Source organism: Pseudomonas sp. AN3A02, from assembly GCF_011765255.1.
Classification (GTDB): Bacteria; Pseudomonadota; Gammaproteobacteria; order Pseudomonadales; family Pseudomonadaceae; genus Aquipseudomonas.
Genome location: NZ_JAARNI010000017.1, coordinates 1 through 57,531, shown reverse-complemented (window position 1 = coordinate 57,531; position 57,531 = coordinate 1). Strand labels below are relative to the sequence as shown.

General features: G+C 61.7%; 51 protein-coding genes (1 of these 51 only partly in view). 30 read left to right on the top strand and 21 right to left on the bottom strand.

Annotation, left to right across the window (positions count from 1 at the left end):
* From HBJ59_RS30970 to HBJ59_RS30955, 4 genes are all read right to left on the bottom strand, one after another.
* Positions 1-190, bottom strand: partial view of an HlyD family secretion protein gene (locus tag HBJ59_RS30970; protein WP_167665749.1) — the 5' end (the start) only. The gene continues 941 nt to the left of window position 1, outside the view; the window shows 190 of its 1,131 coding nt (coding positions 1-190); its start codon is at positions 188-190; its stop codon lies beyond the left edge, outside the window.
* A complete protein-coding gene (locus HBJ59_RS30965; RefSeq protein WP_167665748.1) occupies positions 187-1,635 on the bottom strand; it encodes an efflux transporter outer membrane subunit in 1,449 nt (482 codons plus the stop codon). Before HBJ59_RS30965 ends, HBJ59_RS30970 begins: the two co-directional genes overlap by 4 nt.
* A 463-nt stretch (positions 1,636-2,098) precedes the next feature.
* Positions 2,099-3,340 carry a hypothetical protein gene (locus HBJ59_RS30960; RefSeq protein ID WP_076014299.1) on the bottom strand — a complete coding sequence of 414 codons (1,242 nt, stop codon included), beginning with the start codon at positions 3,338-3,340 and terminating at the stop codon, positions 2,099-2,101.
* A gap of 246 nt (positions 3,341-3,586) precedes the next feature.
* Positions 3,587-4,327 carry a helix-turn-helix domain-containing protein gene (locus HBJ59_RS30955; RefSeq protein WP_076014300.1) on the bottom strand — a complete coding sequence of 247 codons (741 nt, stop codon included), beginning with the start codon at positions 4,325-4,327 and terminating at the stop codon, positions 3,587-3,589.
* Between the two features lie 161 nt (positions 4,328-4,488).
* Here HBJ59_RS30955 and HBJ59_RS30950 point away from each other — a divergent pair, with 161 nt between their 5' ends.
* The 6 genes from HBJ59_RS30950 (at position 4,489) to HBJ59_RS30925 (ending at position 10,017) form a co-directional block, all read left to right on the top strand.
* Positions 4,489-5,289, top strand: a complete 801-nt coding sequence (locus tag HBJ59_RS30950) for an SDR family oxidoreductase (RefSeq protein ID WP_167665747.1) — start codon at positions 4,489-4,491, stop codon at positions 5,287-5,289.
* Positions 5,282-7,108, top strand: coding sequence for a glycoside hydrolase family 15 protein (locus tag HBJ59_RS30945; RefSeq protein WP_167665746.1), 1,827 nt, complete (start codon positions 5,282-5,284; stop codon positions 7,106-7,108). Before HBJ59_RS30950 ends, HBJ59_RS30945 begins: the two co-directional genes overlap by 8 nt.
* A 198-nt stretch (positions 7,109-7,306) precedes the next feature.
* The gene (locus HBJ59_RS30940; RefSeq protein ID WP_076014302.1) at positions 7,307-7,768 is read left to right on the top strand and encodes a cysteine hydrolase family protein; all 462 of its coding nucleotides are present in this window, start codon (positions 7,307-7,309) and stop codon (positions 7,766-7,768) included.
* 266 nt (positions 7,769-8,034) lie between these two features.
* Complete coding sequence (locus HBJ59_RS30935; RefSeq protein ID WP_167665745.1) at positions 8,035-8,667, top strand: BRCT domain-containing protein; 633 nt, start codon at positions 8,035-8,037, stop codon at positions 8,665-8,667.
* Entirely contained in the window at positions 8,667-9,026 is a 360-nt protein-coding gene (locus HBJ59_RS30930; RefSeq protein ID WP_167665744.1) for a VOC family protein, read from the top strand. The genes HBJ59_RS30935 and HBJ59_RS30930 overlap by 1 nt, the downstream gene beginning before the upstream one ends.
* Positions 9,027-9,108: 82 nt before the next feature.
* Entirely contained in the window at positions 9,109-10,017 is a 909-nt protein-coding gene (locus HBJ59_RS30925; protein ID WP_167665743.1) for an alpha/beta fold hydrolase, read from the top strand.
* Here the strand turns inward: HBJ59_RS30925 and HBJ59_RS30920 are convergent.
* The 3 genes from HBJ59_RS30920 to HBJ59_RS30910 form a co-directional block, all read right to left on the bottom strand.
* Complete coding sequence (locus tag HBJ59_RS30920; protein ID WP_167665742.1) at positions 9,995-12,190, bottom strand: ATP-binding protein; 2,196 nt, start codon at positions 12,188-12,190, stop codon at positions 9,995-9,997. The two genes, HBJ59_RS30925 and HBJ59_RS30920, sit on opposite strands and share 23 nt — an antisense overlap.
* Positions 12,187-12,774, bottom strand: coding sequence for a biliverdin-producing heme oxygenase (locus tag HBJ59_RS30915; RefSeq protein WP_076014305.1), 588 nt, complete (start codon positions 12,772-12,774; stop codon positions 12,187-12,189). Before HBJ59_RS30915 ends, HBJ59_RS30920 begins: the two co-directional genes overlap by 4 nt.
* A gap of 129 nt (positions 12,775-12,903) precedes the next feature.
* A complete protein-coding gene (locus tag HBJ59_RS30910) occupies positions 12,904-13,872 on the bottom strand; it encodes a GlxA family transcriptional regulator (protein ID WP_076014306.1) in 969 nt (322 codons plus the stop codon).
* 90 nt (positions 13,873-13,962) lie between these two features.
* Between HBJ59_RS30910 and inhA the strand changes: the two genes are divergently transcribed.
* Positions 13,963-14,643: an isonitrile hydratase gene (gene inhA, locus HBJ59_RS30905; protein WP_167665741.1), complete on the top strand. Its 681-nt coding sequence runs from the start codon at positions 13,963-13,965 to the stop codon at positions 14,641-14,643.
* Here the strand turns inward: inhA and HBJ59_RS30900 are convergent.
* Positions 14,640-14,981, bottom strand: coding sequence for an antibiotic biosynthesis monooxygenase (locus HBJ59_RS30900; protein WP_076014308.1), 342 nt, complete (start codon positions 14,979-14,981; stop codon positions 14,640-14,642). The genes inhA and HBJ59_RS30900 overlap by 4 nt on opposite strands.
* 27 nt (positions 14,982-15,008) lie before the next feature.
* Positions 15,009-15,638: a LysE family translocator gene (locus HBJ59_RS30895; RefSeq protein WP_167665740.1), complete on the bottom strand. Its 630-nt coding sequence runs from the start codon at positions 15,636-15,638 to the stop codon at positions 15,009-15,011.
* A gap of 94 nt (positions 15,639-15,732) precedes the next feature.
* Here HBJ59_RS30895 and HBJ59_RS30890 point away from each other — a divergent pair, with 94 nt between their 5' ends.
* The 14 genes from HBJ59_RS30890 (at position 15,733) to HBJ59_RS30825 (ending at position 33,518) form a co-directional block, all read left to right on the top strand.
* Positions 15,733-17,058: a PLP-dependent aminotransferase family protein gene (locus HBJ59_RS30890; RefSeq protein ID WP_167665739.1), complete on the top strand. Its 1,326-nt coding sequence runs from the start codon at positions 15,733-15,735 to the stop codon at positions 17,056-17,058.
* A gap of 303 nt (positions 17,059-17,361) precedes the next feature.
* On the top strand, positions 17,362-17,664 hold the full coding sequence (locus HBJ59_RS30885) for a DUF6124 family protein (RefSeq protein ID WP_167665738.1): 303 nt from the start codon (positions 17,362-17,364) through the stop codon (positions 17,662-17,664).
* A gap of 487 nt (positions 17,665-18,151) precedes the next feature.
* A complete protein-coding gene (locus tag HBJ59_RS30880; protein ID WP_076014312.1) occupies positions 18,152-19,591 on the top strand; it encodes an undecaprenyl-phosphate glucose phosphotransferase in 1,440 nt (479 codons plus the stop codon).
* The gene (locus tag HBJ59_RS30875; protein ID WP_076014313.1) at positions 19,591-21,051 is read left to right on the top strand and encodes a mannose-1-phosphate guanylyltransferase/mannose-6-phosphate isomerase; all 1,461 of its coding nucleotides are present in this window, start codon (positions 19,591-19,593) and stop codon (positions 21,049-21,051) included. Before HBJ59_RS30880 ends, HBJ59_RS30875 begins: the two co-directional genes overlap by 1 nt.
* A complete protein-coding gene (locus tag HBJ59_RS30870; protein WP_063028458.1) occupies positions 21,051-21,962 on the top strand; it encodes a glycosyltransferase family 2 protein in 912 nt (303 codons plus the stop codon). Before HBJ59_RS30875 ends, HBJ59_RS30870 begins: the two co-directional genes overlap by 1 nt.
* A gap of 29 nt (positions 21,963-21,991) precedes the next feature.
* Positions 21,992-22,756 carry a polysaccharide biosynthesis/export family protein gene (locus tag HBJ59_RS30865; protein WP_076014315.1) on the top strand — a complete coding sequence of 255 codons (765 nt, stop codon included), beginning with the start codon at positions 21,992-21,994 and terminating at the stop codon, positions 22,754-22,756.
* A 14-nt stretch (positions 22,757-22,770) separates the two neighbouring features.
* Positions 22,771-24,762 (top strand): exopolysaccharide transport family protein, encoded by a 1,992-nt coding sequence (locus tag HBJ59_RS30860; RefSeq protein ID WP_076014316.1) that lies wholly within the window; start codon positions 22,771-22,773, stop codon positions 24,760-24,762.
* A complete protein-coding gene (locus HBJ59_RS30855) occupies positions 24,762-25,952 on the top strand; it encodes a glycosyltransferase (RefSeq protein ID WP_167665737.1) in 1,191 nt (396 codons plus the stop codon). Before HBJ59_RS30860 ends, HBJ59_RS30855 begins: the two co-directional genes overlap by 1 nt.
* On the top strand, positions 25,942-27,270 hold the full coding sequence (locus HBJ59_RS30850) for a cellulase family glycosylhydrolase (protein ID WP_167665736.1): 1,329 nt from the start codon (positions 25,942-25,944) through the stop codon (positions 27,268-27,270). Before HBJ59_RS30855 ends, HBJ59_RS30850 begins: the two co-directional genes overlap by 11 nt.
* Before the next feature lie 8 nt (positions 27,271-27,278).
* The gene (locus HBJ59_RS30845; RefSeq protein ID WP_167665735.1) at positions 27,279-28,496 is read left to right on the top strand and encodes a glycosyltransferase family 4 protein; all 1,218 of its coding nucleotides are present in this window, start codon (positions 27,279-27,281) and stop codon (positions 28,494-28,496) included.
* Positions 28,487-29,590, top strand: coding sequence for a glycosyltransferase family 1 protein (locus tag HBJ59_RS30840; protein ID WP_167665734.1), 1,104 nt, complete (start codon positions 28,487-28,489; stop codon positions 29,588-29,590). The genes HBJ59_RS30845 and HBJ59_RS30840 overlap by 10 nt, the downstream gene beginning before the upstream one ends.
* A gap of 2 nt (positions 29,591-29,592) precedes the next feature.
* Positions 29,593-31,020, top strand: a complete 1,428-nt coding sequence (locus tag HBJ59_RS30835; RefSeq protein ID WP_167665753.1) for an O-antigen ligase family protein — start codon at positions 29,593-29,595, stop codon at positions 31,018-31,020.
* A gap of 2 nt (positions 31,021-31,022) precedes the next feature.
* Positions 31,023-32,438 (top strand): murein biosynthesis integral membrane protein MurJ, encoded by a 1,416-nt coding sequence (gene murJ, locus HBJ59_RS30830; RefSeq protein ID WP_076014321.1) that lies wholly within the window; start codon positions 31,023-31,025, stop codon positions 32,436-32,438.
* Between the two features lie 15 nt (positions 32,439-32,453).
* Complete coding sequence (locus HBJ59_RS30825; RefSeq protein ID WP_167665733.1) at positions 32,454-33,518, top strand: acyltransferase family protein; 1,065 nt, start codon at positions 32,454-32,456, stop codon at positions 33,516-33,518.
* 24 nt (positions 33,519-33,542) lie between these two features.
* Here the strand turns inward: HBJ59_RS30825 and HBJ59_RS30820 are convergent, their stop codons facing one another.
* The 5 genes from HBJ59_RS30820 to HBJ59_RS30800 all read right to left on the bottom strand — a co-directional run bounded on the left by HBJ59_RS30820 (position 33,543) and on the right by HBJ59_RS30800 (position 39,052).
* On the bottom strand, positions 33,543-35,963 hold the full coding sequence (locus tag HBJ59_RS30820; RefSeq protein WP_167665732.1) for a TonB-dependent receptor: 2,421 nt from the start codon (positions 35,961-35,963) through the stop codon (positions 33,543-33,545).
* 83 nt (positions 35,964-36,046) lie between these two features.
* Positions 36,047-37,033, bottom strand: coding sequence for a FecR domain-containing protein (locus tag HBJ59_RS30815; protein ID WP_372241513.1), 987 nt, complete (start codon positions 37,031-37,033; stop codon positions 36,047-36,049).
* Complete coding sequence (locus HBJ59_RS30810) at positions 37,006-37,518, bottom strand: sigma-70 family RNA polymerase sigma factor (protein WP_167665731.1); 513 nt, start codon at positions 37,516-37,518, stop codon at positions 37,006-37,008. Before HBJ59_RS30810 ends, HBJ59_RS30815 begins: the two co-directional genes overlap by 28 nt.
* Positions 37,519-37,697: 179 nt before the next feature.
* On the bottom strand, positions 37,698-38,267 hold the full coding sequence (locus HBJ59_RS30805; protein WP_167665730.1) for a DUF4174 domain-containing protein: 570 nt from the start codon (positions 38,265-38,267) through the stop codon (positions 37,698-37,700).
* A gap of 164 nt (positions 38,268-38,431) precedes the next feature.
* Entirely contained in the window at positions 38,432-39,052 is a 621-nt protein-coding gene (locus tag HBJ59_RS30800) for a glutathione S-transferase (RefSeq protein WP_167665729.1), read from the bottom strand.
* 70 nt (positions 39,053-39,122) lie between these two features.
* On the opposite strand from HBJ59_RS30800, the gene HBJ59_RS30795 reads away from it, so the two are divergent.
* Entirely contained in the window at positions 39,123-39,338 is a 216-nt protein-coding gene (locus tag HBJ59_RS30795) for an AbrB/MazE/SpoVT family DNA-binding domain-containing protein (RefSeq protein ID WP_167665728.1), read from the top strand.
* On the opposite strand, the gene HBJ59_RS30790 is transcribed toward HBJ59_RS30795, so the two are convergent.
* Both HBJ59_RS30790 and HBJ59_RS30785 read right to left on the bottom strand, forming a co-directional pair.
* Complete coding sequence (locus tag HBJ59_RS30790; RefSeq protein WP_167665727.1) at positions 39,335-39,913, bottom strand: GNAT family N-acetyltransferase; 579 nt, start codon at positions 39,911-39,913, stop codon at positions 39,335-39,337. The genes HBJ59_RS30795 and HBJ59_RS30790 overlap by 4 nt on opposite strands.
* Positions 39,914-39,985: 72 nt before the next feature.
* A complete protein-coding gene (locus HBJ59_RS30785) occupies positions 39,986-42,343 on the bottom strand; it encodes a DNA polymerase II (RefSeq protein ID WP_167665726.1) in 2,358 nt (785 codons plus the stop codon).
* Positions 42,344-42,573: 230 nt separating this feature from the next.
* Here HBJ59_RS30785 and HBJ59_RS30780 point away from each other — a divergent pair, with 230 nt between their 5' ends.
* From HBJ59_RS30780 to HBJ59_RS30755, 6 genes are all read left to right on the top strand, one after another.
* A complete protein-coding gene (locus HBJ59_RS30780) occupies positions 42,574-44,808 on the top strand; it encodes a TonB-dependent siderophore receptor (RefSeq protein WP_167665725.1) in 2,235 nt (744 codons plus the stop codon).
* Between the two features lie 66 nt (positions 44,809-44,874).
* Complete coding sequence (locus HBJ59_RS30775; RefSeq protein ID WP_167665724.1) at positions 44,875-45,756, top strand: LysR family transcriptional regulator; 882 nt, start codon at positions 44,875-44,877, stop codon at positions 45,754-45,756.
* A gap of 120 nt (positions 45,757-45,876) precedes the next feature.
* Positions 45,877-46,983, top strand: a complete 1,107-nt coding sequence (locus HBJ59_RS30770; protein ID WP_167665723.1) for a tartrate dehydrogenase — start codon at positions 45,877-45,879, stop codon at positions 46,981-46,983.
* 2 nt (positions 46,984-46,985) lie between these two features.
* Positions 46,986-48,434, top strand: a complete 1,449-nt coding sequence (locus HBJ59_RS30765) for an aldehyde dehydrogenase family protein (RefSeq protein ID WP_167665722.1) — start codon at positions 46,986-46,988, stop codon at positions 48,432-48,434.
* A gap of 32 nt (positions 48,435-48,466) precedes the next feature.
* The gene (locus HBJ59_RS30760; RefSeq protein ID WP_008434578.1) at positions 48,467-49,225 is read left to right on the top strand and encodes an SDR family oxidoreductase; all 759 of its coding nucleotides are present in this window, start codon (positions 48,467-48,469) and stop codon (positions 49,223-49,225) included.
* A 27-nt stretch (positions 49,226-49,252) separates the two neighbouring features.
* The gene (locus HBJ59_RS30755) at positions 49,253-50,224 is read left to right on the top strand and encodes a cyclase family protein (protein WP_087695324.1); all 972 of its coding nucleotides are present in this window, start codon (positions 49,253-49,255) and stop codon (positions 50,222-50,224) included.
* 9 nt (positions 50,225-50,233) lie between these two features.
* Here the strand turns inward: HBJ59_RS30755 and HBJ59_RS30750 are convergent, their stop codons facing one another.
* A complete protein-coding gene (locus HBJ59_RS30750; protein WP_167665721.1) occupies positions 50,234-50,548 on the bottom strand; it encodes a protealysin inhibitor emfourin in 315 nt (104 codons plus the stop codon).
* Positions 50,549-50,558: 10 nt separating this feature from the next.
* Complete coding sequence (locus HBJ59_RS30745) at positions 50,559-51,593, bottom strand: M4 family metallopeptidase (RefSeq protein WP_167665720.1); 1,035 nt, start codon at positions 51,591-51,593, stop codon at positions 50,559-50,561.
* A 140-nt stretch (positions 51,594-51,733) separates the two neighbouring features.
* On the opposite strand from HBJ59_RS30745, the gene HBJ59_RS30740 reads away from it, so the two are divergent.
* Positions 51,734-52,321 carry a hypothetical protein gene (locus HBJ59_RS30740; RefSeq protein WP_076014336.1) on the top strand — a complete coding sequence of 196 codons (588 nt, stop codon included), beginning with the start codon at positions 51,734-51,736 and terminating at the stop codon, positions 52,319-52,321.
* Between the two features lie 21 nt (positions 52,322-52,342).
* Here the strand turns inward: HBJ59_RS30740 and HBJ59_RS30735 are convergent, their stop codons facing one another.
* The 3 genes from HBJ59_RS30735 to HBJ59_RS30725 form a co-directional block, all read right to left on the bottom strand.
* Entirely contained in the window at positions 52,343-52,810 is a 468-nt protein-coding gene (locus HBJ59_RS30735) for an SRPBCC family protein (protein WP_167665719.1), read from the bottom strand.
* 92 nt (positions 52,811-52,902) lie between these two features.
* The gene (mrdA, locus tag HBJ59_RS30730; RefSeq protein ID WP_076014338.1) at positions 52,903-54,795 is read right to left on the bottom strand and encodes a penicillin-binding protein 2; all 1,893 of its coding nucleotides are present in this window, start codon (positions 54,793-54,795) and stop codon (positions 52,903-52,905) included.
* A 196-nt stretch (positions 54,796-54,991) separates the two neighbouring features.
* A complete protein-coding gene (locus HBJ59_RS30725) occupies positions 54,992-56,407 on the bottom strand; it encodes an aldehyde dehydrogenase family protein (RefSeq protein ID WP_167665751.1) in 1,416 nt (471 codons plus the stop codon).
* Positions 56,408-56,508: 101 nt separating this feature from the next.
* Between HBJ59_RS30725 and HBJ59_RS30720 the strand changes: the two genes are divergently transcribed.
* Complete coding sequence (locus tag HBJ59_RS30720) at positions 56,509-57,399, top strand: LysR family transcriptional regulator (protein ID WP_167665718.1); 891 nt, start codon at positions 56,509-56,511, stop codon at positions 57,397-57,399.
* Positions 57,400-57,531: the final 132 nt, after the last annotated feature.

Genomic DNA, 57,531 nt, shown 5'->3' with positions numbered 1-57,531 from the left:
GTGGGCTGATGGCGACCCAATCAGCGCGTACATAGGCATCATCGGTTTCTTCCAGAAAACGCCCCCATTGCCACCAATACCCGGCAAAGGCTGCCAGCCCCAGCAACGTAGCGAGAGAAGCCGTGGTCACCAGGGCGCGACGATGGCGTTGCATAACGGTCAGGCGAATCGGTTCAACAGCCTGGTTCATGGTGTGGCTCCATTGACAGCGACAGATAAGGGGTCGGTTGTATCATCACGCTGCCAACCGCCACCGAGGGCCTGGAACAGGTCGATCTGGCGATTGATCAGGCGCAGGTCGGACTCGGCCACGCGGGCCTCAAGACCCACCAGGCTGCGCTCGCTGTCCAGCAGTTGCAGGGCGTCCAGCGCGCCGGCGTGGTAGGCCCGGGAGGCCAGGTCGAAGGCGCGGCGGTTGTTGTCCAGCGCGGCAGCCAGGGCCTCGCGCCGCTGTTGTTCGCCCTGGTACAAGGCCATGGCCTGCTCGACCTGCTTCAACGCGTTGAGCACCGTGCCGTCGAACCGCGCCAGGGCCTGGCGCGCTTCGGCCTGGCTCTGCTTGACCCGCGCCTGGGCGATCTGCCGATTGGGAAAGCGCCAGGACACCAGCGGCCCGACGGAATACACCGTCGCGTAGCGGTCACCGAGTTTGCCCAGGCTGCTGGCGGATGAACCGAGCATCGCGCCAAAGGTAATTCGCGGGTAAAGCTCGGCCCGGGACAGGCCCACCGTCGAGGTCGCCGAGCGCAGTTGCCCCTCGGCACGGCGGATATCCGGCCGCCGTTGCACCAGCGCCCACCCCTCGCCCACCGGCAACGCCGCCTGCAATTGCGGGCTGTGGGTACAGTTGCGTGGTGTGACCTGCTCGGGCGGCAACCCGCTGAGCACGGCCAACTCATACAACGCGCTGCTGCGCCGAGCCGTGAACATCGGCAAGGGCGCGCGGGTTTCTTCCAGCAGGCCTTGCAGGCGAGTCAGGTCCAGGTCCGTCGCCGCACCTGCCTTTTGCAGCTTTTGCGTAACCGCAACACTCTGCTCCAGCAACTGCACCGAGTGGGCCTGCACCTGCTCCTGCAATCCATAAACACAGGCCTGGGCATAAGCGCGGGCCGTCTGCGCGGCCACCGTCACCCGCAACTCGTCTTCCAGCGCTCGCGCCACTTGGGCATCGGCCCGTGCCGCGGCAATGCGATAACGCACCTCGCCCCACAGGTCGAGGGTGTAGCTCAGGGAAAACTCAGGCGTGTGGCTCCATTCGGCACCGGCATGACCGTTGGTGGCCTGGGCCAGAGTCTGGTCATCCCGGCTGCGACCGTAGGCCAGGCCATAATCCAGAGAGGTAGACGGAAGGCGCTCACCGTCGACCTGTTCGAGCCGCGCCAGCAATGCGTCGACATGGGCGGCAGCGGCTTCAAGGTCTTTGTTCTGGCGCAAGGCCCCCGCCACCAGGGCGTCCAGCTGCGGGTCGCGGTACAGCTGCCACCAGCGGGCGGGCAATGGCTCGGCCGACTCGAAGGATAGCCGCGGCGAGGGCTGCGCCGTGACGGTCGACGGCTGGCCGGACACGCCACTGCACCCGGCCAGCACACTCAACAGGGCGATGGGCATCCATGGATGAAAAGAAGGGCTGTGCATCGCAAGGCTCGCTCAAGAAGGAGCCTTGCAGACTAGGCAGATGGCCTGTCCGATTCGCCCGCGTGAGGGCCATGTATCGTCGCTAAACGGACAACAGCGTTACATGACGCAACACAGCGTACGGGCGGAGCGGCCTACCTCTTAGCAGTACTCTTTGCTGACGACCCCAGAGCGCGGATCCTTCACAAAAACAATTCCCCCGCGACAGGAATCGACGGAGGGGGCATTCTTCTCGGTAACCCCTGTGGCGTAGGGAATTGGGGCATCCGTGTAAATCCCGGGACGGAAAACGGCGCTAAGCAATGTCCAACCCGAACTCTGTGCAAACTTTTCAAAATTAGCGTGATTGGATAGTTTTGATATTGCTACGCTGCTCGGCACGGCCCCGACCGCTATCGAAGCACACACCATGCACATGATCATTTTCCTGATGTTCATTGCCCAATCCTCCTTATTCTTTTGCTCAAGGTAATGTGGTCGTGACGCTGATCACAGTTTGCGCAGCGTCCAGCACCATACCCGCCATATAGCTGCCATTTTCAGAGATGACAGCCACTTGGCTGTTGCTCCCTCCGCCTATAGTGGGCACACAAACGCTTCCAGCCGACGGTGCCCACGTGCAACCCGTGATGTATTGACTGGGAGTGACAGCGTTCAACGTGACCCGGCTTCCACCGGCTATTGCCCCTGCGTCTCCCCATACACTTCCAGTGGGTAGCGGGATGAACTGAACAATCGGCAACGGCAAGGTCGACGGCTGCCAGGCAATGTACTGTCTACGCCCCTCGATTGTCGTTTGAACAACCAGAGCCAACCCAGCCTGATTAATGCCGACGGCGGTGTTCCTTGACCCCGTTGATAGCGTCAGCACCAAAGGCGCCGCTGTGTTGCTGCTCCAATAGGCACTTTTAGCGACGTTGGTCGCCGAGTTGGGATAAATACACGTACCGATGAACTGCGATGCGTTATTCGTTTGGGAAACAGTGCAGTAACTGGCCCCCGTTGGCAGCGCCAGCGAGGTCACGCTGAAAGCCGCCCCGGTCTTTTCAGCGACTTTCGCAGTAGAATTCCCGGCACTATTGGGACAGTTGAGCGCGATCATGAGATTGCCTGATGCCGGCAGATTTACATCGACGGCGGCACAGCCGTCTCCCCAATCCGATACACGCTGCGGCGCACCTGTACCTGCTGGGTAAAACACCACAGTGCCTTGGCGGCTCGCGTTAAAACTTGACCCGACAACATCGCCTTGGCCGTTGATAGCAGTGCCTGTGGTGTCAACGTCCTTGGGGCGAAGCAGGGGAATCAGAAGTGTGGCAGGCAAAGAATCCAGCTTGAGCGGTGTGGTGGTTGGAGACACCGAGCCCCACACGACTGCAAAGGAGGCATTGTTGGCATCCGAGCAATCCCCCACTGCTTGCCCCGAATGCGCAAGCCCCCATACCGAGCAAGGCTGCCCACTGACCAGCGTCGCCAAGGGTGATTGAGCACCGTGGGCAGCGCCATCTCCGACCCAAGGTACATTATTGGCGGTGGTGCTGGCGGGCGTACAGTTGCCGACGGTCATACCACTGTTATTGATACTCGCCGGCGTGCACTGGGCACCTGCCGACGATGAAAACGCAACCCATGTCGCGGCCTGGGCGCCCCCCAAACCCACAATCGAGAGACCGCCGACCAGTAAAAATCCATGTAGATGATTCATCTTCGATCCTTCCCTGAAAATAACTTTTATGACTCATCCTGCTTGCCGCTGCGTTTACTAATGCCGCACAAACGAGATATTTACTACTGTCATTTCTAACAGGTACTAAACGAGTTAAACCGTGATTTTCTGGCCCCTCTTTCCCGATTAACCACTCTGGATCGGCCCCTCCGGCATCCCGCTGATTGCTCTGCACTAGCCCAAGGAACTCAAAAAAGCGACTAACGGCAACCAGCGCATTGGTTATCAAACCGGCCGAAAATGACTCGGCGGGTAGCCCAACGACTTGCGAAACATCGCGCTGAACGCACTCGGGCTCTGATAACCATGCTCCAGCGCCACCTCTAAAATCGACACGCCCTGGGCCAGCAGTTTCAAGCTCAGGGCCAACCGCGCGCGCTTGCGCCATTCACCGAAGCTCATGCCCAACTCGCGCTGGAACACCCGGCTCAGGGTACGGGCGCTCATGTTCAGGCTGTCGGCCCAGGATTCCAGGCTGCTGTCGTCAGAGGGGTTGCGGATGAAATGCGTGCACAGCCTGGCTAGCCGTACTTCGCCGGGCACCGGCACGTGCATCGCCACCACCGGCGCGGCGAGCAGTTCCATGCGGATCAACTCGATCATGGCCTGCAGACGCGGGCTGTGGTGCCCGGCAATCTGCGTGGCGGCGACGATCAGCTCCCGCAGCAACGCCGACACTTCGATCACCTGGCAGGTGCGCCCCAGCCCCGGCTCGGCCTCGGGCATCAGGAACAGCGTGCGCATATGCACTTCGCCGGCCATGCGGATCTCGTGCGGGGTTCCGGCCGGCACCCACAGCGCATGCCCGGACGGCACCAGCCAACTGCCCTGGGCGGTGCTGACCACCATCACCCCGGACACGCCATGGATCAGCTGCGCCTGGGCATGGCAATGGGGGTGCACCACGTCGTCGTTGCGGTAGTTGTCGGCATAGGCTTCAAGCCAGGGGCGGGGTGGGCGGTTCATCGGCTCAGGTCTCGCATCAATCAGGCGTTGATTCTAGCGAAAAGCCCTGTGGCAAAAACGATAGATATAGACAGCCATCGTCGCATTCCAGACAGCCGGTGAACTTGTGGCCCACGCCGTCAGTCAGCTAATTGGGCACTCTGAAAAAGGTTGGGTGGGCGATGCGCATTTCGTTGGAGCAACAAGTGGCGCTGGTAACCGGCGCGAGTTCCGGGATCGGCGCGGGGGCCGCCAAGGCCCTGGCGGAGGCTGGAGCTGCCGTGGTGCTGAACTACAACGCCCAGGCGGCGCCGGCTGAAGCACTGGCGGCGCAGATCAATGCCAACGGCGGTCAGGCGATTGCAATTGGCGCCGATGTGTCGAAAGAGGCGGATGTCGAGCGCCTGTTTGCCCAAACCCTTGAGGCGTTTGGGCACTTGGACATTCTGGTGGCCAACTCGGGCATGCAAAAAGACGCCGCTGCCGTCGACATGACCCTCGACGACTGGAACGCCGTGATCGGCGTTAACCTCACCGGCCAGTTCCTCTGCGCCCGCGCCGCCTTGCGCATCTTCAATCGCCAGGGCATCCGCGAAGGCGTTTCCCGGGCCGCCGGGAAGATTATCCATATGAGTTCGGTGCACCAGGTGATTCCTTGGGCCGGACACGTGAACTACGCCGCGTCCAAGGGCGGAGTGGAAATGCTGATGCGCACCCTGGCCCAGGAAGTCAGCCAGCAGCGCATCCGCATCAACGGCGTTGCGCCGGGGGCGATTCGCACGGCCATCAACCGCGCCGCCACCGAAGGCGCGGCCGAGGTGGAGCTACTCAAGTTGATTCCCTACGGCCGCGTGGGTGACGTCGAAGATGTCGCCAATGCGGTGGTGTGGCTGGCCAGTGATGCCTCCGACTACGTGGTGGGCAGCACCTTGTTTATTGACGGCGGCATGAGCCTTTATCCGGAGTTTCGTGGCAATGGTTGATCTGAAAAACGAACCACAAAGTGCCATCGATGCCCACGGCATCATTGGCGACATGCGCAGCGCGGCGCTGGTAAATGACAAGGGCAGCATCGATTTTTTCTGCTGGCCGGAGTTCGACAGCCCGTCCATCTTTTGCTCGTTGCTGGACTCCCCCGCCGCCGGGATCTTCCAGCTCACCCCGGACTTGCCCGAGGCCCGCCGCGAACAGATTTACCTGCCGGACACCAACGTGCTGCAAACCCGCTGGTTGAGCAATGAGGCGGTGGTGGAAATTACCGACTTCTTGACCGTCAGTGAAGAAGTCGACGACCTGCCGATCCTGATTCGCCGGGTGCGGGTGGTCAGCGGCAAGGCGAGCATCCATATGCGCTGCGCAGTGCGTCATGACTACGCCCGCGCCCAGACCCGGGCCACTCAAGATGACGGCGACGTGTTGTTTGAAGCCGCAGACCAACCCGGCCTGCGCCTGACCAGCAGCCACGCCCTGCAGCTGGATGGCGACGCTGCCGTAGCATCCTTTGAACTGGGCCAGGAAGAAGGCGCCGAATTTGTCCTCGGCGGGCTGGAAGATCCCCGAGTCAAAAACGACTGCACCGACCTGTGCCTGGATCGCACCCTGAAATTCTGGCGCGGCTGGATTTCCCAATCCAACTACCGTGGGCGCTGGCGCGAGATGGTCAATCGTTCGGCCCTGGCCTTGAAGCTTTTGACCTCGCGCAAACACGGTGCAATCCTCGCCGCCGCCACCTTCGGCCTGCCGGAAACCCCCGGCGGCGAGCGCAACTGGGACTACCGCTACACCTGGATCCGCGACGCCTCGTTTACCGTCTACGCGTTTATGCGCCTGGGGTTTATCGAGGAAGCCAACGGCTACATGCGCTGGTTGAAAGGCCGCGTGGGTGACTGCTGCGATCAGCCGATGAAGATCAACATTCTGTACGGCATCGACGGCCGCCAGGAACTGCCGGAAACCGAGCTGAGCCACCTCAGCGGCCACGGCGGTGCGCAACCGGTGCGCATCGGCAACGAGGCCTACGACCAGGTGCAACTGGACATCTACGGTGAGCTGATGGACGCCGTATACCTGGTCAACAAATACGGCGAAGCCATCTCCCACGAGGGCTGGAAACACACGGTGGAAGTGGCCGACCAGGTCTGCGAAACCTGGAACCACAAAGACGTCGGCATCTGGGAAATGCGCGGCGAGCAGCATCACTTCCTGCATTCGCGGCTGATGTGCTGGGTGGCCCTGGACCGGGCGATTCGCCTGGCGTCCAAGCGCTCGCTGCCGGCGCCGTTTGCCCGCTGGGACCAGACCCGCCAGGCGATTTACGCGGATATCTGGAGCAACTTCTGGAACGAAGAACGCGGGCACTTTGTGCAGCATATCGGCAGCACGGCTCTGGACGGCTCAATGCTGTTGATGCCGCTGGTGCGCTTCGTTGCGGCGACGGACCCGCGCTGGTTATCGACACTGGAAGCGATCCAGAAAAGCCTGGTGCGCGACGGGATGGTTTATCGCTACCGCAACGACGACAGCCAGATTGACGGCTTGCAAGGCACCGAAGGCGCGTTTGCGGCGTGCTCGTTCTGGTACGTGGAATGCCTGGCCCGGGCCGGGCAAGTGGAGAAGGCGCATCTGGAGTTTGAACAGTTACTGCGCTACGCGAACCCGCTGGGGTTGTATGCCGAAGAGTTTGATAACCAGGCACGGCATTTGGGCAATACGCCGCAGGCGTTGAGCCATTTGGCGCTGATCAGCGCAGCGACGTTTCTGGACCGGAAGTTGAGTGGGGTGAAGACGGTTTGGCAGCCTTGAACCCGAGCACAATCTGAAGGCAAATGAGTAAACCTGTAGGAGCTGGCTTGCCTGCGAAAGCGGTGTCTCAGTCATTGATGTATGAGCTGATCCACCGCCATCGCAGGCAAGCCAGCTCCCACATAGAGCGCGCCAGACTTGGAGACGAGGTGTACCCGGTGCACAATGCGTGGTCCTTCGATCCCTGCCAGGATTCCAATGCACCAGGTTCTGCTGATCATCGACGTACAACCCTCCTTCGCCCCGCCCGATTGGCTGGTGGGCGGCATCAACGCCCTGCTGGGCCGCATGCCCTCAGTGGCCACCGTAGAGCGCCACGACGAAAGCATCACCCCGTTCGCCCGCCAACTGGGCTGGCAGCCGGCGCCCGACGACAACAGCCTGATCGCTGCCGACCATGTCTTCATCAAACACGGCTACGCCCCCACGCCCGAGACCATCAGCCACCTGAAAAGCCTCGCGCCGGACAGGGTGCTGGTGTGTGGCATCCAGACTGATACCTGTGTGCTGGCGGCCGGGTTTGCGTTGTTTGACGCTGGCTTGCAGCCAACGCTGATCAGCGATTTGACTGTAGGTTCGTCACTGGATCGGTCAGGGAAACTGGGCGCGGATTTGTGGCGGCATCATTTCAAACACGTCATCACCCACGCAGAGATTTAAGTCAGCCCCTCACTGTGGCGAGGGAGCTTGCTCCCGCTGGGTCGCGAAGCGGCCCCAAAAAGCTCAACGCCATCTAACTCAAAGAACACAGTCAACAAAACCTGGGGCTGCTGCGCAGCCCAACGGGAGCAAGCTCCCTCGCCACAGGTCATTTGGCAAACATCACAACATGTGTGTATATCGGTTTCACCATCAACGCGAAACCTTCGGCCCATGCTGAGCTGGACCGAGACCTGGCAAGGCACTGACTTAAGGAGCAAGGACGCATGACCGATCTTCATCAGGAATTCGAACGCAGTCACCTCTTCCACAAGGCGCGTATAGATCGGCGCTCTGCCGACGCATTACTCGGCGTCACTGCCGGCCTGGTCGCCGACGGAAACATCAATCAGATGGAAGCAGAGTTTCTTAAGACCTGGATAGAAACCCATCTGCTCCAGTTGGAAGATCCGGTGGTAAACATTCTTTATCAGCGCCTTGCCAGCATGTTGAGTGACGGTGTTCTCGATGCGGAAGAGTCCGCAGAACTGTTGGAAATGCTGCATCAGTTTTCCGGTATCTCGGTGGGGTCACCTCAACGCCCCTCCTCTGTCAGCAGCCTGCCGCTGAACAATCCGGCTCCGACACTGGAGTGGCAGGACCGGACTTTTTTGTTTACCGGTGTCATGGCGTACGGGCCTCGCAAAGAATGTGAGTTACTTGTCGTCGAACGCGGCGGCCTTATCGGCAACTCGGTGAGCAAGAAGGTTCATTTTCTCGTGGTCGGGAGCGTTGGTAATGAACAATGGCTCCATAGCTCATATGGAACAAAGATCAAAAAAGCCGTCGAGTTAAGAAATAGCGGTATTCCGATCGCTATCATCAGTGAAACCCATTGGCAGCAGGTGTTGTTCGGTTGATGCCCATTATCTCCATCCTGATTCACGTCTCCGACTGGCGTGCCGCCACGGAGTGGTACGCCGCGGCCTTCCCTACCGCCACGCGCATCTACCATGAGCCCGACGATTTCGGTCACTTGGACGTGGACGGCGTTGCCCTCGAAATCGTGAATGCAGACAACAAGGTCGCCAGCGGCGCGGCCGGGTCGGTGGTGTATTGGCGGGTGACGGATCTGCTTCACGAGGTACAGCGGGTGGTAACGTTAGGCGCCACGTTGTATCGCGGCCCGATGAAAATCGAAGGCGGCGAGTGGATGTGCCAGGTGCGCGACCCGTGGGGCAACTGCATCGGCTTGCGCCAGGCCGGTCTAGACAAGTAAAACAACTGCAGCCTTTCTGACGATGCTCAGTAACCCGCTTGGTCTACAGTTCCCACACTTCCCCTCCACCCTCGGAGCCTCCATGCCCACCCTTCACATCCGCACGCCCATGCTCGATATTGCCTACGAAGCCCATGGCCCGGAAGGCGGTGAGGTGGTGATTCTGCTGCACGGTTTCCCTTATGACCCTCGCGGCTACGACGAGATCGCTCCGGTAATCGCCGAGCGTGGCTGCCGGGTTTTGGTGCCGTACCTGCGGGGTTATGGCCCGACACGTTTTATCAACGATCAGGTGATGCGCTCCGGCCAACAAGCGGCGCTGGCCAAGGATTTGCTGGATTTCATGGATGCCCTGTCCATCGAAAAAGCCACGCTGGTGGGCTATGACTGGGGCGGACGCGCGGCGTGTATCGTTGCGGCGCTATGGCCTGAACGGGTGCAGGGCCTGGTGACGGGCGATGGCTACAACATCCAGGATATTGCTGCGTCGACCAAGCCTCGGGCGCCGGAAACAGAGCATCGGCTGTGGTATCAGTTTTACCTTCACACCCAACGCGGCGTGGACGGGTTGACCGCCAACCGGCGTGAGTTCTGCCAGTTGCTGTGGGCGCTCTGGTCGCCGTCGTGGGCCGAGGGACCAAGCCTGTATGGCAAGACGGCACCTTCGTTTGATAACCCGGATTTTGTCGAGGTGGTGGTCCACTCTTACCGTCATCGCTTCATGTACGCGCCGGGTGATCCGGCGCTGGAAAGCATCGAGCAGGCGCTGGTGCAGCCACCACCGATTTCGGTGCCGAGCATCTCGTTGTGCGGCGCCGATGACGGCGTAGGCCCGGCCCCGGTTGAAGATGACGACCTGGAAAATTTCAGCGGATTTTATCGGCGCGAGGTGTTGGCCGGCGTGGGCCACAACATTCCCCAGGAAGCGCCCCAGGCGACCCTCAAGGCGATCTTCGAATTGCTGGACCTCAACCCCCAGCAGAGATTCTGAAGCTGAACACGCTGCCCTGCCCCAGCACGCTTTCAGCCCACAAAGTGCCGCCGTGGGCCTCGATGATGCCGTGGGAAATATACAACCCCAGCCCACTGCCGGTGGGGTTGCCCTCGCGGGAGGTCCAGTAGCGATCGAAGATATACGGCAGTTGCGCCGGCTGGATGCCGATGCCGTTGTCACACACCCGAAACAACACCTCGTCCCCCGCCGCCTCGGCAATCACCTCGATCACGCCGCCCACCGGCGTGAACTTCAGGGCGTTGCCCAGCAGGTTGGAAAACACCTGGAACAAACGCTCCGGGTCGGCCTGCACACACAGCCCCGCAGCAGATCGCCAGGTCAGGTCCACACCCTTGGCGGCTGCCAGTGGCTGCCACATTGAGCAGATTTGTTCCTGGGTCGCCGCCACATCGAGCTGTTGCAGTGACACGCTGTAGCGCCCGGCCTCGATGCGCGAGATATCGATCAAGTCTTCCAACAGCGTGTTCATGCGGGAAGTAGCGTTTTGCATGGTTTCAATCGCGGAGGAGAGGCGCCGGTTAGCCTTGCTGTCATCGGCGGGCACCATGCTGCGCATCATGCCGCATTGCATCAGCAGGATCGTCAGCGGGCTGCGCAGGTCATGGGAGACCACCGCCACCAGTTCATCACGCGCCTGTACAGCTTTATGTTCGCGCTGAACCTGGCGTGCGAGGTCGTGTTCCAGGGCATTGCGCCGCAGGCTCTCCACCGCTTGCAACTCCGAGAGCGACCAATACAGCGCCTTGCCGTCGACCTGCTGCTTCCACAGTTCAAACGACAGGCGCGGGCTCAAGGTCGTGGCGCCCGGTTCCCGATGTTTGACCGGCTGGCCGCTCCACTCCACCGTGGACTTGACCTCCGGACGAAACCACATCACCGCGTTGTCCACCGGCTTGGGCAGACAAAATGCCAACAGGCCGCTGGCGTGGGCCTGATAAGCCGCCGCCGGCAGGAAATCCACAGACAATTGATGGCTGTGCACCACGCCTTTGCCCTGCCCGCGTACCCATTGGTACAACCCGTGGATCTCAACACGTGTGGGGCAAACACCGAAGACATGCAGGCGCTCCTCCACCAGTATCGCCAGGCCACCGGCGGCGGTCAGGTCCAGCAGCGTTTGCGCATACGGCAACAGGCTTTCCATCACATCGCACTGGTCCGCAGTCATGGCGGCGACCAACGCTTCGATCATCGCCGCGTTCTCTTGCTGCTGGCGCCGCTCCTGCTGCTCCTGGAGCAAGGTGATCTGCATCGACAACAGCTGGCCGATGCTGGTACAGGCCGTGCGCAGTTCATGGGGCACGCGCAACGGCTCACGATGACCACAGGTGATCAGGCCCCAGAGCTGGTCGTCCTTGAGCAGCGAAATGCTCATGGAGGAACGCACACCCATGTTCTTCAGATAGTGGCAGTGCACCGGCGACACGCTGCGCAATACGGCGAAGCTGAGGTCCAGGGGCTGGCCGTTGTCGGGGCGCAGGGCCGGCAGGATAGGCACCGGCTGGTACTCGGCGTCGGGAATCGCGCGGATCCAGTTCAGCCGGTACAACTCGCGAGCCTGGGGCGGGATGTCCGAGGCGGGAAAACACAGGCCCAGGTACGGCTGCATGCCTTCGCTTAGCGCCTCGCCGATGACCTTGCCGTGGCCTTCCTGCTCGAAGCGGTACAAGGTGACCCGGTCATAGCCGGTGAGGCTGCGAATCTCGGTGACGCAGGTCTGGTACAAACCCTCGAGCGTCTTGGTCGACTGCAAGCGACGCAGCGTGCGGGCGAGTTGTCCGACGGCGCGGTGCTCAAGGGTCATCGCCCGCTCCAGCTCGAGGAACAGCAGGCCCTGATGACGATGCAGAAGGATGTCGTAGGCATAGCCATCAAGCGTCAGTTGGTGCATCTCATCTTCATCGGCGTCCAGGTCCGCCAGGGCACGGCTCACCTGCGCCGCCGCCTCGCTGCCAAGCACATTGGCCAGCGCCTGGCCCGACGCGCTTTCCGCACCCAGGCCCAAGGCGACGGCGAGGTTGCTGCTGGCTTGCAGTACCTCAAGCGCCGGCTCGCTCAGCGTCAACAACAACCCGTGAGGCTGGATCGAGCCCGGAATATGGATGGGTTCGCTGGCGCAATCGTCGATCAGCGTATCGACCGTGCTCATCGCAATACCCCACAGTGGGCAAGCCACTGCTCGAAACACAGGAAGGTCGACTCGGCGACCTTCACCGCCTCCAAACGGTCGACCGGGGTTTGCAACGGGTAAAGACAATCAAGGAAGCGCTGCCACAGAGCGCTGGTTTGCGCTCCGTACACATTCATGAACGCGCCGCCATTGGTGGAGCCCACGCCAATCTTGATCTCGATCAGGTCCCGCAACACTTGGCCGCCGAGGGTTGCGCCTTCCAGCACGTAGAGGGCGCCCAAGGCCTGGGCCACGTTGGTGATGGCGGGCAGTTCAGGGCATATCGGCAAGGCGTCGATCTGCGGGTTTTCCAGGCCCAGCGCCCGCAAATCAGCCTGCAAGTACGGGGTTTTGCTGCGCCGCCCCCATTCCAGGTCAGGGATGATTTCACCCCACGGCGCCAGGGCTCGCTCCAGCGGTTGATAGAAACCGTAGTAGGCGCCCATCAGCTCGCGATAAAGCGCCAGGTCCATGCGGGAAAACGGCAGCCGGGTATCGAGGCGTCGATGCAGCGCAGCGGTCGCCGCGCGTAATTCGACAAGGACAGGAGGTAGTGAATTCATGGGTGTGCGTACGCCGGAAGGGTCGAAACCGCGACGTAGAGGCCTAGGATCAAGACACTGCGCAATGGACTATGAGTAACATAGCACCTTGGTACAAAACCGTACCCATTCGTTCAAACAGGCTCAACTTCAACCGGGTGAGGAAAAACGTTCGCGATACGCCTGGGGCGTGATCGACACCGCCCGCAGGAAGCTGCGGCGCATGGTTTCTTCGCAGCCAAAGCCGCAGTGCACGGCAATACGTTTGATCGACGCGCTGCTGTCGGCCAGTTGCCGGCGGGCGGTCTCCACGCGGATCAACTCGACCGCCCGCGCGGGCGTCTGGCCGGTTTCGGCGCGGTAGTGGCGCACGAAACTGCGCTCGCTCATGCCCGCCTGGGCGGCCAGTGTGGCGATGTTCAAATCGAGGGTCAGGTGTTCGGCGATCCAGGCGTGCAACTCTGCAAAACGGCTGCCGCCCTTTTGCAGGGACAAGGTCACGCTGAACTGCGATTGCCCACCGGGGCGCTTGAGAAATACCACCAGGTGCCGCGCCACTTCCAGGGCCACGGCGCGGCCCAGGTCCTCTTCCACCAGCGCCAGGCACAAATCGATGCCAGCAGTCACGCCGGCGGAGGTCCACAGGTTGCCCTGCTGGATAAAAATCGGGTTGGCCTCCACGGTCAGTTCCGGGTGTTTGAGCGCGAGTTCTTCGCAGCGGGTCCAGTGGGTCACCACGCGGCGGCCGTCGAGCAAACCACTGGCGGCCAGCAGAAAGGCGCCGGTGCACACTGAGGTCATGCGCCTTGACTGGGTGGCTTTTTGGCGAACCCAGTCCACCAACGCCGGGTCTTCGGCGGCGCCGTATACGCCCCAGCCACCGGCGATCACCAGGGTGTCGCACGGCGCGTCGGCGGCCGGCAGCGGCTCGGCCACCAGCGCCAGGCCCGCCGAGGTCATCACCGGCTCGGCCTGCGCGGCGATCACACTGACCGCATAGGGCAACGGCAAGCCTTGCTGGCGCGCCAGGTCATTGGCCGAGGCAAACACTTGCAAGGGCCCGGTGACGTCGAGCACCTGCACATTGGGGAACGCGAGCACGTTGATGATTCTGGGCATGATTGGCGTGATTCGTGGGCTCAATGGCGTATGCGCCAAAGCCTAGGTGACTAGAGTGAAGCCGTCCATCCCTTTATCAGGCGTATTCCCATGACCTTGCAGATCGGCTTTTTGTTGTTCCCTGGCATCCAGCAACTGGACCTCACCGGCCCCTACGACGTGCTGGGATCGCTGCCGGACGTGAAACTGCACCTGGTGTGGAAGGACCTGGCGCCGGTCACCTCCAGCACCGGATTGGTCTTTACCCCGAGCACCACCTACGAGGAGTGCCCAACGCTGGATGTGATCTGCGTGCCCGGCGGCTCAGGGGTCGGCGCGTTGATGGAGGATGAGCAAACCCTGGCGTTTCTCAAGGTGCAGTCCCAGACCGCACGTTACGTGACCTCGGTGTGCACTGGCTCTCTGGTGCTGGGCGCAGCGGGCTTGCTGCGCGGGCGTCGGGCAACCACTCACTGGGCCTACCACGATATGCTCGCCCCGCTGGGCGCGATCCCGGTGCAGGAGCGCGTGGTGCGTGACGGCAACCTGTTGACCGGTGGCGGGATTACCGCCGGGATCGACTTTGCCCTGACCCTGGCGGCCGAGCTGTACAACGACGCGGCGGCGCAACTGGTGCAGTTGCAGATTGAATATGCCCCGGCACCACCATTCAATGCAGGCCGGCCAGAAACCGCGCCGCCGCATGTGCTGGAGGAAGCCCGCAAACGCACCGCCGAGTCGCGCAAGACACGGGGTGAAATCGTGGCACGCGCGGCTGCACGGCTGGGTTAAGCATTCGCATGCCCGTGGCGGTCGGCGGGCACCAGATGCCCGATCGTTCCGTCCCCGTAGGCCCGCTCCACTTTGGAAATCACCACGTGATAACCGCCGTACCACCGGCGGTACAGACGCTTGGCTTCCAGGTGGGTCGGGTGGCTGGCAAAGGCGCGGATTGACGCTTCATCACGCCAGTAATAACTGGCGTTGATCAAACGCCCATCCGCCGAGTGCCACGACTCGGCCCCCACGTATCCCGGCAGCCTTGCCGCCAGTGCGTCGATCAAATCCGTGAGGCGCTGGAACTCGTCATCCCGTTCACCAGGCTTGTAGATAAAGGCTGCGATGTACATGGGTAACGTCCTTTTATAAGTGGGATTTCACGTCGGGCGAGACATCAATGCCAACCGTATGGCCAGCACCATCAGCACGCTCGCCAGGCCCCATTTCTGTAAGCCTGCGCTGCCCGATTTGCCGGCAAAAAACCGGCTGAGCGCCCCGCCGAAGATCCCCAGCACGGCATGAAAGACACCGCTGATCAATGTCAGGATGATCCCCAGCACCACCAGTTGCAGCGCGATGGGCCCCGCCTCGGGGCTGACGAATTGCGGCAGGAACACCATGAAAAACAGCAACGCCTTGGGGTTGAGCAAACTGTTGAGCATCGCCCGCACAAACACCCGGCCCAACGGCACGCGGGTGACGTGGGCCGGGTCCAGGGCGGGCGTTTTTTGCAGGGTCTTGAACACCAGCCACAACAGGTACAACACCCCGGCGTAGCGAATCAGGTCAAAGGCCGGCGGCCAACTGGCGACCAGTGCGGTCACGCCGGTCGCGGTCAGTGCCGTGAGCAGCAGGTCCGCCACACTGATGCCCAACCCGGACGCCACGCCGCCACGCCAGCCATAGGTCACACCGTGGCTGATGACGAAAGCCATGTTCGGCCCCGGGAATAACAACAGCAGCAGAACTGCGCCAGAGAAAACAGCCAGGGTTGCGAGGTCGATCATGCTCAAGCCATCCACCGGGAAAGCCTGTAGATTAATCAGCTCACCTGATACAAACAAAAAATTGATCTAGATACGCTTTACACGGGAACGCGCCATGGCTCAGGTCCGCTACAAACTGATCGTCGATGAACTGGCCACGCGGATACGCGCCGGGAAATTGCCGCCGGGCACCCAGTTACCGACCGTGCGCAGCCTGATGAACAGCCATCGCATTGCTCTGGCGACGGCGTTGCGGGTGTACAGCGAGCTGGAGGCCAGTGGTCTGGTAGTGGGCGAGCCAGGGCGCGGCACGTTTGTGCGCGACACCACCCTGCTGCGAGGCATGGGCCTGGTTCAACAACCGCTGCAACCAGGCACCGTGGACCTGAGCCTGAACTACCCTTCGTTGCCCGGCCAGGCCGAAATGCTGCGCGACGGTTTGCGCGCCATCGCCGCCTCGGGCGACCTCGATGCCCTGCTGCATTCTGCCCCTCAGGGTGGCCGCGCCCATGAGCGGCAGACGGCGGCGCGGCACCTGCGTAATCGGCAGATTCGCGTGGGTGGCGAGCAGGTGCTGATCGTCAACGGGGCGCAGCAAGGTCTCTCTGTCAGCCTGATGGCGTTGCTGCAACCGGGGGATGTGTTGGCGGTTGATGCGCTGACGTATCCCGGGTTGAAAACCCTGGCCCAATCCCAGCGCATAGACCTGGAGCCTCTGCCGCAACCCGCTGGCCATACTGATCTGGATGCGCTGGAGGCCTTGTGCAAACGGCGCCCGGTGCGGGCGTTTTACTGCATGCCCACCCTGCACAATCCGCTGGGCACGGTGATGAGCGAAACCGACCGCCAACGCCTTGCAGTGTTGGCTGAGCGCTACGATTTTCTACTGGTCGAAGACGGCGCCTACGCCTTTCTCGCAGAGCCGGCGCCCAAGCCGTTGTTCACCTATGCGCCGTTGCGCACGGTGTACGTGTCCGGCCTGTCGAAGAGCGTAGCGTCGGGGTTGCGGGTGGGGTTTATCGTGGCGCCCAAAGCGTGGGTACCGGCGCTGGAGCAAGCGATTCGCGTCTCGACCTGGAGCACACCGACGCTCACGGTGAACCTGGCCTGCCGTTGGATCGAGTCCGGCGCGGTGGATACGCTGGAGGAACAGAAGCGTCAGGATGCGCGCCAGCGCCAGGCGCTGGCCCGGGAGGTATTGCGAGGGTTTGAGGTGATTGCGCATCCGGCGTCGTATTACCTGTGGCTGGTGTTGCCGGAAGGTCTGCGGGCGGATGCAGTGGTGGCTGCGCTGGAGGGCCAGGGTGTGCGCGTCACCAGCGCAGAGCCGTTTGCCTGTACGGCCCATGTGCCGCATGCGTTGCGGGTGGCGTTGGGGTCGATTGATTTGGCAACGTTGAGATTAGCCTTGGGGAAAATTCGCGAGGCAATTCGGATATGAATAAAGGGCCAGCAGGGTAAATCCCTTTGATTTGCGGGACGTTTCCGAGACAATCTTTCGGCCTTGTGCCTGTTGGAACCGGTGGCTAGTCTTCGCCCCTTCACTGCTCATCAGTGAACGGGTTTAGTCGCCCGGTTCTGAAAAGGCGCATGGTCCCATCATGAGGTTTTATGGTGGCTGTGCGCAGGGCACCTTCGGGTGCGCCGGGTTTTTCCTTTTCGGCCGGTCGACTAACCTGCGTACAGCCGCCACCCTACGTTTAGTCGCGAAGGGCCGGCTCCTTAACCGAAAAGGAGCTACACCATGAATAAAGCCGTCCCCGACCCACCCAGCGACCTGCTGAAAAACCGCGCCGCGTTCAATCGCGCACTCGAACACTATCTGCCCTCCCGGGGCTTCCACACGGTGAACGAAGACCTGAGCTTCGAAGACTCCCTGCTCTACACCGCCAGCCTGCTCAGCAGCGCCTCGGCCACCGCCCTCGACTGCGGTGAACTGCTGCAAAGCCCCGAGCGGGCGAAGTTATTGGCGGTGTGGCATTTGCTGGAAATAGCCAAGACCACCGTCGACCGGTCGATTGAGTGCTTGCACTTGCGCAAGGCTTAGCAACATCCGAACTGATCGACATTTTTGAAAAGCGATCTTCAAGCTTAGTACCGCACCGATGTGGTGACGGACTCACGTCCTCACCACTCGTCGCTTGTCCCCGAAAAACCCCGCGTCCTACCTCCGTCAAAAAAAGGTTTTCCTCCCCGGCAGGAAATTTCCCAAATTTGTTCCTACACTCCAAAACGCCAGCATTTTGTTCTCGAAAAACCCGAGAGCTCGACCAAGACAGTCAACAATCTGTCACGTCGACGAGTAGATAATGTGTCTAGACCGACACCCTTATAAAAAAGTCAAAACCTTGACGAATAGGGAAAAGAGAACCATCATTTAGCCATTACCCCGCAAATTCCCTGCAAATAGATAGGTAATTGCGTATTACCCAGCGAAGCAAGCCGTTCGTCTGGCGCCACTTATAAAGCAAGCCCTGCCTTTATGGATGAGCAGCCAAACAAGGAAGCCCTGGTGTGCAATGAGGGATGTTTTTATGCGCGAGAAGTCGTCAGTCGACAGCCTGTTTTTGACCCGGGCCGGTTTTATTGAGTTTTTCGTTGTTTTCGTAAAGTTGATGCACGGTCTCACCGCCGTTTTGCCAGCGCTGATCCTCGTGTTTTATCCAGAACCGATGGCCTCCGAGTTGCGCGCGCACTTTCTCGGCTTGCTGCTGTTCTTCGCGATCCTGACGATTATTCTGTTCCAGGCCATGGGGGTTTACTCCGAGGAGTTGTTCAGCAACCGCCTGCGGTTTCGCACCATGCTGGTGGCCTGGTCTTCGGCGTTTTGCATCCTGCTGTTCATGTACCAGATTCTGCTGATGTTCCCGCAGTTGAGCCCGCGCAACCTGGCGTTCTGGTTTGTCGCCAGCCTCGCGTTGTTCGGGCTGGAGCGGATCGTGATGCTGCGTCTGTTCCGCAACCTGATGGCCAACGGCAAATACTTGCAGCGTACGGTGATCCTTGGCTTCACCGACACCGCCGTGCACGTGGCCGACCACTTGCAACGCAACGGTGATATCCGCTCCGGCCTGATCGGTTTTATCGACGATCGCACCGAGCGCATCCCCAAGGAATTGAGCAACCTGCCGCTGCTGGGCAATACCCGCGACCTGGAAAAACTGATCCGCTCCGAGCAGGTCAACCAAGTGATGATCACCCTGCCCTGGGCCGCCGAGCAGCGGATTAACGGGTTGGTGAAGCGCCTGCGGCAGATGTCGGTCAACGTGATGCTGGTGCCCGACATGGCCGCCCTGCGTTATGGCCACAGCCGCATCACCGATGTCGGCGGCATCCTGATGTTCAACACCTCCCATGTGCCGCTGCGGGGTTGGTCGCCGTTTATCAAACGCTGCGAAGACCTGATTCTGGCGACCCTTGGCCTGGTGGCGTTGTCGCCGCTCATGCTGATCACGGCGATTGCCATCAAGCTCGACTCCAAGGGCCCGGTGCTGTTTCGCCAGAACCGTTTTGGCTACAACGACAACGTGATTCGGGTGTTCAAGTTCCGCTCGATGTACGCCGAGATGAGCGACTTCAACGCCGACCGCCAGACCACCCGCGGCGACCCGCGCATCACCCGCGTGGGCCGGATCATTCGCAAGACCAGCATCGATGAGCTGCCGCAGTTGTTCAACGTGCTGCTGGGCAACATGTCGATGGTCGGCCCGCGCCCCCACGCCACCGCGACCAAGGCCGCCGGCGTGCCCTACGAAGTCGCCGTCAGCGAGTACAGCTCGCGGCACCGGGTGAAACCGGGCATCACGGGCTGGGCGCAAATCAACGGCTATCGTGGTGAAACCGACACCCTGTTCAAGATTCAGAAACGCGTTGAGTACGACCTGGAATACATCTCGAAGTGGTCGGTGTGGTTCGACTTGTACATCGTTTTCATGACGGTCCCAGCCGTCCTTTCGACCAAGGAAGTCTATTGATGAACACCCTCAACGGCTTGATTCCCTGCATTATTTCCGGTGGCTCGGGCACCCGGCTGTGGCCGGTGTCGCGGCAGAACATGCCCAAGCCTTTCATGCGCATGCGTGACGACCAGAGCCTGTTGCAGAAGACCTTCCTGCGGGCCAGTCACTTGCCGGGCGTGGAAAGCGTGCTGACGGTGACCAACCGCGAGATGCTGTTTCGCACCCTCGATGACTACCGTGTGGTCAACAAGACCCACCTGGCCCTCGACCTGCTGCTGGAGCCATTCGGGCGCAACACCGCCGCTGCGATCGCCGTGGCCGCCCTGCACGTGCAGGAGAATTTCGGCGGCGAGGCGCAGTTGCTGGTGATGCCCGCCGACCACCTGATTATTGATGAAAGCGCCTTCGCCGATGCCGTCACCCAGGCCCGCGAACTGGCAGAGGCCGGCTACCTGGTGACTTTCGGCATCCAGCCCGACCACCCTGAAACCGGCTTCGGCTATATCGAACAAGGCGATGCACTGGGCCAGGGTTTCCGGGTCAAGCGTTTCGTCGAGAAGCCCGACCTGGCCACCGCCCAGGGTTATCTGGACGGCGGCAAGCACCTGTGGAATGCCGGGATGTTCTGCTTCAAGGCGGGCACCTTGCTCGACGAGCTTGCGCTGCACGCCCCTGCCGTACTGGACGCCGCGAAAGCCGCCCTCGACCACAGCCACAGCCTGAATAACAACAACTGCCGCCAGCGCGAATTGAACGCTGAAGGCTTCGGGTCGGCGCCGGATATCTCGATCGACGTGGCGCTGATGGAAAAATCCGCGCAAGTGGCCGTGGTGCCCTGCGACATCGGCTGGAGTGATATCGGTTCCTGGGACGCAGTGCGCCAGCTCACCCCGAGCGACGCCAATGGCAACCAAATCAACGGTGAAGCGATCCTGCACGACGTGCACAACTGCTACATCGACTCGCCCAAGCGCGTATTGGGCGCCGTGGGCGTGAGTGACCTGATCATCGTCGACACCCCGGACGCGATCCTGATTGCCGACGCCAACCGCAGCCAGGACGTGCGCTACATCGTCGCCGAGCTCAAGCGCCAGAACCATCCGGCCTTCAGCCTGCACCGCACCGTTACCCGGCCGTGGGGCACCTACACCGTGCTGGAAGAAAGCAGCCGCTTCAAGATCAAGCGCATCGTGGTCAAGCCACGCGCCTCGCTGTCGTTGCAGATGCACCATCACCGCAGCGAACACTGGGTAGTGGTCAGCGGCGCGGCGATGATTACCAACGGCGACCGTGAATTCCTGATCAACGCCAACGAGTCCACCTACATTCCGGCCGGGCACAAACACCGTTTGACCAACCCCGGCATCATCGACCTGGTGATGATCGAAGTGCAGAGCGGCGAGTACCTGGGGGAAGACGACATCGTGCGCTTTGACGACATTTACGGCCGGGCTCCGGCCGAAGTGAAAAGCTGATGCGAACCGCCCTGATCATCCCGACCCGCAACGCGGCCAGCCACCTCGACAGGCTGCTGCCGGCGCTGCGCATGCAAACCCTGCAACCGGACGAAACCCTGGTGGTGGACAGCGCCTCCAGCGATGACACCGTGGCGCGTTTTCGCGAGTTCGGCGTACGGGTCGAAGTGATCGATGCCAAGGATTTCAACCATGGCGGCACGCGCCGCTGGGCCAGCGAGCAAGTCGACGGCGACGCGCTGATCGTGATGACTCAGGATGCGATCCCTGCCGAACCCGAGACCTTCGCCAACCTGGTGGGCGAGCTGGAACTGGACCCGCTCAACGGCGTTGCGTATGGCCGCCAACTGCCGCACCCGGATGCCGGTGTGCTGGGCGCCCAGTCACGTCACTTCAACTACCCGCCGCAAAGCCGCAGCAAAAGCCTGGCAGATGCGCCGGAGTTGGGGATCAAGACCTGCTTCAGTTCGGATTCTTTTTCGGTGTACCGGCGCAGCGCCCTGCAAGCCGTCGGTGGCTTCCCCGCGGATGTGATCGGCAGCGAGGACGCCTACGTCGCCGCCCGCATGCTGCTGGAAGGCTACAAGGTGCGCTACGCCGCCACCGCGCTGGTCTATCACTCCCACGATTACCGTCTCATGGATGAGTTTCACCGCTACTTCGACATTGGTGTTTTCTACGGCCGTGAGCCGTGGATTCGCCAGGCTTTTGGCGATGCCGGCGGTGAAGGTAAACGCTATGTACTGGCCGAGCTTCGAGCGTTACGCGAAGCCGGTGCATTGCACCGCGTACCCGAAGTACTGGTGCGCAGCGCGTTCAAATTGCTCGGCTACCGGCTGGGCCATCTGGAGCGCCAGCTCCCCCTCGCCCTCAAGCGGCGCATCAGCATGTTCCCCGGTTATTGGAGGTGAGCATCATGACCTACAGGAAGACCCTTTTGATGAAACGAACCTTGCTCGTCCTGGCCATGATGGCATTGGCCGCCTGCAATACGCCCGCGCGGATCGTCGCGCCCGATGGCAAGACCGTGAACGAGGGCAAGCAGGCCCTCGATCGCATGGCCCAGTTGCCGCCGGCGGTGGAGCGGATCCGCATCGGCGACCAGCTGCGGATCGTCCGCGATGCCGGGGAAATGCCGACCCTCTCGGCGTTCAACGTCAGCACGATTTATGAGCTGACGCTGTACACCGTGCAGAACGACGGCAAGATCAACTACCCCTTCCTGGGCCCGATCCAGGTGGCGCGGCGCACGCCGGCGGAAGTCGCCGCCGAGCTGAGCCAGAAACTCGCACCGGTGTATCGCGAGCCTCGGGTCACGGTGAATATCAACCAGGCGCCGGGTAACACGGTGATCGTCGGCGGCGCGGTGTTCAACCCGTCGGCGATCTCCATCGCCACGGCCCCGACCATGGAGCAGGCGATTCTCGGTGCCGGCGGCGTCAGCCCGGTGGGCAACGCGAGCATGGTCGCCCTGCTGCGTGAAGATGGCCAAGGTATCTATCACGCTTACTTCCTGGATTTCAGCCAGTACCTGAAGAACGGCGCACTGGGCCGCAAGCCCGTGGCGCTGCAACGCGGTGACGTGGTGTTTGTACCCAAGTCCAACGTCGGCGAACGGATCCAAGGCGTGGACACTTACCTGAACCAGCTGATTCCCTTCACCAAATCCATTGGTGTGGGCTACAGCTACACCACGAACCACTAAAGGAGCGACATCCCATGATCGAGATCCGTTCTTTTCGTGATCTTCTGCGCCTGTTCTTCATCTTCAAGCACGAGTTCAAACTGGCGGCGATTGCCGCGCTGGTGATCATTTTGCTGGGGGCGTTCCTGCTGCCGGCCAAGTATGAATCCACCGCGCGGTTGCTGGTAAAACCGGGCCGTGACTCGACGATGCCGATCGAGGTCAACAACCGTCAGCCGATCGTCATGCCGAGCACTCAGCGCGACCCGATTGTCGACGAAGAGCGCTTGCTGACCGGGCGCCCCATCGTACGTGCCGTGGCCGAGCATTACCTGGAAGTGATGGACAAGATGCAGCCGCCGGAAGGCGTGTGGAAACGCACCAAGTGGTACGTCAAAAAAGGCATCAGCGCCGTGTTTGACGGTGTGCGAGTGGTGCTGGAAACCGTTGGCATCGTCGAAGAAACCACCCCGGTGGAACGCCTGGCGAAAAGCCTGGAGAAAAACTTCGAAGTGACCCACGCCGTCGGCTCTACGGTGATGGACATCAGCTTCCGTTGGGATGATCCGCAAATCGCCCAGGCGGTGGTCAAGGATTGGGTCGAGACGTACATCGACGAGCGCACCCAGGCGTTGGGCCGCAAGAGCCTGTACGCGTTCTATGAAGGCCAGGTGTCTTCAAGCGCTGCCCAGATCAAGAGCTACAAGGACCAGATCCTCACGCACTTGAACGAGATCGGCGCATCGAGCATCACTGACCGTCTGGAAGACTTGTCCGAGCGGATCAACGTGCTGCGTGGCGAAGTGTTCAACTCCACCCGCCTGATTGCCTCGTCTGACAGCGCCATCGAAAGCACCCGTAATCAACTCAAGGGCCAGCCCAAAGAGGTGACCACGGTTCGCCAGATCGCGTTGAACCCGCAGCAACAAGACTTGCGTCGCCTGCTGAACCAGAAGCTCCTGGAAAAAGCCGACATGATGCGTACCTACACGGATAACGCGCCGCCGGTCAAAGCCCTGGACGCCTCGATCCGTGCCATGCAGGCCCAGGTCGCCGGTGAAAGCGACACGGTGCAAAGCTCGGAAAACCGTGCGCCAAACACCCTGGAAATCCACCTGCAACGGGTGCTGCTGGATGAAACCAGCAACAACCTGGCGCTGCGCACACAACTGACGCAACAGCAAAAGCAACTGACAGAGCTGGAAGCCCAACGCAAGGACGCCCTGGCCATTGAGCCGGAACTGGCGCGCCTGGCCCGTGAGCTGAACGGCACCGAGAAAAACTACGCGCTGTATGTCGACAGCCTGGAGAAATCGCGGATCGACCGTGAACTGGACAAGAGCCAAATCAGTAACATCGCGGTGATCGAAGAAGCCACCCTCAACCCTGGGCGCGTCTTCCCGAAAACCCTGTTGATGCTGTTGCTGGCGATCCCGTTCTCCATCGTGGTCGGGCTGCTGGTGATCTACCTGTGCTACCTGCTGGATCAACGGATCCACGACGGCGGCCTGGTGGAAGGCAAATTCGGCCTGCCGCTGTGGACCACGCTGCCGGAGCTGGACACCAGTACCGCGCAAAGCACCAACGCCTTCAACGCGAGCATTTATCGCCTGTATGGCTTGCTGCCGCTGGAGCGTATTGCCGAGCAGGGCCTGACCCTGGGGCTGACCTCCGCGCGACACGGTGAAGGGGTGAGTTTTATCGTCGAGCAGTTGCGCCAGTTGCTGGAAGAGAATGACGTGCGGGTACGGGTCGGCGGGATTGAGCCGGCGGTTCCTGGCCAAGTGGTGTTGCTGGATGCCTCGGCGCTGCTGGACAACCGTGACGCGTTCATCAACCTGCGCCGTGCCGACCTGATTGCGCTGGTCGTAGAAGCGCAAAAAAGCACGGTACCGGTGGTGGAACATGCACTGTCGATCCTCACCACGGCGTTCGGCAAGGTCGATGGCATCATCATCAACCGCCGCAAGTTCGAGGTGCCGGTCAAGGTGCTGAAAACCATCGCCAAATATCGGGGTTCGTTCTGATGCGCATCGCCCTGCTCGCTCCCCTGCCGCCGGAAAAGAATGGGATCGCCGACTACGCGAACCATTTCAAGACGGCACTGGAGCAACTGGGCGTCGAGGTGGCTACGCCCTTGACGGGCGTGGTCAGCAGCACGACGTCGATCAAACAGGCGATTGCCGGTTTCGATTGGCAGAGTGTTGACCTGGTCCACGCCGAGCTGGGCGGTGGGCGCCTGGGGGAGTTTTTGGCCCTGCGCGAATTGCGCAAGGCCTACCCTGCGCTGCCACTGACTGCCACGGTGCATGACCCGGAACGCATGGTCTGGCGGCGCGAGCAATTGCCCTTTCCGCTGAACCTGCTGGAATCCTTGCCCAGCCCATTGCCGCAAGCGGCGGTGGTGCTGGCCGATCCCTTGACCCTGCGCGAAGAACGCCACGTCGCCCAAGGCCTGACCCGGCTGGTGACCCTCACCCGCCTGGGCGCCGACTGCCTGACGGCGCGCATGCAATTGCCCGCCGGCAAGGTGGCGGTGATCAACCACGCCAACCTGGATATCCCGCCAGTGCCCTTGCCGCCACTGGACACGCTGCACCTGCTGTATTTTGGTTTTATCTACCGTGGCAAAGGCATCGAAGACCTGTTGCAGGCCCTGGCCGCCGTCTTTGAAAAAGCCCCCGAATTGCGTGACCGTGTGCGCCTGACCCTGGCCGGTGGCACTGCCGCCGAAATGGCGTTTGGCGCGGGCGGCAATTACCTGGAGCAGTTGAACAGCCAGATCGCCGAACTCGGCCTGGCCGGCTCCATCGACTGGCGGCTGAATTTGCCGGCCAGCGACATCCCGCAGACGATCCAGGCGCACCATGTAATGGTGCTGCCGTATCGCGAATCGAAAAAGCTCGGCCTGTTGGGCCGCCAGCGCGGCACCAGCGGTGCCTTGTCGTGGGCCGCCGCCTGCGGGCGCGGCGCGATCACCTCCGATGCCCGGGCGTTTGCCGAAGAAGTCGCCAGCGGCAATGGCGCCATCTATCCACAAGGCGATGTAGCCGCCTTGAGCGAACAACTGTTGCTGCTCGCACGCAATCCGCAAATGGCCAGGGACTGGGCCGAGCGCGCCGCCGCGATTGGTCGTGAACGCCTGTGGCCGTTGACCGCGCAGAAGTTCGCGAAGCTGTTTAGTGAAGCCATTGCAGGAGGCAACCATGGCACGTAAACGGACTTACCTGGCGACCCTCGCGATCGTCGCCGCACTGGGCCTGACCGCCTTTCTCTGGGGCCGCCCGGCGGATGCCGAGAGTCATGTGCTCAAGGGCAGCAAAGAGATCGTATGGAAAGATTTTCTGGGGGTGAACGCGCAGTTCCTGTGGTTCAGCCCCGAGCGTTATCAGAAGCAGATCGACCGCCTCAAGGCCCTGGGCCTGGAATGGGTGCGCCTGGACCTGCACTGGGACCAGCTGGAAACCGCCGAGAACCAGTACAACGTCGCGACCCTCGATGAGCTGGTGAACAAGCTGCAGCAGAACCAGATCAAGTCGGTGTTCTACCTGGTGGGCTCGGCGAAGTTCGCCACCACCGCGCCGACCTCTTCGCCCTATCAGGACCAGTTCCCGCCCAAGGACCCGGGCATCTTCGCCAACCGCATGGCATTGCTGGCCCAGCGTTACCCCAGCGTGGACGCATGGCAGGTGTGGAACGAGCCGAACCTGTTGGGTTTCTGGCGCCCCGTCGCCGACCCGGCCGGCTATGCGAACCTCTTGCAAGTCACCGCAGCCGCGCTGCGGGTGGTGAACCCGAACAAACCGGTGGTGACCGCCGGCATGGCGTTCTTCAGCGAAATGCCCAACGGCCAGAATATGCTCGACGGGCTGCTGCAACTGGGCCTGCCGAGCCTGAACACCGTGGTGTCTTATCACCCCTATACCCAATTGCCTGAAGGCAACGACCCGTCGAACCTGGACTTTGTCGCCAAAACCAGCGCGTTCAACCAGAAACTGCGGGCCGCCGGGGTCAAAACCCTGTGGAGCACCGAGTGGGGCTGGTCGACCTATAAAGGCCCGAAAGAGCTGCAGGACTTCATCACGCCTCAAGGCCAGGCCGACTACATCGTGCGCCGCATCGCACTGATGAGCGCGCTGGATTTTGACAAGATTTTCCTGTTCACCCTGAGTGACCTGGACCAGCGCGCCAGCGTGCGCGACCAGAGTTATGGCTTGCTCGACATCGACACCAATCCCAAGCCGTCGTATACCGCCTTGAAGAATTTCCTGCAGGTGAGCGGGCCCAAATTGACCCCGGGCGATCCGCCCACCGCCGACCAATTGCCCGACGGCCTGTTCAGCATCGGCTGGACCCGTGCCGATGGGCGCAAGGTCTGGTTCTTCTGGTCGGCCCGTGGCGGTAACGCGCACTTGCCGGGCATGACCACCGCCACCTTGTACGACCCATTGCGCAGCACCGAAACACCGTTGAGTGGCACCAATGGACTGGATGTACCGGTCAAGCCCAACCTGCAAATTCTGTTATGGGATTGAAGCCACCCATGCGCATCCTCTGGATCCTGCCCTACTCGCCTTGGCCCGCTACCAGCGGTGGCAAGACGCGCCAGTTTCATTTGCTGCGCAGCCTGGCTGCGCGCGGGCACCGGATCACCTTGCTGTTGCATGACAAACAGGCGGTATCGCTGACGGATCGCCAGGTGCTGGAAGCCTTTCTGGAACAGCTGATCATCCTGCCGCGCCGCCCGCTGCGCAGCCTGAAAACCCTGCTGGCGGGGCTGTTTACGCCCTACCCGCTGCTGGCCAGTGTGAATGGTTTGTCGGGTGAACTGCAGGACACCTTCGAGCGATTGCTGACCGAGCATTGGGACGTGGTGCAGATCGAACACACCTACACCTTCCAGCCTTACGAAGCTGCGTTGGCCCGTCGCTCCCAGCCGTTTGTGCTGACCGAACACAATGTGGAATCGTCCCTCGGCGCCGCGACTTACGACCGCCTGCCCGGCTGGGCGCTGCCGTTTATTCGCTACGATCAATGGCGCTACGGCCGCTGGGAACGTCGGGTGATGCGCCAGGCCGCGCAAGTGGTCGCGGTGACTGAGGCCGATGCCCAGACCCTGGCGCAGATTGCCGGCAAACCGGTGCCGGTGGTGGTCAACGGTGTGGATTGCGCGCACTTCGCCGCCGCCCGCCCTGACCCGGCGACCCGCCGCGTGCTGTTTCTCGGCAACTACGAATACGCACCCAACGTGGATGCCATCGAGTGGGCACTGGATGAAATCCTGCCGAAGGTCTGGGCCCGCTGCCCCGACGCACGCATGAGTGTCTGCGGCTTCGGTATGCCGGAAAGCTGGCGCGAACGCTGGAAGGACGGGCGCATCGAGTGGCAAGGTTTTGTGCCCAACCTGCTGGCCCTGCAATCGAGCTGCTCGGTATTTTTGGCGCCGTTGCGCCATGGTGGAGGCTCCAAGCTAAAGGTCCTTGAAGCCCTCGCCGCCGGCCTGCCGCTGGCGAGTACCGACCAGGGCGTGTCCGGGCTGGATGTAGTGGAAGGCCTGGACTACCTCGGCGGCCAGACCGCCGACAGCCTGGCCGACGCCGTGGTGCGCCTGCTGCAACAGCCTGAAACCGCAGCCCCGATGGGCGAAGCCGGTCGCGCCTATGTGCGCCGCGCCCATGACTGGAGCGTCGCTGCCAGCCAGCTGGAGCAGGTGTACGCCCAACTGTCGCCCCTGAACCAAAAGGAGCCGGCATGCGCGTAGGCCTCGATTACCGTACCGTCGGCACCTCGCCGCAATCAGGCATCAGTCGCCAGGTATACGCCCTGGAAGATGCCCTGCGCGCCATGCCCGGTATCGAGCTGGAACGCTTTACCGTCGCGCCGCTGGGCGATGAACTGCGCCTGAATGCGCATTGCCCGGACTGGGGCTGCGCCAAGACCTCCATGCATCAACCCCATCAGCGCCTGCGTTTCGAGGCGGGATTCTTGCCCAAGGCCCTGCGCGATGAGCGCATTGATGTGTACATCAGCACCTTTAATATGGGCCTGCCGCTGCCGCCCAAACCCAAAGGCCTGCGTACCGTGGTGCTGTTGCATGACCTGTTTCAGATCACCCTGGACAACTACCACGCGAATCGCCTGAAGGCGATGATCTACAAGGCCAGCGATCGCCTGTCGATCACCTATGCGGTGCACACGGCAGACCGGGTGTGGACGCCTTCGCAGTACAGTGCCGATGAAACGGCGCGGCTGTTTCCCAAGGCGGCCGGCAAGATTCGTGTGTTGCCCAATCAGGTGGTCGGTTTTGTCGGCTTGCCGGCAGACCTCTCGGCCCGGCAACTGCCCGAGCGCTATTGGCTGCTGGTGGGCACCCGGGAATTGCGCAAGAACGTGCCATTCCTGGTGGACGCCTGGCAGCAGGCGCGCAGCCAATCGCCGAGCGTGCCGGAACTGGTGCTGGTGGGCAGCCTGGAGCATTTGCCCGAAGCACAGCGCAACTACCCCGGGATACGCGCGTTGAGCGGCGTTTCCGATGCCGAATTGCACGGGCTCTATCGCAACGCCTCGCGCCTGTGGCAGCCTTCTTATGCCGAAGGCTTTGGCTTGCCGGTGATTGAAGCCCTGAGCGTCGGTACCCCGGTCGCGGTAGCCAGCGGTACCTCGCTGGACGAAATAACCCCGCCCCTGGCGCCACGGTTTTCACCCACCGACGGTGCGGCGCTGGTGCAATTGATGCTGCACCTGGCCGACCAACCCGTCGAACAACCACCTGAACAGTTACGCAGCTGGGCCGAACGTTTCAACCACCAGGCCTACCGTCGGCGCCTGGCCGAACTGATCGAGGAATTGAATTGAGAATCTCACTGGGTAGCCTCGTCGCCATCGTCTTCGGCCTGCTGTTTGGTGGGTTGATCCTGTTCCTTTCCCCGGCCAAGGCCGTGCTGGCGGTGATCGGCCTGGCCGCTGCCGTGACGATTTTGCGGTTCCCGTTCTGGGGGCTGCTGCTGTTCGCCCTGGTGGCGACGTTCATGCCCTACTCCACGCTTAACCTGGGGATTCGCAGTACGGTCAGTGAGGCGTTGATTGCGCTGACCTGGGCCGCGGTGATCTGGCACGGCTTCCTCTCGCGCCTGCCGGCTGCGCCACCGCTGTCCCGGCGCCCTACCGACCGCATGTTGATGTGGCTGATGATCTTCACGGTGGTGCCGTTTATCGTCGGCCAGGTGAGCATTACCGCCGAGGCCAGCGGCCTGGCGAACTGGTTGCGTTGGTTGCTGAATCTGTCGGTGCTGTTCCTCGCCGCCAAGCTGCTGGTTGAGCAGAAGAACCGCGAAGCGCTGGTGATCGCGTTGTTGCTGGGCACCCTGGCGATGCTGGTGATGTCCATCGGCGTGTTTATCCGCTCGCGCTCGGCCTCGGGCATGTTGCCGATCCTGACCCTGATGAATTACGGCAGCCTCGACACCCTGTCCCTGGGCCTGGGCGCCATGGCCTCGCGGATGGGTTCGCCGTGGATGCACCCCAACGCCACCGGCGGGATCATGGCCTTACTGCTGCCGTTGGCGTTCTGCTATGGCATCACCAACACTGGCTGGAAACGCGGCCTCGGCCTGGGCGTTGCCTGCCTGGGCGCAGCGGCCTTGCTGTTGGCCAGTAGCCGGGGCGCGATGGTCAGCCTGGCGCTGGTGCTGATCTGGATGGCGTCGCGGCGGGTGCCCTACACCGGGCGTTTGCTGATGATCGGCGTGGCATTGGCCGTGGCGCTGGTGCTGTCGTATCCACCGTTGCAGGAACGTCTGGCGACGATCTTTTCGACCCAAAACGCGAGTACCGAAGTGCGCTTCGACGAATACCGGATGTTCCCCCAGGCCGTCGCCAGTTACCCGCTGGGCATTGGCTTCAAGGTTGACCCGCCGGTGCCGGGCACGCACTTGCTGGGGATCTCCAACCTGTGGCTGAACTTCGTCTACAAGACCGGCGTGATCAGCATGCTGCTGTTTATCGCGGTGACCTGGCGCTGGTGGCGTGAGTCCCGGCCGGAAATCGGCCCGATCCGCCTGACCAAGGACAACGCGATTTGGCTGGGCAGCACGGCGGGGATTCTGTCGGCACTGGTCAGCGGCTTTTTTGACCACTACTTCAGTTTCGCCCTGGTGATGATTGCGCTGTTCTGGCTGATGGTAGGGATCAACGTGCTGGAGGCGCGGCGACTGTTTCCGGCGCGGCTGCCACAGGCCAAGACCGTGTCATATCGCAAGCCTTTGCTCGATAGCGTCGGACCCTAGGCATGCTCGGATCGGCGTTCTGGTTGACCCTGGCGACCCTGCTGGGGCTGTGCCTCGGGTTTGCCCGTGAGTGGTTGTTGGTGGCCGCGTGGGGCGCGGGTGAGCGCAGCGATGCGTTTCTGATTGCGCTGTTTTTGCCTGAAGCCTTGCGTATGTCACTGGCCGGTGGCGTGCTGAGCGCCGCCGCCCTGCCGCTGTACTTGCAACGCAAGGAGAGCGAACGCCTGGACTGGCTGGCGGTGTTGTTCCCGGCGCTGCTGTTGATTGCGCTGGTGACCAGCCTGCTGTTGACGCTACTGGCGCCGTGGCTGGTGCAACTGCTCGGCCCGGGCCTCGCGGCAACGGCCACCAGCCTTGCCAGCAGCAACTTGCAGATCCTCGCCTGGAGCGTGCCGGGCTTGATGCTGCATGCGTTGTTCAGTATTCCGTTGCAGGCCAGCGAGCGCTTTGTGGTCGCGGGGCTCGGTTCGTTGCTGTTCAACCTGCCGCCGGTGACCTACCTGGCCCTCGCCGGCACCGCCACGCAACCGCACTCGCTGGCATTGGCCTGCCTCATGGGCAGTTTGCTGATGCCCCTGGCGCTGTTGCCGTCGATGGTGCGCCTGGGCTGGCGGCCTTGGCGGCTGCGGGCTTCGACCCTGGAATTGCGCGAGCTGGGCGGGCGTATCGGTCCGTTGCTGCTGAGCAATGGCGCCAGCCAGGGTTTGGCATTGATTGAACGGTTGGTGGCGTCGTTGCTGGGCGAAGGCGCGGTGACCTGGGTCAACCTGGCCCGCAAGCTGATGAACTTGCCACTGATTGCGCTGATGAGTCTCAACCAGGTGCTGCTGGGCATGATGAGCCGGCGCCAGGGCGACGAGCGCCTGGCCCTGCTCAAGCGCGGCCTGGAAACCGCCAGCCTGCTGACCCTGCCCGCCGGCGTCGGCCTGGTGGCGGCGGCGCCGAGCCTGGTGGCGTTGCTGCTGCCCAAGCAGTCGGTGGATTCGCCGTTGCCGCTGCTGCTGGCCTGGTTTGCCGTGCCGCTGGTGTTCGGCGCCTGGAACGCTCTGTTGGCGCGTTATGCCTACGCCGCCGGCGACACCCGCCAGCCGCTGCGTTGCGAGTTGCTGGGCAGCCTGGTGAACGTGTTGCTGCTGGGTGTGCTGCCGTTTGTGTTTGGCCTGGCGGGTATCCCGCTGGCCGCCCTCGCCGGCGTGCTGTGCACCGCGTTGCTGCTGATGCAACGCCAGGCCTTGCTCGGCGCCCTGCCCTGGAAGGGGCACTGGTTGTTGAGTGGGCTGGTGATGAGCGTGGCGGCGTTGGTGTTGTTTCGGGTTCAAGGAATTTGGCTGCAGTTGGGGTTGAGCACCCTGGCTGGGGCCGTGGTGTTGCTGGGCATGGGCCTGTGGCTCAAGCCGTGGCGCAAGGCAGATTTATAGAGTGGGAGCAGTCAGGTGAAAAAACGCTGGATTCAAATGGATATTGCCAAGGGCATTGGCATCCTGATCATCGTGTTCGGGCATGGTTGGTTCGTGGAGCACTCCCCGGATTTGCTGTACCCGATACTCGCGGTCTTTATCCTGCCGCTGTTCTTCTTCCTGTCCGGGGTGTTTTTCAAGCCCGAGCAGCCCTTTGTTGAAATGGCGGTGCGCAAGGCCGATGCCCTGCTCAAGCCGTTCTTCACCACGATGCTGGCATACGTTTTGGTGCGCGATATCCTGCGCGGCCAGCCGCTGCTGCCCGACATTGGCGGCGTGCTGTACGCCTCCGTGGACACCCTGCCCTGGCAGGCCTTGTGGTTTCTGCCGCACTTCTGGGCGGCAATGCTGTTTGGCTGGGTGATGCTGCGGCTGATGCAGCGCCTGGGCCTGTCGCTGGTGTGGAGTTGCGTGGTGGTGGGCGTGCAATTGCTGCTGGGGGTCTGGACCCTGGACTGGTTCTGGCAGGTACCGATTACCGTTGGCGGCCAGACCTGGACGATGCCGGGGCTGCCCTTCAGCCTGGATGTCACGTTGATCAGCAGTACCTATTTCATTCTCGGTTACCTGCTGCGGGACGTTCTGCGCAAACACCAGAGCTCACTGCTGAGCATGGTGGTGGCGCTGGTGGTGTACTTCGCGATTTTCATCCCGACCTGGGACACCATGGACCTGGCCCAACGGCGCTATGACCATTGGTTGTGGACCAGTGCACTGGCGGTGATCGGTGTGTACATCTGCTGGGCGCTGGCCGGGTTGATGATGACCTCCGCGGTATTGACCCGCGCCATGACCTACATCGGGCAGTCGACCCTGATCCTGTTGATTTTCCATGGCGAGATCCAGCACAAAACCATCGCGCTGCTGCAGCACCTGGGCCTGCCGGATGTGGCGGCCGCGTTTATAGGGCTGGTGGTGGCGGTGGTGGTGCCGTTGATGATCGGCGAGGTGATCAAGCGGGTGGCGTTCCTGCGGTTCTTCTACTTCCCGTTCCCGGTGCGCAAGGCGCCGGCCGTGGCCGGTGAGAAGCCTGGGGCGTAAACCGGCGCCCCAGGCCGGTCGACCCTAGAAGTCGTACTTGAGGCTGGTCATCAGGTTACGCGGCGCACCATACATCCCGTGGTTGCCCGCGTAACTGAGGTACTCCCGGTCAAACAGGTTGTTGAGGTTGACCGACGTGCTGAGCTTGGGGGTTATGTCGTAGCGCACCAGCAGGTTGGCAATCGCATAGCTGCCCTGGCTGAAGGTGTGCAGGTCCTCGCCTACCTTGCTCTGCCAGTTCACGCCACCGCCGACGGTGACCTTGTTCAAGTCCCCCGGCAGGCGGTAGGTGGTGAAGGTCTTCAAGCTCTGGCGCGGCAAGGTGGTGACGATGCGCTTGTCGTTGGCATCCGTGCTCACCGCGTACGCGTAGCCAGCGGATGCCTGCCAGCCTTCGGCGAGTTCACCGCTGAGTTCCAGCTCCACGCCTTCGGTGGTGGTGCCTTTCTCGTTGCGATAGGTATTGCCGCCCGGGGTATCGATCCAGATTGCCAGGTTGTCCTGTTCCAGCTTGAACAACGCCAGGCTGGTATTCAGTTGTTCATCGAAGAAGCTGCCCTTGAGACCCACTTCATAGCCCTTGCCTTCCATCGGTTCCAGGGGCTTGTTGTTGATGTCCCGCACCCAGGTTGCCTGGGGATTGAAGATCTTGGTGTAGCTGGCATACGCCGACCAGTTCTCGGTCAGGTCATACACCACCCCGGCGTAGGGAATATAGACCCCAGTTTGCGATTCATCGGTGCGCGTCGCATCCCCCGCATAAGGTCGGTCTTCAGTTTCACGCTTCCAGTCGATCACCCGGCTGCCGAGGATCACGCTGAGGTCATCGGTAACCCGCAGGCGCGTGCTCAGGTAGGCCGCGTACTGGCTCTCATCCGCCGAGGACTTGCCGGTAACGTTGAAGTCCGGCTTGGCCGAATGCCCGTCCCAGGTGAACAGGTTGTCGATGGCGCCCGCCGGTGAACCGGAATAGTCATAGTGCCAACCGCCGTAACTGGGCACGCTTTCGCGGTACTTGGACAGGGTGACGCCGGCGATCAACTCATGCTCGCGCCCCAGCAAGTCGAACGGCCCGGTGGCGTAGAGGTCGAGGTTGTCCTGGCGTGGTGTGCCGGAGAAACGCACCGGCAGTTGAGTGGTGCCGCTGCCGTCACGATTGAGGGAGCCGTTGACGTAGTTGAAGACCTCGTCGAACTGGTTTTCGCTGTGGGTGAATTCCGCCTTGGCGCTCCAGCCGTTATCGAACTTCTGCTCGATGGAGGTGAAGAAACTGGTTTGCTCGTGGTCGTTATAGGACCAGGCCGGTGCAGTGTTCAACGAGCGGCTGAGGTTGGTCCGCGAGCCGTCGGTAAAGCGCGTGGGCAAGCCGGAACGGGCGGGTGAGTCGACGTCGGTGCGCAGGTAACTGAAGCCCATGGTCAGCAGCGTGTCTTCGCTCAGGTCGAATTCGGTGATGCCGTAGAGGAGTTGGGTTTCTTGCTTGTAGCGGTCGATCCAGGCGTGTTCGGTCTTGTAGTCCGCCACCAGCCGCCCGCGCACGTTGCCGGTTTCGGTCAGCGGGCCGGACACGTCAAGACCGCTGCCATAGCGGTCCCAGTTACCCGCCGCGGCCGTGACGCTGGCGCGGGCCTCGGCTGTCGGGCGTTTGCGAATCAGGTTGATGGTGGCCGACGGATTGCCCATGCCGCTGATCAGGCCGGTAGCGCCGCGTACGATTTCCACCCGGTCATACATGGCCATGCTTTGGGTGTAGTTGTCCATGCGGGTGACGGTGGGCACGCCGTCGATTTCGAAGTTCTGGATCTGGAAACCCCGGGAGAAGTAACTGTCGCTCTCCGAGCCCAGGCCGTCGCGTAGCACGACGATGCCGGGGGTGGCGTCGAGGGTATCGCTGAGGGTGCTCAGGCGCTGGTCATCCAGGCGTTGGCGGGTCATCACTGTGAGCGATTGCGGGGTTTCCCTGGGTGTGAGGTTCAGGCGCGTCGAACTGCTGGACGATTGGGTGGTGTAGGAACCGGTGCCCTCGGTGGTCGAACCCGGGGCCTTGCCGGAAATCGACACGGTACCCAGTTGCAGGGCGTCGCCGGTGGGGCGCGGTTCCAGGGAATAGCTGTCACCGCTGCCGCGCACGGCTTGCAGGTCGGTGTTGCCGAGCAGGATCGCCAGGCCGCTGTCCAGGTCATGCAGCCCTTGCAGGCCAGGGCTGGTTTTGCCCTCGGTGAGCACCGCCGGGTAAGACAGCAGGATGTGCGTGACCTGGCCGAACTGGTTCAGCGCAGCAGCCAGGGAGCCTGGCTTGATATCGAATGTGTGTTGCTCAGCCGCCTGTACCCACGCCGGCGCCAAGAGCACGGGCGCCGCCATGGCCAGGCTGGCAATGCCCCGGACCACCGCGACGGCCAGTGTTTTTTTCAATGTTGTACGTATCGGTTGTCGCGCTTGCATGCCCTGCTCCCCAGTAAAGTTGGCTTCTGGGGATACGAGTCTCGTGAGAAACGCAAACGGACCACCCTTGGGCGAAAATAAATTCAGGCCAGGTTTCGTCGTGGCTTGAGGGTGACCCAGAAACGCGTGAAATGCTCCACGTCCAGCTTGAGGGTTTGGCCCAGTGTCGTGAGGATGCGGTCGGTGTCGCCCAAGGGAAACGTGCCGGACACTCGCAGCTCGCTCACGGCTGGATCACAGGCCAGGTGGCCCCGCCGGTAGCGGCTCAGTTCATGGAGGAAGTCTTCCAGGCGCCGCCCCTGAGCGACCAGCATGCCGCGACTCCAGGCCAGCTCGCCGTCGCGCTGCGCCCTGCGCGCCAGCAGTGTGTTGGCGTCGAAACTGATGATCTCCCCAGGTTGCAGGCTGATGGTGCCCATGGGGATCTGGGCCGAGAGCACGCCCTGGTCCGCACCCAGTTGGGTAAAACCGCCCCGCTGGCGAAGGCTGAAGCGGTTGGCGGAGGCACGGGTCAGGCCTTCGGCGGTTTTGACCCATAACGGGCGCGTGTCCGCCGGGTTAGGCAACACCAGGATTTCTCCCCGCAGCAGATGGATTTGCCGGGTATCGTCGGTGTATTTCACGTCGATGGCGGTGTCGGTATTGAGCTGGACTTCCGTATTGTCTGCCAGGTCGATGCGCCATTGCTCGCCGACGCCGGTGCTGTAGTCGCTGGTCCAGTGCTGCACCAAGGGTGTATCCCGGGCCGTCCACGCCACGCTGCCGGCTGCCAGCAGCAGGGCCAGGTTCTTGATCACCCGGCGCCGCGACAATGCCGGCAACAGTGCGGCCTTCACCAATGCCTGATGAGCCGGCGCGCGCACGTCCTGCATCCGCTGGAAAAACCGTTGGGAATGCTGCCACGCCAATTCATGGGCTGGGTCTTGCTGGCGCCAGGCGAGCCATTCGGCGCGGGTTTGCTCACTGACCTGCGGCGCCTGCAATTCCAGCTGCCAATGCATGGCCTGCTCGGCCGCTTCCAAAGACAGTGGCGACGGCTTGATCAACGCTGGCTGTCCAGCAGGATGCACTGGGCGCCCGCCTTGACGATGTAGCGCTTGACGGTGGTGATGCTCGCGCCGAGGCGCTCGGCAATTTCGCCGTGGCTCAAGCCGTCGAGTTGCGACCACAGGAATGCCTGGCGCACCGGCAGTGCCAGGCGGCTGAGTACTTCGTCGAGGGCCATCAGGGTTTCCAGGAGAATCCACTGGGTTTCAGCACTGGGAGCCGACTCTTCCGGCAACAGCGTCAAGGCCTGCAAATAGGCCTTTTCGAGTTTTTGCCGGCGGTAGTGATTGGACAACACGCTCTGCGCGACTTTCGCCAGAAAGCTGCGAGGTGCCTGGACTTCAAGGGGCTGGTTCTTGGTGAGCAAGCGCAGGAACGTGTCCTGGGCCAGGTCGGCGGCACTCTGCGAACAGTTCAAGCGACGCCATAGCCATTGCTGCAACCAGCGGTGTTGCTGCTGGTAAAGCGTGGCCAGGTCAGTGGGAGTTGCCGATGGGGTCGGGGACATGAAGGGCGCGCAGAGTGCAAATGATAATGTTTATCATATGCTGCACAGTGCAGAGGCTGCAACTACTCAACTTGCAGGAGCGAGCTTGCTTGCGAAAAACCTGAGGATGGCGTGGCCATTCAGAGAGGCCGCGTCTTCGTTAACGATTTTCGCGAGCAAGCTCGCTCCTACAGTGTGGGTCAGTCGTCCAGTTGCTGTGAAGCAGGTGCTTGCTTCACAGCTTTGCCAGGCTTCGCGGCTTTCGGCGCAGCCGGTTCCGGTTCGGCCGGGGCGGCAAGCTCCTTTTCAGCCCGGGGCATCTGATCAATCGCGCTGAAGAAATCCGCCAGGTTGAGGGTGTCCGGTGGCACGGTCTTCTCGAGTTTTTTCTCGCCGTCCTTGCCCACCAGAATCACTTTGGTACCACTGCCGGCACCCAACTTGAGTGCGCGGATCAGCGCATTGGTTTCAGGCGGGGCGAGCTTCTTGTTGTCCTTGGCCTCCTTGGCGAACTTCTCGCCTTCGGCGCCGATGCTGCCGAAGGACACCGTGTAGAGCACCATGCTGCGCTCTTCAAAGGACTGCTTGTTGGCAGGCTCTTCCAGCTGTTTCTTGAGAGTGGCCAACGTTGGGTTGCCGGAGTCGAGTTCCACCACCACCAACGGGCGTGACTTGCCCAGGTCCTGCTTGAGCGGGTTGAGATCATCCGCGGCCAGCAGCGGCCCCGTAAAAGCCATCAAGGTAGCCAGGGTCAGCGACCGGATGAGCATGCACACCTCCTTTGAATTCCATGCAGGGTTCTTGAGTTTCATGTCTGCGACAGTCAAATTCAAGGATGATTCCTACGCCAGCTTCAGAAAGCGTAGGTCAGGACGCCCGCGACGCAAGGCGTTTAGCCACCTTAGGCCTCATTGTTTCTTCTGATTGCTAAGGCTTACAGCGGCCAATGCCGGGCAAATACCGGCGCCACGATGGGGTCGGCATCCACCTGCGCCAGCATCCGGGCAAACTCAGGCCGCGACTGTTGTATCGCCTCGCGTCCTCCCGCCCAGCGCGACACGGCTGCGGCCATGACCCCCAATGCATTTGGAGCCTGCTGCGGGGTGACCAGTTGGTCGGCGAATTGATCGGCAAACACTTCCCAGGCCCCATGCAGGCGGCGACGGGTGCCGCTGATCAACTGTCCATGCTGCTGCGCATCGGCGCTGGCGGTCCAGCGTTCCGGGTAGTCAATGATGCCAATCGCCGAATAACAGTTGGCGGCGATGTACACCAGGCCGCGAATGACTTGGGCGGGCTCCTCGGGCAGCAACGCCGAGGCGGGAAATTGCAGGCCGAGGTGAATCAGGATCGCCGCGCTTTCGGTCAACACGCTGCCATCCGGCTGTTGCAGGGTGGGGATTTGCTTGAGCGGGTTGATCTGCGCCAGGGCTTCGCTGCCTGCGCTGTCTTCCCAGGAGCAGGCGTCGACCTGGCGCCACTCGACACCGCAACGCTGCAGGGCGATTTCGATGATGCACGAGCCGGTGCCTTGGGTTCCGTAGAGGGTGTACACGGTGCTGAGCCTCCTGGCAGTGGGTTGAGGTGTTAGGCTAGGCCGTTCAATCGTTCAACGGGAAGCCATCATGCACAGCAAACGCGTCACGATCGAAGACTGGGACGGCGACGGCGCCATTCGCCTGCCGGACGAAGCCTTGCAGGAGTTGGGGCTGGATGTGGGCGACACGCTGTACATCGTCGAGACCTATGTGGGCACGCAAAAAGGTTTTGTGTTGTCGACCACGCCGAAAATTGCCGACCTGATGGATGAGCTGGTGGAAGAGCTGAGCCACAAACCCTAGCGAGTCAGCCTGGCCAGCAACCCCGCCTTCACCTGCGGCCATTCCGGATCAATGATGCTGAAGCGCACCGAGTTGCGCTTGCGGCCATCAGGCATGATGCGCTCGTGGCGCACGATGCCTTCCTGTACCGCACCGAGGCGCAGGATCGCGGCCCGGGATTTTTCATTCAGTTCATCCGTCGTGAATTGCACCCGCACACAGTCCATCACTTCAAACGCGTGGGTCAGCAGCAACAGCTTGGCCTCGGTGTTGACCCCGGATTTCTGCACCGACTGGCTGATATACGTGTGGCCGATCTCCAGCTTGCGGTTGACCCGGTCAACCTTCCAGAACCGTGTGCTGCCCACCACCTCACCAGTGTCGCGGCGCACGATGACAAACGGCATCATGGTGCCCGCCTCCCGCCCGGCCAGGGCGATGTCCACGTACTTCTCGACGGTGTCGGGGCCCGGCACGTTGGTCACCTTGAGGTTCCACAGTTGCCCGTCGGCGGCGGCCTGTACCAAGGCGGCCGAGTGTTCGCGTTGCAGGGGGCGGAGTTCGACCGTGGTGCCGGTCAGGGTGATTTCAGTCATGGGAGTGCTGCGCCGTCTGGTGGTCGTCAGTGGCCAAGATTGCAGGCTCTCGCCACTGCAAGGCAAGCCGTTTTAGAACAAGCCCATCTGGCCACCCACCAGGGTACTGAAGTCGTCGTTTACAAACGGCAGGATCGCATCCGCCACCGGTTGCAGTTGCCGGGTGACGTAGTGGTCGTAGTCGATCGGTGCCTGGCGCACTTCCAGCGGTTCGGGGCCGTTGACGCTGATCACGTAGCTGATCCAGCCACCGTTCTGGTACTGGCGCGGGCGACCCTGGCGGTCGTTGTATTCGTCGGCCAGCCGCGCGGCGCGCACGTGGGGCGGCACGTTGCGTTCGTAGTCGCCCAATTGCCGGCGCAGGCGTTTGCGGTAGATCAGCAATTCGTCGAGTTCACCGCTCAAGGTGCGACGTACGTAGTCGCGTACGTAGTCTTGATGAGGCTGGCGGTGGAAGATCCGCTGGTAGAGCTCCTGCTGGAATTGCCGGGCCAGGGGCGACCAGTCGCTGCGCACGGTTTCCAGGCCTTTGTAGATCATCTCTTCGCTGCCGTCGGCACGGGTGACCAGCCCGGCGTAGCGCTTCTTGCTGCCCTCCTCCGCGCCGCGAATGGTCGGCATCAGGAAGCGGCTGAAGTGGGTTTCGTATTGCAGTTCCAGGGCGCTTTGCAGGCCGAACTCATTCTGCAGGCGCTCACGCCACCAGGTGTTGACGTGCTGCACCAGGTCCAGGCCGATGCGCGTGGCGTCTTCCTGGGAGTGGGCGCTGCCGAGCCAGACGAAGGTGGAGTCGGTGTCGCCGTAGATCACTTCATAACCCCGGGCTTCAACCAGTTCGCGGGTCTGGCGCATGATTTGGTGGCCACGCAAGGTGATGGACGACGCCAGCCGAGTGTCGAAGAAGCGGCAACCGCTGGAACCGAGCACGCCGTAGAAGGCGTTCATGATGATCTTCAGTGCCTGTGACAGCGGCGCGTTGTGTTCGCGCTTGGCCACTTCGCGGCCTTCGGAAACCCGCGCGACAATCGACGGCAGGCAATGCCGGGTGCGGGAAAACCGCGCCCCGCGAAAGCCTTCCACTGACTCGCTGTCTTCGGGGTGACGCAGGCCTTCGATCAGGCCCACCGGGTCGATCAAAAAGCTGCGGATGATCGACGGGTAAAGGCTTTTGTAGTCGAGTACCAGAACGGATTCGTAGAGGCCCGGGCGCGAGTCCATGACAAACCCGCCGGGGCTGGCCTGGGGTGGTTTGTCTCCCAGGTTCGGCGCGACGAAACCCTGGCGGTGCATCAGCGGCATGTACAGGTGAGTGAAGGCTGCCACCGAACCACCGTTGCGGTCCGCTGGCAGGCCGGTGACGCTGGCGCGCTCCAGGAGGAATTTCAGCAGCTCGGTCTTCTCGAAAATCCGCGTGACCAGCTCGCAGTCCTTGAGGTTGTAGCGCGCCAGCGCGGGCTTGTCCTCGGCGAACATGCGGTTGATTTCGTCCATGCGCTGGTACGGCGTGGAGATCGATTTACCTTCGCCAAGCAAGGTCTGTGCGACGTTTTCCAGGCTGAAGGATTCGAAACTCCAGGTGGCCGAACGCAAGGCTTCGATGCCATCGATGATCAGCCGCCCGGCTGCCGCGGCGAAGTAGTGGTTGCGGCTGCCGTGTTCGCGCCAGCCCATGGCGTCGCCGCCACGGCCCAGCAGCAGCGGCACGTTCAAGCGTTGCGCATGCTCGTGCAGGACACGCAGGTCGAACTGCACCAGGTTCCAGCCGATGATCGCGTCGGGGTCATGGGTGGCGAGCCACTGGTTCAGGCGTTCGAGCAGTTCGGCGCGGGTGTCGCAGTAGTCGAGCTTGAAGTCCACTGCGTCAGTTTTGTTGGGCGGGCCAAGCATGTACACCTGGCGCTCGCCGCAACCTTCCAGGGCGATGGAATACAGGTCGCCCTGGGCGGTGGTCTCGATGTCCAGCGACACCAGCTTGAGTGGCGGGCGATAATCCGGCGCGGGTTTCATCTGCGCCTCCACCAGCATGCCGCCCTCGCCCGCCGTACCGCCAAACCACACCGGCGCGGTGATGAAGCGTTCCATCATGTAGCGATCGGGTGGGCGCACATCGCCTTCGTAGACGTCGATGCCGGCTTTGCGCAGGCGCTTTTCCAGTTCCATCAATTGGCGATGTTGTTTGGTGTAGAGGCCCAGCACCGGGCGATGGTGGAAGTCGCAGAGTGCCAGGTCGCGCAACTCGATACCGCGCTCGCCCTTGAGCTGCAGCTCGGCAGGATTGCGATGGGCCTGGGGGATGAACATCACGGAGGTCTGCACCGGCAAGCGCACAAACCTTGGGCCGTGATCGGTGGCCAGCCAGAAACTGACCTCCGTGCCCGCCGGGGTATCGCGCCAATGCCGGGTCAGGACAAACCCCTGCTGTAAATCCACCTTGCCACACCTCAAGAATCGCTTTCAGGGCGTGATTCTACTCGGCCTGTGACAAGGCGCGGCGATTTAACCGAAACGGCCTACACGCACGAAGACATCAATCTCACAAACTTGTTGCAGAACATTAATGACAATTACTATCATTCGCACCGGAGTCGTATCCGCGCAGCGAGGACGCGCAACGTTGTTGCCCTTTTCTTCACATTGACGGTTCGCCGTCAGGATCGACCATGCCCACCTCCAGCCGTTTTGCTGTGCCGTTTCGCCCGACCCTGCTCGCCCTTTGCTGTTCCCTGAGCCTCACCGCTCACGCCGCCACTCCAGAAACCACGCAGGATGCGAACAACAGTCAGGACGGCAAGGCTCTGGAATTGGGTGCTACTACCATCAGCGCCGACGCACCTACGCCCAACGCCCTGCCCCCGGTGTATGCCGGCGGCCAGGTCGCTCGCGGCGGGCAACTGGGGGTGCTGGGCAATCAGGACATCATGGACGTGCCCTTCAGCATGTCGTCCTATACCGAAAAACTGATTCGTGACCAGCAGGCCGAAAACGTCGGTGATGTGCTGCTCAACGACTCGTCCGTGCGCCAGGCGTCAGGCTATGCCAACCAGGCCCAGGCCTTTGTGATCCGTGGCCTGCCGCTGAACGGCGACGACATTTCGTTCAACGGTTTGTACGGCATCCTGCCGCGCCAGATCATGTCCACCGACGCCCTGGAACGGGTTGAAGTGTTCAAGGGCCCCAACGCCTTTATCAACGGCGTGACGCCCGGCGGCTCCGGGATTGGCGGCGGTGTGAACCTGCAACCCAAGCGCGCCGATGATGTTCCGTTGCGCCGCTTCAGCACCGACATCAGCAGCGATGGCCGGGTCGGCGAGCACCTGGATATCGGCCAGCGCTTTGGCGAAGACAATCGCTTCGGCGCGCGGGTGAATATCTCCCAGCGTGAGGGCGATACCGGGGTCGACGACGAGAGCCAGCGCTCGAAGCTGTTTGCGGTTGGCCTGGATTATCGCGGCGATGCACTGCGTTTGTCGGGGGATTTTGTCTACTCGAAACAGCAGATCAATGGCGGGCGCAACACCGTGCTGCTTGGCCAGAACCTGACCCATATCCCCAACGCACCTTCGGCCGACACCAACTACGCGCCGAGCTGGGGCACCAGCAGCCTGGAAGACACCTTCGGCATGTTGCGCGCCGAGTACGACCTCAACGACAACTGGACCGCTTATGTCGCCGGCGGTGCCAAGCACACCAACGAGATCGGCCGCTACTCGTCGGTCACATTGAACGACACCCTGGGCAATGCCACCGTCAGTGGCTCGCGCATCGCCCACCAGGAAGACAACACCAGCCTGATGGCAGGCTTGAACGGCAAGTTCCAGACCGGCCCGGTCAGCCACAAGCTGAACCTCGGGTTGACCGGGATCTGGGCCCAGACCCGCAATGCCTATGACTTCGACTTCACCGGCCACGCCAGCAATATCTATAACCCGGTGGACGTTGCCGAGCCGGTCAAAGGCAGCTTCGTGGGCGGCGACTTGAACGACCCGGGCATCACCGCCAAGACCTTCGCCCGCAGTGCGGCGGTCTCCGACACCCTGGGCTTTATGGATGATCGTTTGCTGGTGACCGCTGGTTTGCGTCGCCAGGAACTGGTGGTTCAGGGCTTCGCCTACGGCACGGGCACTCGCACCGCCGATTACGACAAGTCGATCACCACACCGGTGTACGGCCTGGTGTTCAAGCCGTGGGACCATGTGTCGTTCTATGCCAACCATATCGAAGGCCTGGCCCAGGGTCCGACCGCTCCCCAGACAGCCGGCACAGCCCCCATCAGCAACGCCGGCCAGGCCTACGCCCCGGCGCGTTCGAAACAGACCGAAGCCGGGGTCAAGGTCGACATGGGCACCTACGGTGCAACCCTGGGTGTGTACCGCATCGAGCAACCCACCGATGGCTACTCACAACTCAGCGCCGACGGTTTAAGCGCCACCTATGTTCGCCAGGGCGAGCAGGTCAACAAAGGCGTGGAGCTCAACGTGTTCGGCGAGCCTATCGCAGGGCTGCGCCTGTTGGGCGGTGCAACCATCATCCACACCGAAGTCAACGGCACCCAGAACGGCGCCAACGACGGCAACCGCGCCATCGGCGTACCTAGCTTCCAACTGAATGCTGGCGTGGACTGGGATGTACCGGGCCTGCAAGGCGTGACGGTTAACGGTCGGATGCTACGCACCGGCGGCCAATACGCCGACGCGGCCAACAACCTCAGCCTGCCCGCCTGGAACCGCTTCGATGTTGGCGCGCGCTACACCTTCAAGGTGAACCAGCGTGACGTCACCCTGGGTGCCACCGTGGAAAACGTCGCCAATACCAAGTACTGGGAATCGGCCCTCGGCGGTTACTTGACCCAAGGTGACCCGCGCGTGGCCAAGTTGTCGGCCAGCATCGACTTCTAACCCCAGGTTGGACACCGGGGTCACAACTGCGTAGTTTTTCCACCCACTGCGCACAAGGACCCCGGCATGTCCCCCGACCTCACTTCCATCGAGCTGTTCCTCAAGGCGGTCAAGCTGGGCAACCTGTCCCGGGCGGCCGAGCAATCCCATCTCTCCCTCTCTGCCGCCAGCCGACGCCTGTCGCTGCTGGAGCAGCACTTCAAGGTTGCCCTGCTGACCCGCACCTCCACCGGCGTTTCGCCGACGGCGGCCGGGGAAGTGTTGGCCCAGCATGCACAGTCGATCCTTCGGGCAGTGGACAGCATGCACGCCGACCTCGCCGACTACGCCAAGGGCGCCACCGGCCGGGTTTGCCTGTACGCCAACAGTTCGGCGATGAGCCAGGAACTGCCGCGCCAGCTGACCCAGTGGAACACGCTGCACCCGGGCATCCGCCTGGACATTCGCGAGGAGCGCAGCCGGGAAATTCTCCAGGCCGTGCGCGACGGCGTGGCAGATGTCGGCATTGTCACGACCCGGCCCAGCGAAGAGTTGCGCTTTGTACCTTACTGCCAGGACCGCCTGTGCCTGATCGTGCCCCATGATCATCCGTTGAAAATGCGCCATGCGCGCTTCGAGGATTTGCTCGGTTATGACTTCGTCGGGCTGGAAGACAACGCCGCCATCACGCCGTTGATTACCGAAGCCGCCGCCGCCATCGGCATGCCGTTGCGACTGCGGATGCAGGTGCGCAGTTTCGAAGCGGTGTGCCGCCTGATCGCTGCCGGCCAGGGCGTGGGCGTGCTGCCACAGGGCGCGGTGCAGATTTTCCGCAAGGAGATGGCCTTGCGCTTTATCGAAATCGATGACGCCTGGGCCGACCGCCAGATGTACCTGTGCATGCGCAAGGAACAGCCCTCGCTGACCAGCCTGGCGTTGTTCGACTACCTCAGCGCCAACCCTGCATAAACCTTCGGCCTTCGAATTTTGCGAAGGCCGATTCCACAATGAGCAATTCCCCTGCTGTAACAGCTGTGCCAAGAATGCCCCCGCCAGACCTTCCTATAAAAACAAGACAGGAGACACGGCGTGTCCGATTCCAACACCCGCCCCACCCACCGCATCGCCGTGATTCCCGGCGACGGCATCGGCCGCGAAGTGGTGCCCGAAGGCCTGCGGGTACTCGAGGCCGTCAGCCGGCGGTTCGGTATTCACTTTCACTTCGACCACTTTGCCTGGTGCAGCGAGCACTACCTGGCCCACGGCACGATGATGCCCGACGACTGGGCCGAGCAGATCGGAAGCCACGATGCGATCTTCTTCGGCGCGGTTGGCGCGCCGGACATCATCGCCGACCACACCGCTGTGTGGGAGTCGCTGCTGAAGATCCGCCGCCAGTTCGATCAATACGTGAATATCCGCCCGGTGCGCCTGATGCCTGGCGTGCCCTGCCCGTTGGCCGGCCGTGTGCCGGGTGACATCGACTTTATCGTGGTGCGGGAAAACACCGAAGGCGAATACTCCAGCGTCGGCGGAAGGATGTGGGAAGGCACCTCGCGGGAAATCGCAGTGCAGGAGTCGATTTTCTCCCGGGAAGGCGTGGACCGTGTGGTGGATTACGCCTTCAAACTGGCGCAACAGCGGCCCCGGAAAAACCTGGTGGCGGCGACCAAATCCAATGGCATCTCGATCACCATGCCGTTCTGGGACGAGAGGGTGAACGAGATCGCCCGGCGCTACCCGGACGTGAAGACGGCCAAGTTTCACATCGACATTCTGTGTGCGCACTTCGTGCAGCACCCCGACTGGTTCGATGTGGTGGTGGCCTCCAACCTGTTCGGCGACATCCTTTCCGACCTCGGCCCGGCGTGCACTGGCACCATCGGCATTGCGCCGTCGGCGAACCTGAATCCGCAGCGGCATTACCCTTCACTGTTCGAGCCGGTACACGGCTCGGCGCCGGACATCGCCGGGCTGGGCGTGGCCAATCCTATCGGGCAGATCTGGTCGGCCGCGCTGATGATCGAGCACTTGGGCGACGGTAATCCGCTTTACCAGGAAGCCGCAGCGGCGATCGTGTCCGCCATCGAAACCGTGCTTGCCGAAGGCCCGCGCACCCGGGAAATGGGCGGCAGCGCCAGCACCGTCGAAGTGGGCCGCGCCATCGCCGAATGCGTCGCAGGGAACAGGAGTTGAACATGACCAACGCACATTACATCGCCAACCAATGGCTGGCATCGACCTCGCTGGAAGACATTCCAGTGATCGACCCGAGCACCGGCGAAACCTACTCGAGCATCGCCCGTGGCACCGCCGCCGATATCGATGCGGCGATCCGCGCGGCGCGCCTGGCACTCGGGGAAACCTTCGATGGCCCGTGGGGCACGTTATCTGCCGTGCAGCGCAGCCGCCTGCTGGCGAAGCTCGGCGTGGCGGTGTTGGACCATCATGAAGAACTGGCGCAGATCGAAGCGCGGGACACCGGCAAGGCGCTGAAAGTCGCCCGCGCCGATGCCACTGCCCTCGCCCGCTACTTCGAGTACTACGCCGGTGCCGCCGACAAACTGCACGGCGAAACCCTGCCGTATCAGGCGGGCTACACCGTATTGACCGTACGCGAACCTCATGGCGTGACCGGGCATATCATCCCGTGGAATTACCCGATGCAGATTTTCGGGCGCAGCGTCGGCGCTTCGTTGGCGGCGGGCAATGCGTGTGTGGTCAAGCCGGCGGAAGATGCCAGCCTGTCGTTACTGCGCCTGGCGGAGATCGCTGCCGAGGTCGGCTTTCCGGCTGGCGCGATCAACGTGGTCACCGGTTACGGCTATGAAGCCGGCGCGGCGTTGTGCGCACACCCGGGCATCGATCACATCTCGTTTACCGGCTCCACTGCAACCGGCACAGCCGTGTCGAAAGCTGCTGCCGAACGCCACTGCCCGGTCACCCTGGAGCTGGGCGGCAAGTCGCCGCAACTGGTGTTCGCCGATGCCGACCTGGAGGAAGCTCTGCCGGTGCTGGTCAACGCCATCGTGCAGAACTGCGGGCAAACCTGCTCCGCCGGTAGCCGCTTGCTGGTGGAACGCAGCATCTACGAAAGCCTGCTCGCGCGCCTCAGCCAGCGTTTTTCCGAGTTGCGTGCCGGGCCTTCGGCGCTGGACCTGGACATGGGCCCGCTGATCAACCAGAAGCAGCAACGCCTGGTGCGGGAGTTTATTCGCGAGGCCGAGCAGGCCGGGATCACCGTCGCCGCACGCGGCACGGTGGTGGCCGAGGCCGGCAGCGGCGGGTATTTCCAGGAGGCGGTGCTGTTCCGCGACGTGCCGCCAGACAGCCGCCTGGCGCAACAGGAAGTCTTCGGCCCGGTGTTGGCCGTGATGCCTTTCGACGATGAAGCCGAAGCGATTCGCCTGGCCAACGGTACCGAGTTCGGCCTGGTGGCCGGCGTGTGGACCCGCGACGGCGCGCGGCAAATGCGCCTGGCGCGCACGCTGCGTTGTGGCCAGGTATTCATCAACAACTACGGAGCCGGTGGCGGCGTCGAACTGCCATTCGGCGGAGTGAAGGCCAGCGGTTATGGCCGGGAAAAAGGCTTCGAGGCGCTGCTGGGCTTTACCACCTTGAAGACCATTGCGATCAAACACGGTTGATTCCTCACAACAACAAGAACGGAGAACACACCATGCGTTTAGCCAATAAAGTCGCGATCGTCACCGGCGCCGGTTCGGGTTTTGGCGAGGGCATCGCCAAGACGTTTGCCCGCCAGGGCGCCAAGGTAATTGTTGCGGACATGAACGCCGTGGGCGGTCAGCGAGTGGTCAATGAGATTGCCGAAAGCGGCGGCCATGCGCACTTTATCGAGGTCAACGTGGCCAACGATGAAAGCATGGGCGCGCTGCTGCGCGGCACACTGGAGCAATTCGGTGGGCTGGACATCGTCATCAACAACGCCGGTACCACCCACCGTAACCGGCCGATGCTGGAGGTCGATGAGGCCGAGTTCGACCGGGTATTTGCGGTCAACGTCAAAAGCATCTTCTTGAGCGCCAAGCATTTTGTGCCGCACTTTCGCGGCCAGGGCGGCGGCGTGTTCGTCAACATTGCCTCGACGGCAGCGATCCGCCCACGCCCGGGACTGGTCTGGTATAACGGCAGCAAGGGCGCAGTGGTGGTCATGAGCAAGACCATGGCGGCAGAGTTGGGGCCGGACAATATCCGCGTCAACTGCGTGAATCCGGTAGTCGGTGCCACAGCATTGCTCAGCGAATTCATGGGCGTGCCGGACACCCCGGAAAACCGCCAGAAGTTCATGGCGACCATTCCCCTGGGGCGCTTTTCCACCCCGCAAGATGTGGCCAACGCCTGCCTGTACCTGGCGTCGGACGAAGCGGCGTTCATCACCGGCACCTGCCTGGAAGTCGATGGCGGGCGCTGCGTGTAACTCACTCTCACAGGGACCGGAATTGCTATGTGTGATCTTCATAATAAGAACGAGCCGAACACCCGGGAATTGCTTGAAGGCCTGCCAAAGAACTGGGGTAAATGGGGACCGGACGACGAAGTCGGTGCCCTCAATTACCTGACTGAAGCCGAAGTGCTGCGCGGCGTCGCCTCGGTACGCCAGGGTAAGACCTTTACCTTGCAAGTGCAGATCGGTCACCCCGACGGCGACCCGATGTGGCCGGCGCGCAACCCGTCGATGCGCTTCAACACCCTCGACCACAGCCATTACCACTTCGGCAAACAGCCGCACATGACCGGCGGCGCGGCGTACTCCGACGACGTGATCTTCATGCAACTGCAAGGCTCGACGCAGTACGACGCCCTCGGCCACGCCTGGTACGACAATCAACTGTGGAACGGCTACGACGCGCAGACCACCGTCGGCGGCATGGCCAAGGCCAGCGTGCTGGCCATCGCCGAACGCGGCGTGGTGGGCCGCGCCGTACTGATCGACATGGCCCGCCATCGCGGCAAGAAATGCCTGGGTCGCGGCGAAACCTTCAACCACCTGGACTTGCTCGACGCCGCCAAGGCCCAGGGCGTGACCATTGAAAAGCGCGACATCCTGATCATCCGCACCGGTTCCATGGGTGCGTTTTATGAGCTGGGCAAGACCGAGTTCTTCAAGGACCTGATGGAGCCAGGGCTGACCTACAGCCGCGAGCTGGTGGAGTGGTTCCATGAAATGGAAATCCCCAACCTGGTGACCGATACCATCGCCAACGAAGTGATCACCGACCCGGTGTCCGGGGTGCAGATTCCGCTGCATTGCGCGCTGATGCGCAACCTGGGAATCGCCTTTACCGAGATTGTGTTGCTGGAGGAACTGGCCGCCGATTGCGCGGATGACGGCCAGTGGAAGTTCCTCTACACCGCCGCCCCGTTGAAGATTGTCGGGGGCAGCGGCGCGCCGGTGAATCCGGTGGTGATCAAGTAGCCCGGAGGATCAGACCTGGCCCTTGTCCCACAGCCGGACTAACTCTCCAGGTGCTAGGTCTTCCGGCACCTGGAGCAGCAACCGGTCATCGCGATCATCCTGGCGAAAACGCACTTCGATTTGATAGAAGCGCTGGTCGCCCCTTCCTGACTCAGCCGAGGCCAGCGGCAGGCAACCATTGAGCAGCGTGAAGATCTGTTCGCGTTCATCCAGGTTGCACTGGGCGAACTCGATCTCTCGCGGCCGGCTCAGCATCGCGGTCACCCCGCCTTGGCGGGACAGACGCACCGTGGCATCGCTGCCCAAGGGTGGTAGCTGTTTCATCACATCCTCCTCATCCCGGACTCACGCCTACCCCGGCCCAGGCTTTCTCCACGGCCTTGGCCTGGGTCGCACCGAAACGTTCGCGGGCATGGGCGACGGTCAAGGCGGCAAAGCCTTGGAAGTCCGCATCGTTATCGAGTTTTTCATCGCACAGGGTGTCATACCAGATTTGCCCTGCCTGCTCCCAGGCCGAGCCGCCCAAGGCAGTCGCCGCCAGGTAAAACGCGCGGTTGGGGATCCCGGAGTTCAAGTGCACGCCACCGTTGTCATCCTGGGTGACGACGAAATCCCGCATATGCGCGGGCTGCGGGTCCTTGCCCAGCACGGGGTCGTCATAGGCGGTGCCGGGATGGGACATGGAGCGCAGGCCCTTGCCCTGAACCTTGTCGGTAAGCAAATCCGCGCCGATGAGCCAGTCCGCCTGCTCGGCCGTGTGCTTGAGTACGTATTGCCGGGTAAGTACGCCGAACACGTCGGAGATTGATTCGTTGAGCGCCCCGGACTGATTGCGGTAAACCAGGCCGGCTTCGCTCTCGATGATGCCGTGGGTCAGTTCATGGGCGACCACGTCCAGGGACCGGGTAAAGCGCTGGAACACCTCGCCGTCACCGTCGCCGAAGACCATTTGCGCGCCGTTCCAGAAGGCGTTGTCGTAGCCTTCCCCATAATGCACGGTGCCGACGAGGGCTAAACCACGATTGTCGATAGAATCGCGTCCGTAAACCTGCCAGAAAAAATCGTGGGTCGCGCCCAAGGCGTCATATGCCTCATCCACCGCCGCATCGCCGCTGGCCCGCTGCCCTTCGCCGCGCACCAGGTCACCGGGGAGCACCGTCAGGTGGCCGGCATCGTAGAGGTTGCGTTGCAACGCGCCGGCGATTGGCGCCACCGGAGCCGGGCCAGGCTTGCCCGGGTTGGGCAGCAACTGGCGAACGTGCGTCAGGGTATTCAGCGCTCGCGAACGCTGCCACTCGGAACCATGGTCGATCAGCCGATGGAGAATGTAGGGCGGGATAAATCCCGGGCATGAACCTTGACTGGGCATGGGCGTTCTCCTTGTCAGATAGCGGTCTGTATTGTTGTGATCGGGTTCCGCCCCAGAGGTTCGTTTTGATCGGCTGGCGAATTTGCATATCACCGGCTCATCACTAGACTCAAGGCTCCTCTTACATGGAAGTCTATTGAATGAACGTATTTCGCCCTCTTCGTCAGGCAATTACCCTGGCAACCTTGCTGTCTGCTGGTTTCCTGACGGCACATGCCGCCGATATCCCGCTGTCCAAGTCACTGGAAGCCGATGAGGTGACCACCAAGGTGCTGAAGGTGGATGCCGCCAGCCATCAGGTAGTACTCCAAGGCGCCGAAGGTCGTGAGGTGCATGTGCAGCTCAGCGAACAGGCCAAGGACCTGGGCAACCTCAAGGTCGGCGATCAGGTCAAGGTGCTGGTGACTCATTCGGTCGCGGCCGTGCTGGATACCGACATCGACAAGAGCGCCCCGGATGCCATCGAGAAGACTGGCGTATTGCGCGCGACCGCAGATAACCCGAACCCGGGCGGTGCTGCGTTCCGCCAGGTGCAGGTGCAGTTGAAGATCACCCACATCGACCTGAAAAAAAACCAGGTGACCCTGGAAAATCCAGCTGGCCAGAGCAAAGTGCTGACCGTGGAAAAACCGGAAATCCGCGCCGGCCTCAAAGACCTCAAGGTTGGCCAGAGCGTGCTGGTAACCTACACCGATACCCTGGAAATCAGCACCGCCCACGAGGGCTGATGATTGCGGCGTCCCATCCGCTCACGGCTGATGGGATTTCGCCAGGTAGTCTTCGATGTTGTTCATCTGATCGTCCCACCCTCGGGAGTTCTTCTTGTAGGCTTTCTGACGGCGAGCGCCGGGGATCGCGTCAAAACCTGACTCCACCACCCGCAACAAGATGCCCTCGGCGTGATCCTCAAGGGTGAACTCCACCAAGGTGGGCGTTTCGGTGTCGTAATCGACATCCTTGTCTACGGCGTAGGGATGCCAACTGAAAGAAAAGCGCGTTTGCGGCTCAAGGCGCTCGATTTTCGCCTTCCAGACCACATGCTCGTAACCGGGGTAAGTGATTTGGGCTTCAATGGCCCGGCCCTGGGCAAACTGCTTGCCCTTGAGAGCGATGCCAAACCAGCTGCCGAATTGCTCGGCATCGGTCAGTGCTTCCCAGACGCGTTGACGTGGAGCGTTGAGCAGGACTTTACGTTTGATTTCATTTGATTCGTGCATGAGACACCTCCTGTATTGACAGTAGGCGACATCGACCAATGCGCAACCTTTAAAAAAGGATGGGGCATGACCAGCGTCATGCCCTCGTGATCTCAGACGTGAGGGTCACCCGGAGCCTTGCTGGGCGTCGCGTATTGCGGCTTCAAATGGCCTTCCTGATCAAGCAGCCAGGCGTCCATGATCTGACGCACCACCGGGCCCGCCACCCGGCCACCAGCCTCGCCGTTTTCAATCATCACCGAAATCACGATCCGCGGGTGCTCCGCCGGGGCGAAGCCGACGAACAAGGCGTTATCGCGGTTGCGTTCCAGGGTCTTGAGACGGTTGTAACGCTCGCCCTGCTTGATGGCCACCACCTGTGCGGTACCACTCTTGCCGGCAATCCGGTATTGCGCGCCGGCTGCAGCCGCCCGGGCAATACCTCGTGGGTCGTGCATGACCAGTTGCATGCCGTGGTTGACCTGTTCCCAGTCGCGCGGGTCTTTGAGGACGACGTTAGGCATCGGATTTTCATCCACTGGCGCCACGCCATTGATGGTCTTGGCCAGGTGCGGGCGGTTCCACACGCCTTTGTTGGCGATCAACGCAGTGGCCTGGGCCAGTTGCAGCGGGGTGACCTGCATGTAGCCCTGGCCGATGCCGAGGATCACGGTTTCACCCGGGAACCACGGTTGGCGTCGGGTGGCGCGCTTCCAGGCCTGGGACGGCATCAAGCCGGCCGACTCTTCGAACATGTCGAGGGAGACTTTCTGCCCGAGGCCGAACTCGGCCAGGTAGTCGTGCAGGCGGTCGATGCCCAGCTTGTGGGCAAGGTCGTAGAAGTAGGTGTCGTTGGAGCGCATGATGGCCGCATCCATGTCCACCCAGCCGTCGCCGCTGTGGTTCCAGTTGCGGTATTTGTGATCGAAGTCCGGGAGTTGGTAATAGCCGGGGTCGAACACGCGGGTCTGGGCGGTGACCACACCGCTGTCGAGGCCGGCGATGGCCACTTCCGGCTTGATCGTCGAGCCCGGTGCGTAGAGCCCGCGCAGCACGCGGTTGAACAGCGGACGGTCGAGGGAGTCGTGAAGCGCTGCATATTCCTTGAAGCTGATACCGGTGACGAACAGGTTGGGGTCAAAACTCGGCTTGCTGACCATCGCCAGGACTTCGCCAGTTGCCGGATCGAGAGCGACTACCGAGCCACGACGGTCGCCGAGGGCTTCTTCGGCCGCTTCCTGGAGTTTGACGTCCAGGCTCAAAACGATGTTTTTGCCGGGGATCGGGTCGGTGTGCTTGAGCACTCGCAGGACGCGGCCCTGGGCATTGGTTTCAACTTCTTCATAGCCCACGTGGCCATGCAGCTCGGACTCGTAGAAACGTTCGATCCCGGTTTTACCGATGGACTGCGTGCCCCGGTATTCCACAGAGTCGAGGGCCTTGGATTCTTTTTCGTTGATCCGGCCTACGTAGCCAATGGAGTGGGCAAAGTGCGCACCCAGCGGGTAATGGCGGACAAATTGCGGCTCGACATCCACGCCCGGCAGGCGGAATTCGTTGACGGCCAGCACGGCGATCTGTTCTTCGGTCAGCTCGTAAAACAGCGTGACGGGTACAAAGGGATGACGCGCCTGCTTGAGCGCTTTATCAAATACGCCGCGGTCTTCGGCGGGCAGATGCAGGAGGCTGACGATGGCGTCCAGCTCACCCTTGAGATCAGTGGTGCGCTCGCGGGTGATCGTCAAGTTGTAGCTGGGGCGATTGTCGGCAAGTACTACGCCATTGCGGTCATAGATCAGACCGCGCGTCGGGGTAATCGGTAGGACGTGGACGCGATTGTTCTCGGAAATGGTGGAGTGATAGTCGTACTGCACCACCTGCAGGAAGTACATCCGGCCTACCAGTGCGCAGGTGATACCCACTACCAGCAGCGCGCAGGCCAACAGCCGCTTGTTGACCAGGCGGTTTTCTTTTTCGTGATCCTTGATCGGTATCGGTTCAGGCATTTCTACAGCATCTCGTTGAATAAGGTCGACGCCGCTTCCTGCGGAGGAGAAATCAGTCCTTGTGAAAATGTGCTGCACCATACCAAAAATGCAGAAACACTTTGCATCGATTTCCCTGAACGGTGTGCTTATGGAGCCGGTTCATGCACTTTGGTTTGGCTGGTTGACCTTATTCATACGTTTTCATGCTGAGGAATCAACTGAGGATCGATTTGGGTTCCAGGAAGGCTTCCAGGCCGAATGTGCCGTACTCGCGGCCAATGCCCGATTGTTTGAAGCCGCCAAACGGTGCGAGCGGCTCATGGGCGAGGGTATTGATCAGGACCCGCCCTGCGTCGATACGGCTGGCTAGCGTGCGGGCACGCTCGGGATTTGATGACAGGATGTACGCCTGGAGGCCGTAGGGCGTGTCGTTGGCGATGGCCAGTGCTTCTTCCTCGGTTGCGTAGGTAATGATCGATAGCACCGGACCGAAAATCTCCTCGCGGGCGATGGTCATTTGATTGGTCACGCGGCTGAATACGGTGGGTCTTACGAACCAGCCCGCCGTGATGCCTTCTGGCAGACCGGGGCCTCCCGCTAGCAGGTGAGCGCCCTCCTCGATCCCGATCTGAATGTAGCGCTGCACGCGCTCCCATTGTTTAAGGCTGACCATGGGACCCACGGCCGTGGATGGATCACGAGGATTACCGGCTTGTACTTTGGTTACTTCCTCGATCATCAGCGCTTCGATTTCAGCCAGGCGACTTTCAGGTACCAGGATTCGGGTGCCGGCGATGCAGGCCTGGCCGCTGTTCATGAAGCCTGCCTGGATAGCCATGGGCACGGCCACCTTGAGGTCCGCATCATCGAGAACCAACACCGGTGATTTGCCGCCCAGCTCCAGGGTGATGCGTTTCAGTGTCTCGGCTCCGGTACGCAGGACTGTTTTGCCGACAGCGGTCGAGCCGGTGAAGGACACTTTTGCGATGTCAGGATGGGAGCTCAACACGGTGCCTACGGTTTCGCCACGACCGGTGACGATGTTGAACACACCAGGCGGTAAACCCGCTTCATGGAGTGCGCGGGTGACTATAGAGGTCTGGATTGCGCTCATTTCGCTGGGTTTGATCACCGCGGTACAGCCGGCGGCCAGCGCAGCAGCGAGCTTGCCGCAGATAAAACCGGCGTTGCTGTTCCAGGGGGTGATCAACCCGGCCACACCCAAGGGCTGCATGACCACCTCGGCAATACCGATGCGTCGGGAGAAGTTGTATTTCTCGAGTACCGAGGCAGCATCCTGCAGGACGCTGGCCGCGTGCTTGGCCATCCATCGCGCACGTGAAACCGGGGCACCATACTCCTCGATAATCGCTTCGGTGAGTTCGTCCTCAATGGATTCAACGGCAGCATGCATGCGTTTTAGATAGCCGATGCGTACCTCTTTCGAGCTGTGGGAAAACTCGATAAACGCTTGCTTAGCGGCGGCGATGGCATCCAGGGCGTCCTGTTCATTTGCCAACCGAACCTGGCCGATACTCTGGCCCGTGGCGGGATTGAACAGGTCAAAAAGCTCTTCGCCATGGGGAGTTACAAAAGCGCCGTTGATATAGATCTGGTTGATGCGTTGCATAGGTCCTCCGGGACGCTGAGCTAGTGCGTCATACCGTAATTCACTATGATTGAGTTGATAAGCCGTACAAATCGGCATGAGTTGATGAGTGATCCAGGACAATGAACACATCCGGACTGAATGAACTGGAAGCCGTATTGGCAGTGGCGCGGCATCGAAGTTTTCGTGCGGCGGCGACTGAGTTGAATGTGTCGACGTCGGCGCTGAGTCACTCTATTGCAGGGCTTGAAGCGCGGATGGGGGTGAGGCTGTTCAATCGCACAACGCGCAGCGTGTCGTTATCTGAAGTGGGCGCAGAGTTTGTCGAGACAATTACGCCGGCACTGTTGAGCATCCGCACAGCCTTGGAACAGGCGGGAAATCGCAGCGCAGAACCCAGCGGTACCTTGCGCCTGAATACCTCGGCGGGTGCCGCAAAGCAGGTGATGCCGCTGCTGCTGGAATATCTGCGGCGTTATCCGCAGATGAAACTGGATATCGTCACTGAAGGGCGTCTGGTGGATATCGTTGCGCAGGGGTTTGATGCAGGGATTCGTCTGGGCGACACGGTTCCTCAAGACATGATCGCGGTCGATATCAGCCCGGCCCAGCGTTTTGCGGTATTGGGCAGCCCGGAGTATTTTGCCAATCACCCAGTCCCCGTCAGCCCCATAGATCTGCGGGCCCATCAGTGTATTCGCAGCCGAATGCCTAGCGGTGCGATCTACCACTGGGAGTTTGAGCGTCATGGCGAAGCAATTGCCGTAGAGGTGCAGGGGGTTTTGACCCTGGACAATCCGACGTTGATGCTTGAGGCAGCCAGGGCGGGGCTGGGCTTGACCTATCTTACGGAATGGAATGCAGCTGATGATTTGGCGAAAGGGGCGTTAGTGCGCGTACTGGAGGAATGGACACCGTCTTTTGACTGTTTTCGTCTCTATTATCCAGGTAGGCGTCATGTGCCGGCCGGGTTGAGGGCACTGATTGACTTGATCAGGGAGAAAGGATTTTAAACGGCATTTCGTTAAGTTTCCGACCGCCCAAAACAAAACCCCTGATTGCGTGAGCAATCAGGGGTTTCGGAATTTAATCTTGACGATGACCTACTCTCACATGGGGAAACCCCACACTACCATCGGCGATGC

Bases quoted from the DNA above. Each gene is read 5' to 3' on its own strand.
- HBJ59_RS30965 (WP_167665748.1), bottom strand. From the start codon at position 1,635: ATGCACAGCCCTTCTTTTCATCCATGGATGCCCATCGCCCTGTTGAGT.
- HBJ59_RS30960 (WP_076014299.1), bottom strand. From the start codon at position 3,340: ATGAATCATCTACATGGATTTTTACTGGTCGGCGGTCTCTCGATTGTG.
- HBJ59_RS30955 (WP_076014300.1), bottom strand. From the start codon at position 4,327: ATGAACCGCCCACCCCGCCCCTGGCTTGAAGCCTATGCCGACAACTAC.
- HBJ59_RS30950 (WP_167665747.1), top strand. From the start codon at position 4,489: ATGCGCATTTCGTTGGAGCAACAAGTGGCGCTGGTAACCGGCGCGAGT.
- HBJ59_RS30945 (WP_167665746.1), top strand. From the start codon at position 5,282: ATGGTTGATCTGAAAAACGAACCACAAAGTGCCATCGATGCCCACGGC.
- HBJ59_RS30940 (WP_076014302.1), top strand. From the start codon at position 7,307: ATGCACCAGGTTCTGCTGATCATCGACGTACAACCCTCCTTCGCCCCG.
- HBJ59_RS30935 (WP_167665745.1), top strand. From the start codon at position 8,035: ATGACCGATCTTCATCAGGAATTCGAACGCAGTCACCTCTTCCACAAG.
- HBJ59_RS30930 (WP_167665744.1), top strand. From the start codon at position 8,667: ATGCCCATTATCTCCATCCTGATTCACGTCTCCGACTGGCGTGCCGCC.
- HBJ59_RS30925 (WP_167665743.1), top strand. From the start codon at position 9,109: ATGCCCACCCTTCACATCCGCACGCCCATGCTCGATATTGCCTACGAA.
- HBJ59_RS30920 (WP_167665742.1), bottom strand. From the start codon at position 12,190: ATGAGCACGGTCGATACGCTGATCGACGATTGCGCCAGCGAACCCATC.
- HBJ59_RS30915 (WP_076014305.1), bottom strand. From the start codon at position 12,774: ATGAATTCACTACCTCCTGTCCTTGTCGAATTACGCGCGGCGACCGCT.
- HBJ59_RS30910 (WP_076014306.1), bottom strand. From the start codon at position 13,872: ATGCCCAGAATCATCAACGTGCTCGCGTTCCCCAATGTGCAGGTGCTC.
- inhA (WP_167665741.1), top strand. From the start codon at position 13,963: ATGACCTTGCAGATCGGCTTTTTGTTGTTCCCTGGCATCCAGCAACTG.
- HBJ59_RS30900 (WP_076014308.1), bottom strand. From the start codon at position 14,981: ATGTACATCGCAGCCTTTATCTACAAGCCTGGTGAACGGGATGACGAG.
- HBJ59_RS30895 (WP_167665740.1), bottom strand. From the start codon at position 15,638: ATGATCGACCTCGCAACCCTGGCTGTTTTCTCTGGCGCAGTTCTGCTG.
- HBJ59_RS30890 (WP_167665739.1), top strand. From the start codon at position 15,733: ATGGCTCAGGTCCGCTACAAACTGATCGTCGATGAACTGGCCACGCGG.
- HBJ59_RS30885 (WP_167665738.1), top strand. From the start codon at position 17,362: ATGAATAAAGCCGTCCCCGACCCACCCAGCGACCTGCTGAAAAACCGC.
- HBJ59_RS30880 (WP_076014312.1), top strand. From the start codon at position 18,152: ATGCGCGAGAAGTCGTCAGTCGACAGCCTGTTTTTGACCCGGGCCGGT.
- HBJ59_RS30875 (WP_076014313.1), top strand. From the start codon at position 19,591: ATGAACACCCTCAACGGCTTGATTCCCTGCATTATTTCCGGTGGCTCG.
- HBJ59_RS30870 (WP_063028458.1), top strand. From the start codon at position 21,051: ATGCGAACCGCCCTGATCATCCCGACCCGCAACGCGGCCAGCCACCTC.
- HBJ59_RS30865 (WP_076014315.1), top strand. From the start codon at position 21,992: ATGAAACGAACCTTGCTCGTCCTGGCCATGATGGCATTGGCCGCCTGC.
- HBJ59_RS30860 (WP_076014316.1), top strand. From the start codon at position 22,771: ATGATCGAGATCCGTTCTTTTCGTGATCTTCTGCGCCTGTTCTTCATC.
- HBJ59_RS30855 (WP_167665737.1), top strand. From the start codon at position 24,762: ATGCGCATCGCCCTGCTCGCTCCCCTGCCGCCGGAAAAGAATGGGATC.
- HBJ59_RS30850 (WP_167665736.1), top strand. From the start codon at position 25,942: ATGGCACGTAAACGGACTTACCTGGCGACCCTCGCGATCGTCGCCGCA.
- HBJ59_RS30845 (WP_167665735.1), top strand. From the start codon at position 27,279: ATGCGCATCCTCTGGATCCTGCCCTACTCGCCTTGGCCCGCTACCAGC.
- HBJ59_RS30840 (WP_167665734.1), top strand. From the start codon at position 28,487: ATGCGCGTAGGCCTCGATTACCGTACCGTCGGCACCTCGCCGCAATCA.
- murJ (WP_076014321.1), top strand. From the start codon at position 31,023: ATGCTCGGATCGGCGTTCTGGTTGACCCTGGCGACCCTGCTGGGGCTG.
- HBJ59_RS30820 (WP_167665732.1), bottom strand. From the start codon at position 35,963: ATGCAAGCGCGACAACCGATACGTACAACATTGAAAAAAACACTGGCC.
- HBJ59_RS30810 (WP_167665731.1), bottom strand. From the start codon at position 37,518: ATGTCCCCGACCCCATCGGCAACTCCCACTGACCTGGCCACGCTTTAC.
- HBJ59_RS30805 (WP_167665730.1), bottom strand. From the start codon at position 38,267: ATGCTCATCCGGTCGCTGACCCTGGCTACCTTGATGGCTTTTACGGGG.
- HBJ59_RS30795 (WP_167665728.1), top strand. From the start codon at position 39,123: ATGCACAGCAAACGCGTCACGATCGAAGACTGGGACGGCGACGGCGCC.
- HBJ59_RS30790 (WP_167665727.1), bottom strand. From the start codon at position 39,913: ATGACTGAAATCACCCTGACCGGCACCACGGTCGAACTCCGCCCCCTG.
- HBJ59_RS30780 (WP_167665725.1), top strand. From the start codon at position 42,574: ATGCCCACCTCCAGCCGTTTTGCTGTGCCGTTTCGCCCGACCCTGCTC.
- HBJ59_RS30775 (WP_167665724.1), top strand. From the start codon at position 44,875: ATGTCCCCCGACCTCACTTCCATCGAGCTGTTCCTCAAGGCGGTCAAG.
- HBJ59_RS30765 (WP_167665722.1), top strand. From the start codon at position 46,986: ATGACCAACGCACATTACATCGCCAACCAATGGCTGGCATCGACCTCG.
- HBJ59_RS30760 (WP_008434578.1), top strand. From the start codon at position 48,467: ATGCGTTTAGCCAATAAAGTCGCGATCGTCACCGGCGCCGGTTCGGGT.
- HBJ59_RS30755 (WP_087695324.1), top strand. From the start codon at position 49,253: ATGTGTGATCTTCATAATAAGAACGAGCCGAACACCCGGGAATTGCTT.
- HBJ59_RS30750 (WP_167665721.1), bottom strand. From the start codon at position 50,548: ATGAAACAGCTACCACCCTTGGGCAGCGATGCCACGGTGCGTCTGTCC.
- HBJ59_RS30745 (WP_167665720.1), bottom strand. From the start codon at position 51,593: ATGCCCAGTCAAGGTTCATGCCCGGGATTTATCCCGCCCTACATTCTC.
- HBJ59_RS30740 (WP_076014336.1), top strand. From the start codon at position 51,734: ATGAACGTATTTCGCCCTCTTCGTCAGGCAATTACCCTGGCAACCTTG.
- HBJ59_RS30735 (WP_167665719.1), bottom strand. From the start codon at position 52,810: ATGCACGAATCAAATGAAATCAAACGTAAAGTCCTGCTCAACGCTCCA.
- mrdA (WP_076014338.1), bottom strand. From the start codon at position 54,795: ATGCCTGAACCGATACCGATCAAGGATCACGAAAAAGAAAACCGCCTG.
- HBJ59_RS30725 (WP_167665751.1), bottom strand. From the start codon at position 56,407: ATGCAACGCATCAACCAGATCTATATCAACGGCGCTTTTGTAACTCCC.
- HBJ59_RS30720 (WP_167665718.1), top strand. From the start codon at position 56,509: ATGAACACATCCGGACTGAATGAACTGGAAGCCGTATTGGCAGTGGCG.